At 63.0% G+C, this 55,955-nt stretch carries 56 protein-coding genes, 1 tRNA gene and 1 pseudogene (1 of these 58 running past the window's edge); 38 read left to right on the top strand and 20 right to left on the bottom strand.

What is annotated here, in order from left to right:
• Positions 1-216 precede the first annotated feature (216 nt).
• From X730_RS147030 to X730_RS147015, 4 genes are all read left to right on the top strand, one after another.
• The gene (locus tag X730_RS147030) at positions 217-489 is read left to right on the top strand and encodes a DUF4164 domain-containing protein (protein ID WP_023670128.1); all 273 of its coding nucleotides are present in this window, start codon (positions 217-219) and stop codon (positions 487-489) included.
• A 12-nt stretch (positions 490-501) separates the two neighbouring features.
• Positions 502-867 (top strand): cell division protein ZapA, encoded by a 366-nt coding sequence (locus tag X730_RS147025; protein WP_023670127.1) that lies wholly within the window; start codon positions 502-504, stop codon positions 865-867.
• Positions 868-1,057: 190 nt separating this feature from the next.
• Positions 1,058-1,717 (top strand): peroxiredoxin, encoded by a 660-nt coding sequence (locus tag X730_RS147020; protein WP_023711663.1) that lies wholly within the window; start codon positions 1,058-1,060, stop codon positions 1,715-1,717.
• 145 nt (positions 1,718-1,862) lie between these two features.
• Positions 1,863-2,735 carry an MBL fold metallo-hydrolase gene (locus X730_RS147015; RefSeq protein ID WP_023711664.1) on the top strand — a complete coding sequence of 291 codons (873 nt, stop codon included), beginning with the start codon at positions 1,863-1,865 and terminating at the stop codon, positions 2,733-2,735.
• A 151-nt stretch (positions 2,736-2,886) separates the two neighbouring features.
• Here the strand turns inward: X730_RS147015 and rpoH are convergent, their stop codons facing one another.
• Both rpoH and X730_RS147005 read right to left on the bottom strand, forming a co-directional pair.
• Positions 2,887-3,798: an RNA polymerase sigma factor RpoH gene (rpoH, locus tag X730_RS147010; RefSeq protein ID WP_023670124.1), complete on the bottom strand. Its 912-nt coding sequence runs from the start codon at positions 3,796-3,798 to the stop codon at positions 2,887-2,889.
• 244 nt (positions 3,799-4,042) lie between these two features.
• Entirely contained in the window at positions 4,043-5,101 is a 1,059-nt protein-coding gene (locus X730_RS147005) for an RluA family pseudouridine synthase (protein ID WP_023711665.1), read from the bottom strand.
• Between the two features lie 25 nt (positions 5,102-5,126).
• Here X730_RS147005 and X730_RS147000 point away from each other — a divergent pair, with 25 nt between their 5' ends.
• The 6 genes and pseudogenes from X730_RS147000 (at position 5,127) to X730_RS01000000164580 (ending at position 8,770) form a co-directional block, all read left to right on the top strand.
• On the top strand, positions 5,127-5,507 hold the full coding sequence (locus X730_RS147000; protein WP_023670122.1) for a hypothetical protein: 381 nt from the start codon (positions 5,127-5,129) through the stop codon (positions 5,505-5,507).
• A 13-nt stretch (positions 5,508-5,520) separates the two neighbouring features.
• Entirely contained in the window at positions 5,521-5,928 is a 408-nt protein-coding gene (locus X730_RS146995) for a VOC family protein (RefSeq protein ID WP_023670121.1), read from the top strand.
• Positions 5,929-6,019: 91 nt separating this feature from the next.
• Positions 6,020-6,094, top strand: a tRNA-Glu gene (locus X730_RS146990).
• A gap of 595 nt (positions 6,095-6,689) precedes the next feature.
• On the top strand, positions 6,690-7,271 hold the full coding sequence (locus X730_RS146985) for a VOC family protein (RefSeq protein WP_023711666.1): 582 nt from the start codon (positions 6,690-6,692) through the stop codon (positions 7,269-7,271).
• 25 nt (positions 7,272-7,296) lie between these two features.
• Positions 7,297-8,181 (top strand): glutathione S-transferase family protein, encoded by an 885-nt coding sequence (locus X730_RS146980; RefSeq protein ID WP_023826737.1) that lies wholly within the window; start codon positions 7,297-7,299, stop codon positions 8,179-8,181.
• Positions 8,182-8,401: 220 nt separating this feature from the next.
• Positions 8,402-8,770 (top strand): annotated as a pseudogene (locus X730_RS01000000164580) (hypothetical protein).
• A 134-nt stretch (positions 8,771-8,904) separates the two neighbouring features.
• Here X730_RS01000000164580 and X730_RS146975 read toward each other — a convergent pair.
• The gene (locus X730_RS146975; RefSeq protein WP_023690098.1) at positions 8,905-9,120 is read right to left on the bottom strand and encodes a hypothetical protein; all 216 of its coding nucleotides are present in this window, start codon (positions 9,118-9,120) and stop codon (positions 8,905-8,907) included.
• Between the two features lie 299 nt (positions 9,121-9,419).
• Here X730_RS146975 and X730_RS1000000165380 point away from each other — a divergent pair, with 299 nt between their 5' ends.
• Complete coding sequence (locus tag X730_RS1000000165380) at positions 9,420-9,935, top strand: DUF2865 domain-containing protein (protein WP_245261381.1); 516 nt, start codon at positions 9,420-9,422, stop codon at positions 9,933-9,935.
• A 118-nt stretch (positions 9,936-10,053) separates the two neighbouring features.
• Here the strand turns inward: X730_RS1000000165380 and X730_RS146970 are convergent, their stop codons facing one another.
• Complete coding sequence (locus X730_RS146970) at positions 10,054-10,410, bottom strand: hypothetical protein (RefSeq protein ID WP_023693676.1); 357 nt, start codon at positions 10,408-10,410, stop codon at positions 10,054-10,056.
• A 242-nt stretch (positions 10,411-10,652) separates the two neighbouring features.
• On the opposite strand from X730_RS146970, the gene X730_RS146965 reads away from it, so the two are divergent.
• The 7 genes from X730_RS146965 to phoB all read left to right on the top strand — a co-directional run bounded on the left by X730_RS146965 (position 10,653) and on the right by phoB (position 21,850).
• A complete protein-coding gene (locus tag X730_RS146965) occupies positions 10,653-15,161 on the top strand; it encodes a PAS domain-containing protein (protein ID WP_023826739.1) in 4,509 nt (1,502 codons plus the stop codon).
• A gap of 497 nt (positions 15,162-15,658) precedes the next feature.
• Positions 15,659-16,687, top strand: a complete 1,029-nt coding sequence (locus X730_RS146960) for a substrate-binding domain-containing protein (protein WP_023670113.1) — start codon at positions 15,659-15,661, stop codon at positions 16,685-16,687.
• 95 nt (positions 16,688-16,782) lie between these two features.
• On the top strand, positions 16,783-18,243 hold the full coding sequence (gene pstC, locus X730_RS146955; protein ID WP_023826740.1) for a phosphate ABC transporter permease subunit PstC: 1,461 nt from the start codon (positions 16,783-16,785) through the stop codon (positions 18,241-18,243).
• Complete coding sequence (gene pstA / locus X730_RS146950) at positions 18,240-19,556, top strand: phosphate ABC transporter permease PstA (RefSeq protein ID WP_023826741.1); 1,317 nt, start codon at positions 18,240-18,242, stop codon at positions 19,554-19,556. Before pstC ends, pstA begins: the two co-directional genes overlap by 4 nt.
• A gap of 17 nt (positions 19,557-19,573) precedes the next feature.
• Positions 19,574-20,398: a phosphate ABC transporter ATP-binding protein PstB gene (gene pstB, locus X730_RS146945; protein WP_023683970.1), complete on the top strand. Its 825-nt coding sequence runs from the start codon at positions 19,574-19,576 to the stop codon at positions 20,396-20,398.
• Positions 20,399-20,439: 41 nt separating this feature from the next.
• Positions 20,440-21,144 (top strand): phosphate signaling complex protein PhoU, encoded by a 705-nt coding sequence (gene phoU / locus X730_RS146940; RefSeq protein ID WP_023670109.1) that lies wholly within the window; start codon positions 20,440-20,442, stop codon positions 21,142-21,144.
• Positions 21,145-21,160: 16 nt separating this feature from the next.
• Positions 21,161-21,850: a phosphate regulon transcriptional regulator PhoB gene (phoB, locus tag X730_RS146935; RefSeq protein ID WP_031193203.1), complete on the top strand. Its 690-nt coding sequence runs from the start codon at positions 21,161-21,163 to the stop codon at positions 21,848-21,850.
• Between the two features lie 30 nt (positions 21,851-21,880).
• On the opposite strand, the gene X730_RS146930 is transcribed toward phoB, so the two are convergent.
• Positions 21,881-23,116 (bottom strand): ROK family protein, encoded by a 1,236-nt coding sequence (locus X730_RS146930; RefSeq protein WP_023683969.1) that lies wholly within the window; start codon positions 23,114-23,116, stop codon positions 21,881-21,883.
• A gap of 266 nt (positions 23,117-23,382) precedes the next feature.
• Between X730_RS146930 and xylF the strand changes: the two genes are divergently transcribed.
• The 4 genes from xylF (at position 23,383) to X730_RS146910 (ending at position 28,497) form a co-directional block, all read left to right on the top strand.
• On the top strand, positions 23,383-24,423 hold the full coding sequence (gene xylF, locus X730_RS146925; RefSeq protein WP_023683968.1) for a D-xylose ABC transporter substrate-binding protein: 1,041 nt from the start codon (positions 23,383-23,385) through the stop codon (positions 24,421-24,423).
• 144 nt (positions 24,424-24,567) lie between these two features.
• A complete protein-coding gene (locus X730_RS146920) occupies positions 24,568-25,884 on the top strand; it encodes a sugar ABC transporter permease (RefSeq protein ID WP_023683967.1) in 1,317 nt (438 codons plus the stop codon).
• A 12-nt stretch (positions 25,885-25,896) separates the two neighbouring features.
• A complete protein-coding gene (locus tag X730_RS146915; RefSeq protein ID WP_023683966.1) occupies positions 25,897-26,694 on the top strand; it encodes an ATP-binding cassette domain-containing protein in 798 nt (265 codons plus the stop codon).
• A gap of 156 nt (positions 26,695-26,850) precedes the next feature.
• A complete protein-coding gene (locus X730_RS146910) occupies positions 26,851-28,497 on the top strand; it encodes a CHASE domain-containing protein (RefSeq protein WP_023670103.1) in 1,647 nt (548 codons plus the stop codon).
• Between the two features lie 39 nt (positions 28,498-28,536).
• Here the strand turns inward: X730_RS146910 and X730_RS146905 are convergent, their stop codons facing one another.
• From X730_RS146905 to X730_RS146880, 6 genes are all read right to left on the bottom strand, one after another.
• Positions 28,537-28,779, bottom strand: coding sequence for a YMGG-like glycine zipper-containing protein (locus tag X730_RS146905; RefSeq protein WP_023670102.1), 243 nt, complete (start codon positions 28,777-28,779; stop codon positions 28,537-28,539).
• Between the two features lie 83 nt (positions 28,780-28,862).
• Complete coding sequence (locus X730_RS146900; protein WP_023670101.1) at positions 28,863-29,189, bottom strand: hypothetical protein; 327 nt, start codon at positions 29,187-29,189, stop codon at positions 28,863-28,865.
• A 142-nt stretch (positions 29,190-29,331) separates the two neighbouring features.
• Positions 29,332-29,508: a hypothetical protein gene (locus X730_RS1000000168195; protein ID WP_023670100.1), complete on the bottom strand. Its 177-nt coding sequence runs from the start codon at positions 29,506-29,508 to the stop codon at positions 29,332-29,334.
• Positions 29,509-29,637: 129 nt separating this feature from the next.
• Positions 29,638-30,672, bottom strand: a complete 1,035-nt coding sequence (locus tag X730_RS146890; RefSeq protein WP_023670099.1) for a PAS domain-containing sensor histidine kinase — start codon at positions 30,670-30,672, stop codon at positions 29,638-29,640.
• A gap of 156 nt (positions 30,673-30,828) precedes the next feature.
• Positions 30,829-30,996 (bottom strand): DUF1328 domain-containing protein, encoded by a 168-nt coding sequence (locus tag X730_RS1000000166360; RefSeq protein WP_023670098.1) that lies wholly within the window; start codon positions 30,994-30,996, stop codon positions 30,829-30,831.
• Positions 30,997-31,214: 218 nt separating this feature from the next.
• Positions 31,215-32,009 carry a response regulator gene (locus X730_RS146880; RefSeq protein WP_023670097.1) on the bottom strand — a complete coding sequence of 265 codons (795 nt, stop codon included), beginning with the start codon at positions 32,007-32,009 and terminating at the stop codon, positions 31,215-31,217.
• A 211-nt stretch (positions 32,010-32,220) separates the two neighbouring features.
• On the opposite strand from X730_RS146880, the gene X730_RS146875 reads away from it, so the two are divergent.
• Positions 32,221-32,424, top strand: coding sequence for a NepR family anti-sigma factor (locus X730_RS146875; RefSeq protein ID WP_023670096.1), 204 nt, complete (start codon positions 32,221-32,223; stop codon positions 32,422-32,424).
• Between the two features lie 3 nt (positions 32,425-32,427).
• Positions 32,428-32,979: a sigma-70 family RNA polymerase sigma factor gene (locus X730_RS146870; RefSeq protein ID WP_023670095.1), complete on the top strand. Its 552-nt coding sequence runs from the start codon at positions 32,428-32,430 to the stop codon at positions 32,977-32,979.
• Positions 32,980-33,035: 56 nt separating this feature from the next.
• Here the strand turns inward: X730_RS146870 and X730_RS146865 are convergent, their stop codons facing one another.
• Positions 33,036-33,353 carry a response regulator gene (locus X730_RS146865; protein WP_050588130.1) on the bottom strand — a complete coding sequence of 106 codons (318 nt, stop codon included), beginning with the start codon at positions 33,351-33,353 and terminating at the stop codon, positions 33,036-33,038.
• 339 nt (positions 33,354-33,692) lie between these two features.
• Between X730_RS146865 and X730_RS146860 the strand changes: the two genes are divergently transcribed.
• The 3 genes from X730_RS146860 (at position 33,693) to X730_RS146850 (ending at position 35,378) form a co-directional block, all read left to right on the top strand.
• Complete coding sequence (locus tag X730_RS146860) at positions 33,693-34,454, top strand: Crp/Fnr family transcriptional regulator (RefSeq protein ID WP_023826742.1); 762 nt, start codon at positions 33,693-33,695, stop codon at positions 34,452-34,454.
• A gap of 124 nt (positions 34,455-34,578) precedes the next feature.
• On the top strand, positions 34,579-34,905 hold the full coding sequence (locus tag X730_RS146855) for a DUF883 family protein (RefSeq protein ID WP_023670092.1): 327 nt from the start codon (positions 34,579-34,581) through the stop codon (positions 34,903-34,905).
• An 11-nt stretch (positions 34,906-34,916) separates the two neighbouring features.
• Positions 34,917-35,378, top strand: a complete 462-nt coding sequence (locus X730_RS146850) for a hypothetical protein (RefSeq protein ID WP_023706299.1) — start codon at positions 34,917-34,919, stop codon at positions 35,376-35,378.
• A 58-nt stretch (positions 35,379-35,436) separates the two neighbouring features.
• Here X730_RS146850 and X730_RS146845 read toward each other — a convergent pair whose 3' ends face one another.
• On the bottom strand, positions 35,437-36,969 hold the full coding sequence (locus X730_RS146845) for an HWE histidine kinase domain-containing protein (protein ID WP_023826743.1): 1,533 nt from the start codon (positions 36,967-36,969) through the stop codon (positions 35,437-35,439).
• 154 nt (positions 36,970-37,123) lie between these two features.
• On the opposite strand from X730_RS146845, the gene X730_RS11660 reads away from it, so the two are divergent.
• A complete protein-coding gene (locus X730_RS11660) occupies positions 37,124-37,351 on the top strand; it encodes a hypothetical protein (RefSeq protein WP_023706301.1) in 228 nt (75 codons plus the stop codon).
• Between the two features lie 26 nt (positions 37,352-37,377).
• Here the strand turns inward: X730_RS11660 and X730_RS146840 are convergent, their stop codons facing one another.
• Complete coding sequence (locus X730_RS146840; protein ID WP_023696423.1) at positions 37,378-38,298, bottom strand: diacylglycerol kinase family protein; 921 nt, start codon at positions 38,296-38,298, stop codon at positions 37,378-37,380.
• A 258-nt stretch (positions 38,299-38,556) separates the two neighbouring features.
• Here X730_RS146840 and X730_RS146835 point away from each other — a divergent pair, with 258 nt between their 5' ends.
• Entirely contained in the window at positions 38,557-39,861 is a 1,305-nt protein-coding gene (locus tag X730_RS146835) for a PRC-barrel domain-containing protein (protein WP_023708587.1), read from the top strand.
• A gap of 97 nt (positions 39,862-39,958) precedes the next feature.
• Here X730_RS146835 and X730_RS0134040 read toward each other — a convergent pair whose 3' ends face one another.
• Positions 39,959-41,497, bottom strand: a complete 1,539-nt coding sequence (locus tag X730_RS0134040) for an alkaline phosphatase family protein (RefSeq protein ID WP_031197104.1) — start codon at positions 41,495-41,497, stop codon at positions 39,959-39,961.
• A 216-nt stretch (positions 41,498-41,713) separates the two neighbouring features.
• On the opposite strand from X730_RS0134040, the gene X730_RS146830 reads away from it, so the two are divergent.
• The 4 genes from X730_RS146830 to X730_RS146815 all read left to right on the top strand — a co-directional run bounded on the left by X730_RS146830 (position 41,714) and on the right by X730_RS146815 (position 44,883).
• Positions 41,714-42,646 (top strand): VOC family protein, encoded by a 933-nt coding sequence (locus X730_RS146830; protein ID WP_023724468.1) that lies wholly within the window; start codon positions 41,714-41,716, stop codon positions 42,644-42,646.
• A gap of 4 nt (positions 42,647-42,650) precedes the next feature.
• Positions 42,651-43,283 (top strand): alpha/beta hydrolase, encoded by a 633-nt coding sequence (locus X730_RS146825; protein WP_023826744.1) that lies wholly within the window; start codon positions 42,651-42,653, stop codon positions 43,281-43,283.
• Positions 43,276-43,575 (top strand): GNAT family N-acetyltransferase, encoded by a 300-nt coding sequence (locus X730_RS146820; protein WP_023683956.1) that lies wholly within the window; start codon positions 43,276-43,278, stop codon positions 43,573-43,575. The genes X730_RS146825 and X730_RS146820 overlap by 8 nt, the downstream gene beginning before the upstream one ends.
• A 249-nt stretch (positions 43,576-43,824) precedes the next feature.
• Positions 43,825-44,883: a dipeptidase gene (locus X730_RS146815; protein ID WP_023826745.1), complete on the top strand. Its 1,059-nt coding sequence runs from the start codon at positions 43,825-43,827 to the stop codon at positions 44,881-44,883.
• A gap of 3 nt (positions 44,884-44,886) precedes the next feature.
• Here the strand turns inward: X730_RS146815 and X730_RS146810 are convergent, their stop codons facing one another.
• The 4 genes from X730_RS146810 to X730_RS146795 are packed head-to-tail and all read right to left on the bottom strand — an operon-like array spanning position 44,887 to position 49,584.
• Positions 44,887-45,132, bottom strand: coding sequence for a hypothetical protein (locus tag X730_RS146810; protein ID WP_023690115.1), 246 nt, complete (start codon positions 45,130-45,132; stop codon positions 44,887-44,889).
• A gap of 2 nt (positions 45,133-45,134) precedes the next feature.
• Positions 45,135-46,361 carry an aminomethyltransferase family protein gene (locus X730_RS146805; protein WP_023826746.1) on the bottom strand — a complete coding sequence of 409 codons (1,227 nt, stop codon included), beginning with the start codon at positions 46,359-46,361 and terminating at the stop codon, positions 45,135-45,137.
• 51 nt (positions 46,362-46,412) lie between these two features.
• Positions 46,413-47,978, bottom strand: coding sequence for an NAD(P)/FAD-dependent oxidoreductase (locus tag X730_RS146800; RefSeq protein WP_023756493.1), 1,566 nt, complete (start codon positions 47,976-47,978; stop codon positions 46,413-46,415).
• A complete protein-coding gene (locus tag X730_RS146795) occupies positions 47,965-49,584 on the bottom strand; it encodes an NAD(P)/FAD-dependent oxidoreductase (protein ID WP_023754157.1) in 1,620 nt (539 codons plus the stop codon). Before X730_RS146795 ends, X730_RS146800 begins: the two co-directional genes overlap by 14 nt.
• Positions 49,585-49,785: 201 nt before the next feature.
• On the opposite strand from X730_RS146795, the gene X730_RS146790 reads away from it, so the two are divergent.
• From X730_RS146790 to X730_RS146770, 5 genes are all read left to right on the top strand, one after another.
• Complete coding sequence (locus tag X730_RS146790) at positions 49,786-50,586, top strand: class I SAM-dependent methyltransferase (protein WP_023754158.1); 801 nt, start codon at positions 49,786-49,788, stop codon at positions 50,584-50,586.
• A gap of 27 nt (positions 50,587-50,613) precedes the next feature.
• Entirely contained in the window at positions 50,614-51,294 is a 681-nt protein-coding gene (betI, locus tag X730_RS146785; protein ID WP_023690120.1) for a transcriptional regulator BetI, read from the top strand.
• A 58-nt stretch (positions 51,295-51,352) separates the two neighbouring features.
• Positions 51,353-52,435 (top strand): ABC transporter substrate-binding protein, encoded by a 1,083-nt coding sequence (locus tag X730_RS146780; RefSeq protein WP_023826747.1) that lies wholly within the window; start codon positions 51,353-51,355, stop codon positions 52,433-52,435.
• Positions 52,436-52,551: 116 nt separating this feature from the next.
• On the top strand, positions 52,552-53,628 hold the full coding sequence (locus X730_RS146775; protein ID WP_023754160.1) for an extracellular solute-binding protein: 1,077 nt from the start codon (positions 52,552-52,554) through the stop codon (positions 53,626-53,628).
• Positions 53,625-54,920, top strand: a complete 1,296-nt coding sequence (locus X730_RS146770; RefSeq protein WP_023754161.1) for a flavin monoamine oxidase family protein — start codon at positions 53,625-53,627, stop codon at positions 54,918-54,920. Before X730_RS146775 ends, X730_RS146770 begins: the two co-directional genes overlap by 4 nt.
• 40 nt (positions 54,921-54,960) lie before the next feature.
• On the opposite strand, the gene X730_RS146765 is transcribed toward X730_RS146770, so the two are convergent.
• A protein-coding gene (locus X730_RS146765; protein ID WP_023754162.1) for an ABC transporter ATP-binding protein crosses the window boundary here: on the bottom strand, positions 54,961-55,955 show its 3' portion. The gene runs 79 nt beyond the window's last position; only the last 995 of its 1,074 coding nucleotides appear in the window; the start codon falls outside the window, past its right edge; the stop codon is at positions 54,961-54,963.

The following is a 55,955-nucleotide window of genomic DNA, read 5'->3' on the forward strand; positions in this document are numbered from 1 at the left end:
ACATAGCAGCCACGGGCTTTTAGTCAACAAATCGGCAGCACATTTGCCGGTCTTGTGATGGCTTTGAGACCTTATGGGGCGACCTACATTAGCGTTAGCGGGGGACAGTCGCGAGAGCTTTGTTGACGTTGCCTTCACCCGGTGCCTAATGTTTCCTTGTTAACGCGTTCTGAACGCGAAGCGATTCGGTGATGGGCAGGGCACAGGACGAAGGCCATGACCGGCGAAACCACACTCAAGGAAGTCATCCACAGGCTGGGCAAGGCCATCGAGGGGCTGGAAAACGCCGTCGCGGCCAAGCTCGAGCACGAGCGCGACTATTCCGAAGCCGAGGCTGAGGTGCAGCGCATGAACGCCGACCGTTCACGGCTGGCGCAGGAACTCGACAATTCCGAAGCCCGCGCCGAACGGCTGGAAGATGCCAACAAGGAAGTGTCGCGCCGCTTGGTGACCGCCATGGAAACCATCCGCGCGGTGCTGGACAGGTAGGAGCTGCAGGCCATGGCACAGGTCACGGTTTCCATCGACGGCAAGCAGTATCGCATGGCTTGCGACGAGGGTCAGGAGGAGCACCTGATCGACCTCGCCGAGCGGTTCGACCGTTATGTCTCGCATCTGAAGGATTCGTTCGGCGAGATCGGCGACCAGCGGCTGACGGTGATGGCCGGTATCATGGTGATGGACGAGCTTTCGGAGCTGCAGAAGCGGGTCAAGGGCATGGAGACCGAAGTGCAGACGCTGCGCAAGACGCGCGACGAAGCGCTGACCAAGGCCGACAAGAACGACACCGTGCTGACCAGCGCGCTCGGCGCGCTCGCCCAGCGCATGGAAGACCTGGCCACGTCGCTGGCGGTCAACAAGGCCTGAGCCTTCCCCGCACAAACGAAAGATTGTCGGCCCAACGTCGGTCCGTAGAACGAAAGTGCTCGTTCCGTCGCCAATAATAGTTTCCTATTGTCCTGCAGCCGCGATTTTTGCGCTAAGATGCGGGAATGCCGGAGCGTTGACGCCGTCCACGGCCGCTCCTGACGAAATCTGTTGCTGGGGAAATAATGCCATGAGCCTTCGTATCAACGACATCGCGCCTGACTTCACCGCCGATACCACGCAAGGGCCGATCAAGTTTCATGACTGGATCGGCGACGGCTGGGCGATCCTGTTCAGCCATCCGAAGAATTTCACCCCGGTCTGCACCACCGAGCTGGGCACGATGGCGGGGCTCGAAGGCGAGTTCAAGAAGCGCAACGTCAAGGTCATCGGCATTTCCGTCGATCCCGTTGCGAGCCACGACAAGTGGCAGGCCGACATCAAGACGGCGACCGGCCAGACGGTGAATTACCCGCTGATCGGCGACAAGGACCTCAAGGTGGCCAAGCTTTATGACATGCTGCCGGCGGGCGCCGGCGAGACGTCGGAAGGCCGCACGCCGGCCGACAACGCCACGGTGCGCTCGGTCTATGTCATCGGGCCGGACAAGAAGATCAAGCTGGTGCTGACCTACCCGATGACGACGGGCCGCAACTTCGACGAGATCCTGCGCGCGGTCGATTCCATGCAGCTGACCGCCAAGCACCAGGTGGCGACGCCGGCCAACTGGAAGCAGGGCGAGGATGTGATCATCACCGCCGCGGTTTCGAACGAAGATGCGGTCAAGCGTTTTGGCGCTTTCGAGACGATCCTGCCCTATCTCAGGAAGACCAAGCAGCCGTCAGCCTAGGTTTTCTCCGTCGGAGCTATTTCGGGCTTCAGTCCTATTTCTGGCAAGGCGTGCTTGACCGGCGCGCTTTGCCAGATGACCATGCTGTTGTTCAACCCGACGGAGAAAACGGTTCCTGTCGGGCAAGGGGCAGGGGGGCCGGACATTGGACATCGCTTCGGCCAAACCTGAGGTCGCCGGCTTCTACGACAAGCCGACCGGCGCCATCCAGTATGTCGTCACCGACCCGGTGACGAGACGCTGCGCCGTCATCGACCCGATCCTCGACTTCGACGAAAAATCCGGCGCGACGGCGACGAAGAATGCCGACGCCTTGCTGGATTTTATCCGCGAAAACGGGCTGGAGCTCGAGTGGATTCTGGACACCCATCCGCATGCCGATCATTTCTCGGCGGCGCACTATCTCCGGGAAAAGACCGGCGCGCCGACGGCGATCGGCGACAGGATCGTCGAAGTCCAGGCGCTGTGGAAGGCGATCTACAACTGGCCGGATTTCCCCGCAGACGGCTCGCAGTGGGACCGGCTGTTTGGGGAAGGCGAAACGTTCATGATCGGCAACCTGCCGGTCAAGGTGCTGTTCTCGCCCGGCCACACGCTCGCCTCGATCACCTATGTCATTGGCGACGCAGCCTTCGTCCACGACACGCTGTTCATGCCCGACAGCGGCTCGGCAAGGACGGACTTTCCCGGCGGCAGTGCCGCGCGGCTGTGGCATTCGATTGAGGGCATTCTGGCGCTGCCGGACGATACGCGCGTGTTCGTCGGCCACGACTATCAGGCCGGCGGGCGCGAGCCGTGCTGGGAGAGCACGGTCGCCGAGCAGAGGGCAAAGAATATCCACCTCGTTGCGGCGCGCAGCGAAGCCGAGTTCGTCGCCTTGCGCGAAGCGCGCGACAAGACACTGCCGATGCCGCGGCTGATCCTGCATGCGCTGCAGGTCAACATGAATGGTGGACGGCTGCCGGAACCGGAGGCCAATGGGAGGCGGTATCTGAAGTTTCCGCTTGATGGGCTTTGAGAGGGCAGTTGGCGAAGCTGCCGATCTCCCCCGCAAGGGGGGAGATTGGATGTCAAGAATGCTTTCGCCAATCGCCAGCGTAAGCGTAAGACATAAAAAAGGCGGCGCCGGTTTCCCGACGCCGCCTTCTGTTCCTTAGCCGAACCCGGCTTTACGCCGCCGGCTGCGCCTCGATCGTGCGCAGCGCCTGCATCTGGCGCTTGGCGGCGGCCTTGACCGCGTCCTGCACCTTCTCGAAGGCGCGCACCTCGATCTGGCGCACGCGCTCGCGGCTGATGTCGAACTCGGAAGACAGCTCTTCCAGCGTCAGTGGCTCCTCGGCGAGGCGGCGGGCCTCGAAGATGCGCCGCTCACGATCGTTGAGCACGGCCAGAGCGCCCGACAGCATGCCGCGGCGGTTTTCCAGCTCGTCCTGCTCGATCAGCATGTCTTCCTGGCTTTCGTGGTCATCGACCAGCCAGTCCTGCCATTCGCCGGATTCACCCTCGCTGGCGCGGATCGGCGCGTTCAGCGACGCGTCGCCCGACAGGCGGCGGTTCATCGACACGACTTCGGCTTCCGACACGTTCAGCCTGGTGGCGATCTCGGTGATCTGGTCGGGCTTGAGGTCGCCATCGTCCAGCGCCTGGATCTTGCCCTTCACCTTGCGCAGGTTGAAGAACAGGCGCTTCTGATTGGCGGTCGTGCCCATCTTGACCAGGCTCCACGAGCGCAGGATGTACTCCTGGATCGAGGCCTTGATCCACCACATGGCGTAGGTCGCGAGGCGGAAGCCACGCTCGGGTTCGAATTTCTTGACGGCCTGCATCAGGCCGACATTGCCTTCCGAGATCACTTCGCCGATCGGCAGGCCGTAGCCGCGATAGCCCATGGCGATCTTGGCAACAAGCCGAAGATGGCTGGTGACGAGCTTGTGCGCAGCGGAAGTGTCTTCATGCTCGGCGTAGCGCTTGGCGAGCATGTACTCTTCCTGCGGCTGAAGCATCGGAAAGCGGCGGATTTCTTCCAGGTAGCGGCTGAGGCCGCCTTCGCCGGAAACAATACTGGGTAGTGACTGGGCCATGATTGCGCCCCCTCTCTATTGGAGTGATGCCCCCGAAACGCGGCGGGCATGTGACGCGAGCACCAAAAGGCTCGCCCGCGACAACTGATTCATATAGGAACAAAACCAGAAAAGACAGGCATTTGTTCAACACGAAACAGTGTGTCACGCTGAAGTGAACAATGCCGCTCAGGTTTTAGCTGGCTCGTTTAGACGCAATTCCGGACGGAAAACCGTTTCACACTTTTCCTGGAATTGCTCGGGTTCAGAGCTTGCGGAAGCCGCCGACGAGTTCCTCCATGTCCCCCGGTATCGGCGCCTCGAACCTCATCGATAAATGGGTAGCCGGGTGCCGAAATGCAAGGAGCCAGGCATGCAAAGCTTGCCTGGAAAATGCCTTGACCTGGGTTTTCAGCGGCTCGGGCAGCCGGTTGGCCTTGGTGCGGAAGGCCTGGCCGTAATCCGGGTCGCCGATGACGGGGTGGCCGATATGAGCCATGTGGACGCGGATCTGGTGGGTGCGGCCGGTTTCCAGCCGGCATTCGACCAGGCTGGCGGCGGCGAACGGCTGCTGGTTTTCGCCGAAACGCTCCTTGACGGTGAAATGCGTGACGGCGTGGCGGGCGTCGTCACGGCCTTCCGGCACGACGGCGCGGCGCACGCGGTCGGCGGCACGGCCAAGCGGCGCGTCGACCGTTCCGGTCGGCCGCGACGGGATTCCCCAGACCAGCGCCAGATAAGCACGTTCGAGGTCGCCGGTGCGGCCGTGGTCGGCAAAGGCCTCCGACAGCGCCTTGTGGGCGCGGTCGGTCTTGGCCACCACCATGACGCCGCTGGTTTCCTTGTCCAGCCGATGGACGATGCCCGGCCGCCTGACGCCGCCAATGCCTGAGAGACTGTCGCCGCAGTGGTGGATCAGGGCATTGACCAGCGTGCCGGTCCAGTTGCCGGCGCCGGGATGGACGACGAGGCCGGCCGGCTTGTTGATGACGATCAACTCGTCGTCCTCATAAAGCACGTCGAGCGCGATGGCCTCGCCTTGCGGTTCGGCCGGTTCCGGCTCGGGCCTGACGACCGATACGCGCTCGCCGGCACTCATCTTGCGCTTGGTCTCGTCGACCGGCTTGCCGTCGATCGAAACGGCACCTTGCCGGATCAGCATCTGCACCCGGCTGCGCGACATGTCAGGCCCGAGGGCGCTCGCCAGCCATTGGTCGAGGCGCTGGCCGGCCGCTTCCGCGCCGGCTTCGAGCACGGTCGGCGCCGCCTCTATGAATTGTACAGCCTCTATCAATTCAGGGGTCTCTTCGTTATGAGCGCTCATCGAAAAAGTTCCGGAAAGTTCTGCCATGGCCCGGCCCGTTGCCGATGAAGAAGAAAAGCCGCTCGATCCCGAGATCGAAAAGGTGCGCGGCAGGCTCATCCGCTTCATGGCCATCAATCTCGGCCTGCTTTTGCTGGCCCTTATGGTGGTGATCGCGGCCATTGTCTACAAATCGCGCAGGGCGCCGCCCGCGAACCCGCCGCTCGCCAACGACATTCCAGTTCCGCCCGGCGAGCCGCTCGCGGCCGACATAGTGCTCCCGGTCGGAGCCAAGGTGATTAGCCAGGCTCTGTCGGGCAATCGCATTTCGATCGACGCCGAGCTCAGCGACGGCAGCCGCACCATCTTTGTCTACGACATCGCCGAGCGCCGTATCATCGGCCGCTTCGCCATCCGCAACAAATAGCCGGGCCGAAACAATGACCGGGTTTGCCGAACATCGCCGCATCGCAACCATCACGCTCGTCGTCGCCGACTATGACGAGGCGATCGCCTGGTATGTCGGCAAGCTTGGCTTTGTCCTCTGCGACGACATCGAGCTCGGCGACGGCAAGCGCTGGGTGACGGTAACGCCGGCGGTCGGGCAAGGGCCCCGGCTGCTTCTGGCGGAGGCGTTGGACGATGTGCAGAAGAGCCGCGTCGGCGACCAGACCGGAGGCCGCGTGGTTTTGTTTCTCGAAACCGATGATTTTGCCACGGACCATGCGACGATGCTGGAGAACGGCGTCGAGTTCCACGAAACGCCACGCCATGAGCCTTACGGCACCGTGGCGGTTTTCGCCGACCTCTATGGCAATCTGTGGGACCTGATCGAGCCGAAACGCTAGGTCCACGAACCGACATTGCACAGAAGCGGTCCGGCCGTTCGAAGCCAGTTGCTTTTTCCAAACCGTCAGCCTATATCGCCGGTTCTTGAACGCGCCCATCGTCTAGCGGTCAGGACACCGCCCTCTCACGGCGGGAACAGGGGTTCGATTCCCCTTGGGCGTACCAAGCAACGACTTTCCTTCCGCATCATCGAAAATTTCGGGCAGCAGCCGCGCGGATCGCGTGTGACCGCGAGGGTCGGCGGCATCAGCGAAATTCGGCAAGTCCGCGCACCCGAATACACCCAATTTAAGTCAGGCCGCGACGCTTGAAAGCGTAGCGATCTCTGTTACTTGCGGTGCGGGGATAGCATCTGCGGCAACGCGGATTTGGTTGGGCATAGCAGGCATGAATTCGGCAAAAATGATATGCCCGTGCTGTCACGGCAGCGGGCAGGTTTTCGATTGCTTGAAATGGCGTGAGTCGAAAGGGCATTGCTGCCCGCAAGGCACGCATCGGGCCGGCTGTCCCGGGCAGACCATGGCATGTGCCGAATGCGCGGGCCTGGGTACCCTGGCGGAGGCCGAACTCAGAGCCGTTGCGTAGCCTCAGGTCATGCAACCTTAAGCCTCTTTCACCATCCAGCGCCGGCAGTCTCCGCGAGCTTCTGGCGCGGCGCTGCCAATTGCACTAGCATCACTGTACGAAGCCTAGCCAAAGGGCTCTTTGCGGCGCGCAAGACGCTGGGGAACATAGGCGAGGGTCGGCGAGGAGGAGACCGATGCAGAAACTGCAGTCGCAGGGCGTCCATCACATCACGCTCGTCGGCGCCGGCCGCCAGACCTCGATCGATTTCTGGGAGGGCGTGCTCGGCATGCCGTTCATTTTCGAGCAACCCAATCTCGACAAGCCAAGCGAAAGCCATCTTTATTTCGATCCCGGCGACGGCAGGCTGATCACCGTCTTCACCGACGAGAGCCGCACGCCTGTCAAGCGGCGCACGCCCACCGAACCGGGCTGCGTCCATCATATTGCGTTCTCGGTGTCGCGCGTGACCTTCCTGCAGGCGGTCGCCCGGCTCGACGAGCGCGCCATCAAGCACAGCGGCGTCAAGGACCGCGGCTTCATGGATTCGATCTATTTCGAGGATCCGCTCGGCCTTTTGATCGAGCTGGCGTCCTACCGCTTCGAGCCGCCGGCCGGCTTCACCCACGCCGACGTCTTGATGCAGGCGCACAAGCTGCGCGTTGCGCGCGGCGACTACAACATCGCCGAAGTGCACCTTGCCGACGCGATCCAGACGCTGGTCGAACGGTCGCGCGCGACCTTGTCGGACGACCGGACGCCGAAGAATCCATACTGACGGCCAGCAAAGGGGGAGGACCATAATGGCAAAGACAGTGATCAAGAGCGCTGGGAAATCAGCGGCCAAGCCTGCGGCGAAAGCGGCTGCGAAGCCGGCGGCAAAAGCGGCCGTAAAGGCCGCGCCGAAGGCAGCCGCAAAGCCGGCCGCGAAAGCCGCGACAAAGCCGGCTGCCAAGAAATCCGCGCCGAAGGTCAAGGCGGCGAAAAAACCGGCGCTGAAGCTCTCGATGCTGAAGCCGAGCGTCAACAACATGACCGTCCGGGTGTTTGCCCGTGCGGCTGGGTTCGACGCCGCCGAGACCGACGCTTGGGGCCACACGCGCTCGCCCGAATATATGGCGCGCAATCCGGCGCATCTGACGCCGATGATCGAGGACAAGGGGCTGCCGCGCGGCGTGCTCTGGGAGAGCTGTGCCATCATGCAGTATCTCGCCAACAAGCACGGACTGGAGAAATTCTATCCCAAGGCGCCGGCCAAGCGGGCGATGGTCGACAGCGCCATGTTCTACCTGATCGGCACGCTCTACCCGTATGTGGCGCGCGCCACCTATCCGGCGCTGGGTTTCCCGCACTATGCCGGCGAGGTCGGCCATAGCGACGCTCATCCGGAGAAGAAGTCCGAGGCGCAGAAGGCCGCCATGGCGGCGATTGCCGAGCCGCTGGAGGTGTTTCACTCCTTCTTCAGGGACGGCAAGCCGTTCATCGGCGGCAAGCACCCGTCGATCGCCGACATACGCCTGGCATCGACGCTGGAGTTCCTGGCCGTCATCGACTATGCGCTGCCAAAATGGGCCAAGGAGTATGTCACGGCGATGGAGAAGAAACTCGGCCAGGCCTATGCCGAGCCGGCCGGCGACGTGCGCGGCTACATCGCCTATGTGAAGTCGCAGGCCAGCGCGCAACGCTAAGGATTCATTAACCAGAACGCTGTCTATTGAAGGCACCGCGCGACCACGGATGTACTGGCGCAAGGGTGAAGGGAAAGGTCGGCGCAATGCCGGCCTTTTGCTTTTCGCCGATGCGCCATCAGGCCCGTCTCATGCCGTAAAGTCCGACATCAGGCATATTGCCACAGTCTGCTTCGACCCTACCATCATGGTCGGCGGACGACACACGAGGAGCTTTGCGATGAAGGGCGTAGCGAGAGTGTTTGCGATTGCCGGTGTTGTGTTGGTCGGAGGCTACCCGTGCAATGCCGCGCCGCTCGACACGATGGCGGAGGTCGGCGATGCCATCTAGGCGTGCTGGACGCCGCCGGCGGGTGCTGGAAATGCCAGCGTCACCTTGAGCTTCAGCTTCAAGCGCGACGGCACGCTGATCGGTCCGCCGCGGCCGACGGCGATCAAGGTCGATGGCGATGCGGATACCAGGAAGTCGTTCGTCGACGCCGCAACCACTGCTCTGCAAAAGTGCCTGCCGTTGAGCTTCTCGCCGACGCTGGCGCAAGGCGTCGCAGGCAATGTCTTCACCGTGCAATTCGCTTCGCCCAAGCAGTAGGCGAGCGGGCGAGCGTTTCACCGTTTCACAGAAACGGCGACCCCCTCTCTCGTTGTCTTGACGCAATTCCCAGGGGAAAGCGCTACGCGCTTTTCGCGGAAAAACGACTCACACTTTTCCTGAAGTTGCTCTGATCAGTTGTGCGGGCGTCTGATATCGACATGCCGCTGCAGTTCCGGCGTCTCGAAGACGTAGTCGGCCCAGGCGGATTCCGGAATCTGTCCGGCCAGATAGCATTCCAGCAACAGGCTCTGTTCGGGATCGAGCGCTCTCGGCGCCCGCTCATGGTCCAGCCCCAGCGAGTGGAACAGGTTCCTGGTCAGGCCAGAGACAGTGAAGTGAATAGACATCTTCGTCTCCTTTGCCCGACACAACGCGAGACACCGGAGAAAGGTTTCATCCGCAAGGGCCGACAACGCGGGATCGATGATTGCGGCGGCCTGGGCTCGCCCAAGCCTGGCTACGTCTCAATCTTGAAACAAAAAGTGTAATAGCGAATTTACAGGAACCGGCATAATACACTCGGGTGCAACGCCAGATCGCCGGCGCCGCGATTTCGCGCCGGGATACGTCCGGACTGCAGGCCAGGCTCGTCGCGCTCGGCTGCAGGCCCGCCGCCGGGCAACAAAGACAGCGTCCGGCTGGTGCCATGATCGGCAGCAATTCGATGCTGTTTTGCGTTCGTCTCTCCGACGGCTATTTCTTCCCGGCGCCGGAATCGCAGTTCGTGCAAGGCGGCGATGTCAAGGAGATGGTCGATCAGTGCCGCTACATCTGCGACGATGCCGGCGTCGACCTGTACATGCTCAGTGACCCAAGCCTTGAAACCGAAGAGATGGTCGCGCTCGATACGCGCACATCCTACAAGGACCTGCCGACGGCCTTCAAATATCGCGATGATGCGAACTTCAGGGCCTGCGACCTCAAGCGCTATCACCGGCGCGTTGCCGAGCTGAGAGCGCGCACGGTGACGCCAGCCAATATGGCCAACGCGATCATTCCTTTGCCGTCAGCGAAGCCGGATCTTGGCACCGTGGCGCAACTTCCCCAGCCTGGCGCAGACGCTGCAGAGGCCAGGGGCGCCGCCCAGCGACAACCGGTCGAGCCATTGGCCGGCTCGCGGCCGGTCAGGGTGGTCGGGCCGGCTTTCTTCCCGGCGGAGTAACCTGCGCCTAGAGCGTTTCACCGTTTCACCGAAACGGCGAACCGCTCTATGTCTTTGTTTTACGCAATTCCGGACGGAAAACCGTTTCACACTTTTCCTGGAATTGCACTAGTACCAGCTATTCGCAAACCATCCTGTAGCGTTTGCCGGGTTCGCTGACATTCTTGCAGGTGAGCGGATTGGCCGGTTCGGAAGCCATGCTGGGCGGGCTGGACCTGACGTGCCGCCTTGGCGCAGCTATTTGTGTTGTGTGCCTGCGTGCCGCGGGCCGGTAGGGCTCCTGCGGCGGCGGCGTCGGAAACACACCGGCTGCCGCCTGCATCCGGCTGGCCTCAGTCTGCGACGGATCGCGATCCCAGACCCGCCTGATATCGAGCGGCTTCGGGATCACCACCGTGCCGTCATAGCTGCGTGCGCAGCCGCTGCCCGCAAGCAGCGCCAGGCACAGGAAACAAGGCACGATCCAACCCGTCATCAGCAACACCCCCGCCGACTTATAGCCCGGCCGGGGTTCCGCCGACAACCGGCGGAATACCGCAGGGCAATGTGGCTCTGGCCGCAGTCTGGATTGGTTATGGTTAGCGGATCATTAATGCTTCTCGGGCAAATTCCGCCGGCGAACCGCTGAGGGGGTTCGGCCTTGGCTTTCGGGGTGGGAACGGGATGGCTGACGGGACTGTTGGAACACGCGGCGGACGCGGTTCCCGAAAAGGGGTGGTGAACGGCGAGGATACGTCCGTCGGGGGTTCGCCCGAAGCGCTGCGCGAACTGGTCGAGGCCGGCGCCGACTGGGTCTGGGAGACCGACGCCGAGCTGCGCTTTTCCTGGCTTTCGGAGAACTACCAGGCCGCCACCGGCATCGATCCCGCCAGCATTCTTGGCCGTTTCCGCTTCGATTTCCTCAAGCAGATGGTGCACGGCAATCGACACGCCGCCGCGCATCTGGAGGATCTGCAGGCGCATCGGCCGTTTCGCGACTTTGTTTATGAGTTGAAGGGCGGCCGTCCCGGCTGCCGCTGGGTTTCGATCACCGGTTCCCCGCGGTTCGACGGCGAAGGCGAATTCATCGGCTATCGCGGCATCGGCCGCAACGTCACGGCACTGGCCGGTGCGCTGGACGAACTGCGGCAGGACGAGAGCGATCCGCCGGCCGGGGAGGCCACGCAGCACCTCGCCGATCTCGAGCGGACGATGGATGCCATGCATATGGGCGTCGTGCTGCTTGACGAAAAGCTCGGCACACTCATCGTCAACAAGGCCTATCGCGAGCTCTCCAGGATTCCCGATGGCGCCGTCACTGTCGGCGCGCCGTTCAGTCTGTTGATGGAACTCAACCGCCGCAACGGCATCTACGGCGATCTCGATGAACAGCAGTGGCAGCACTACCTAGCCACCCGCATCGAGGAGATCAGCGCCGGCTCGGTTGCGCCACGCGAATTTCTCCATGCCAATGGCAGGACGATGATGTTCTCCGTGACGGCATTGTCCGGCGGCAAGCGGCTGTTGACCTACTACGACGTCTCCGAACTCAAGCGTCGCGACGCAGAGATCGAGAGTGCCAACGCCAAAATCACGGAGACCTTCGCCAATCTTCGCACGATGGTCGACCAGATGCCGATCGGCGTGCTCGTCCTCGATGCGGACATGCGCGCGGAGGTGATCAACCGCGCCTTCTATGATTTCTGGGAAATCGATCCCCGACGCGCCGGCATCGGCTGCGGCTTCCGCGAACTGATGCAGGCCAGCCGCGATATGGACCCGTACGGTGCTGACGATGCGGAATGGCAGGACCACATCGCCGAGCGCGAAGCAGAAATCTCGGCCGGCCTGGTGGGCTCCAGGCAATTGCCACGCAATGACGGCCGTACGCTGATTGCATCGCTGGCGCCGCTCGCCGGCGGCAAAAGGCTGATCTCCTATGTCGACGTCACCAACATGAAGGATCGCGAGGCTGAACTCGCCCAAGCACTGGAGAAATCGCGGCTGGCCGAGGCGGTGATCAACGGCGTCAAGGACCCGATCTTCGTCAAGGACGACAATCTGCGTTTCGTCTTCGTCAATGAGGCGTTTTCGGCACTGTTCGGACAGAGCCCGCAAGCGATGCTGGGCAGGCCCGGCGGCGACTTCCTCAAGCAAAAGGACGCCGCGCAGTTCGAAGACAGCGAACGCGCCGTGCTGGCGACCGGCACGCCCTACGAGGTCGAGGAGACTTTCGACGCCGAGGGCGCCAGCCGCTCGCGCATCGTGCGCAAGAACCGCGTCGGCATGCCCAGTGGCCGCAACTATGTCGCCGGTTTCCTGTTCGACATTTCCGACATGAAGCGCCGCGAGACCGAGGCCGAGGACGCCCGCAAGAACCTCGCCACGGTGCTGGAGTCGCTGCCGGCGGCCGTCATCATCTATGACCGCGACGACAAGTTCGTCTTTGCAAACCGCAAGCTGCAGGACACGCTGCCGGCGCTGAAACCGGCATGGCAGCCCGGCCGCACCTTCCGCGAGGCGTTGGAACTTGGACATTCCGTGGGATATTTCCGCTTCAGTGGCGATCCGGAGACCGACAAGCTCTATGACGGCGATCGAGACATCTGGCTGGATGCCATTCTCGCCCGCTACCGCCTGCCGAACTCCTCCTACGAACGGAGCAATCCCGACGGCCGCTGGTATCAGGTCTACGATATGCGCACCGAGGACGGCACCTTCATCGGCGTGCGCGTCGACATCTCGGAGATCAAGAGCCGCGAAAAGGCGCTGCAGGAAAGCATGCGCCAGATCGACCTGTTCCGCCACGTCATGGACGAACTGCCGGTCGCCGCCTTCATCAAGGCGCAGGATCTGAGCATGGAATTCGTCAACAAGGCCTGGTGCGCGCTGACCGGCATCCCCAAGGAGGAGGTCATCGGCCGAACCGATCTCCAGCTTTTCGGCATAGACGACGCCGAAACCTACACCCATGACGACACCCAGGTCGTCGTCACCGGCCGCGGCCGCGAGATCGAGGAGCCCGTTACCCATCGCGACGGCACGGTGCGGCAATTGATGACGCGCAAGAGCCGGCTGGTGGCGCTCGATGGGTCGGTGCACCTGGTCGGGTCCAGCACCGACATCACCGACGTCAAGGCGCGCGAGCAGGCGTTGGAAGAGAGCATGCGCGAGAACGAGGTGTTCCGCAATCTCATCGACAACGTGCCGGTGTCGATCTACGCCAAGCGCTCCGACCTCAGGCAGTTCTACGTCAACAAGGGCTGGTGCGACCTCACCGGCCTCCGCAGGGAAGACGCGATCGGCAAGACGGACATCGAGATTTTCGGCGAGGACGGCGAAGCCTTCGTCAACAGCGATCTCGCCGTGCTGCGCACAGGCGATACACAGGAGATCGAGGAAACGGTGACGCTTGCCGACGGCAGCGTGCGCCACCAGTTCGCCCGCAAGGGCGCGATGATCGCGTCCGATGGTTCGCTCTATCTGATTGGGTCGACCACCGACATCACCGAACTGAAGCTGCGCGAGGCCGAACTGCGCGAGGCGCGCCAGCGCGCCGTACTGGCCGACCGCGCCAAGTCGGAATTCCTGGCCAATATGAGCCACGAGATCCGCACGCCGATGAACGGCGTACTCGGCATGGCCGAGTTGCTGGCCAAATCCGACCTCGATCCCAAGCAGAAGACGTTCACCGACATCATCGTCAAATCGGGTAACGCGCTCTTGACCATCATCAACGACATACTGGACTTCTCCAAGATCGATGCCGGACAGCTGGTGCTCGACCCTGCGCCCTTCAACCTGCCCGAAGCGATCGAGGATGTGGCGACGCTGATATCGACGCGCGCCAAGGAGAAGGACCTCGAGCTCATCGTGCGCGTCGAGCCGGGCCTGGAAAGCCTGTTCGTCGGCGATGTCGGTCGCATGAGGCAGATCGTCACCAATCTGGTCGGCAACGCGGTGAAGTTTACCGACGAAGGCCACGTGCTGGTCGACGTGACCGGACAAAGGGGGCCGACGGGGACAAAGCTTACCGTTTCGGTCACCGACACCGGCATCGGCATTCCGCAGCAGAAACTGAAGCTCGTCTTCGAAAAATTCAGTCAGGCCGACACCTCGTCGACCAGACGCCACGAAGGCACGGGGCTCGGGCTCGCCATCACCTCGCGGCTGGTCGAGTTGATGGGCGGCGAGATCGGTGTCGAGAGCGCCGAAGGCAAGGGCTCGACCTTCTGGTTCACCGTGACATTGCCCAGGGCCGAGGAACAGACCGGACGGCGGATCATGCCGGTCGACGTGACCGGCTCACGGGTGCTGATCGTCGACGACAATGCCGTCAACCGATCGATCCTGAGCGAGCAGATGGCGTCATGGACCTTCGATTCCTGCGCCGCCGAAAGCGGACCCGAAGGGCTCAAGGTGCTGGTCGCCGCGGCTGCCTACGGCGTGCCGGTCGATTGCGTCGTGCTCGATTATCAGATGCCGGGGATGAGCGGCGCCGAGATGGCGCGCGTCGTGCGCAGCACCGCAGGGCTGGCCGACACGCCGATCATCATGCTGACTTCGGTCGACCAGTCGCTCGCCAACACCAGCTATCGCGATCTCGGCATCGACGCCCAGCTAATCAAGCCGGCGCGTTCCTCGGTGCTTCTGGAAACGCTGGTCGCCACCATCCAGCGGCACCATCACAATATCACAGACGGCCGTGTGCTGCCGGCGGCAAGCAGCGGTTCCGGCGGCGGCAGGAACGAACCGTCGCCGGCAAAGCCGCCGCTCGCTGCCTCGGAACGCGCCCTGCTGCAACCGCCGCCGGTTCGTGCCCGCGCCCGGGCCGCCGGGGATGAACGTCGGCTCGACATCCTCGTTGCGGAGGACAATGAAGTGAACCAGATGGTGTTCACCCAGATAATCGGCGAAACCGGCTACAGTTTCGAAATCGTCGGCAACGGCCGCAAGGCGCTTGATGCCTTCGGCCGGCTTAATCCGCGCATGATCCTGATGGACGTCTCGATGCCGGAGATGAACGGGCTCGAGGCCACCGCCGCAATTCGCCGGCTGGAAGAACATACGGGTATGCATATCCCGATCGTCGGCGTCACCGCGCATGCCTTGAAGGGCGACCGTGAGCGCTGCCTGGAAGCCGGCATGGACGACTATCTGCCCAAGCCGATCAGCCCCAGGGCGCTGCTCGAAAAGGTCGAGCGCTGGGTCGGCATATCAGGCGAAGCCCAACGAGACGCTGGATAGCAACCTGCGGCGCCGGCCGGGATTCGGCCGCGCCGCAACAGCCAAGGCTATGGTGCGATCGCACCATATCAAAGCTGGCGCCCAGTCAGGACAATGGTCGCAACGAAACCGCTCATTCAGTTACGGGCGGGAGCAAGCGACCGCCGACAAGAAACAGCGTCGAATCTACCCCAACGGACCTGTTTTTGGCGATGGCTCGGCCAAGATTCGCTCTGGTCACGGGCAACGCGCTCCCGTCCGGTTTTTCTTTCTCGGCATCGCGGCCTGCGGTGTGCCGGGACTTGATGCCAGCACGAATTGCGCAAGCGTCTGATTCCAGCGGCAACTTCCATTCCCACCAACCGGCTTAAAGGGTGCGGCCCACAAGACGTCTGTGCGACGTTACCGGGCTGACACGAAACTGTCATGCGACTGTAATAATCGAAGGCTATTGGCCTCAGCGGGCGCCGGTTTGAAGAGGGCGCCAAGAGACCATCTTCCGAACAGGAGCAGGCCACATGAAGAAATTCCTCGTTACGGCATCGGCCGTGGCGGTAGCGTTCGCCGCATCGTCCGGTGTCGCCGCTGCGCGTGACCAGATCCAGGTCGCCGGTTCGTCGACCGTGCTGCCTTACGCCAAGATCGTCGCCGAGCAGTTCGGCGAAACCTTCACCAACTTCAAGACCCCGGTGGTCGAGTCCGGCGGCAGCGGCGCCGGCATCAAGGAGTTCTGCAAGGGCGTCGGCGAAGACACGATCGACATCGCCAACTCCTCGCGCCCGATCAAGAAGGACGAGCTGAAGTCCTGCGCCGACGCCGGCGTCAAGGACGTCCAGGAAGTCCGCATCGGCTATGACGGCATCGTCTTTGCCACCGACATCAAGGGTCCGGACTGGGCGCTGGTTCCCGCCGACATCTACAAGGCGCTAGCCGCCAAGCTGGTGGTCGACGGCAAGCTGGTCGACAACCCGAACACCAAGTGGAACCAGGTCAATCCGAAGCTGCCCGACTGGGATATCGCCGCCTATATCCCGGGTGAGAAGCACGGCACCCGTGAAGTGTTCGAGACCAAGCTGCTCGACGCCGGCTGCGACAAGGCCGCTTTGAAGGCTGCCGGCATCGCCGACGACAAGGAAATCGGCAAGACCTGCATCGCCATCCGCAAAGACGGCAAGGCTGTCGACATTGATGGCGACTACACCGAGACGCTGGCCCGCATCGACTCCAACAAGACCGGCGTTGGCGTGTTCGGCCTCGCCTTCTACGAGAACAATGCCGACAAGCTGAAGGTCGCTACCGTGGAAGGCATCGTGCCTTCGACGCAGACCATCGCCGATGGCACGTACCCCGTGTCGCGGCCGTTGTTCTTCTACGTCAAGAAGGCGCATCTGGGCGTCGTTCCCGGCCTCAAGGAATATGTCGAGTTCTTCCTTGATGACCAGATGATCGGCCCGGAAAGCCCGCTCGCCCAGTACGGCCTGGTTTCCGCTCCCGACGCCGAACGTCAGGGCCAGCGCGACGCCTTCGCCGCTGGAAAGACAATGTAATCAACGGACGGATCAGGGCGCGGATGAACTCCGCGCCCTGACTTCGCCGCTTGCCGCAACGGCTGCGGCGATCTGAATTTTCCCTGGGGTGGGTTATGTCGTCCTTGCTCGTACTCGCCATAGTCATCGCCATAGGCGTGGTCGCTTTTGTGGTCGGCCGCCAGCGCGCCGCGGCGCAGGATACCGGCAAGGTCAAGCCGCATTCGCGCGCGCATTATCATGGCTGGTGGGCCTTTCTGCTCGCGGTCCTGCCTGCCGTCCTTTTGCTCGCCGTCTGGGATATCGGCTCTTCCTTCTATCTCGACCGGCATATCCATGCCGCTTTGCCCGAGCGCACCGCCGACACAAAGGTGGCCAGCGAAGCGCTCGACGCCAGCCTGGTGAAGAGCCTGGCCAAGGGCCTGCGCCGGCTCGATGGCGATACCGCACTTCCCGCTACTTTCGCCGAATTGCAGCCGCTGCTCGCCGCCAAGGGCGTGGCACTGGCCAGCGACACACAGGACTATATGATCCCGATCGCGGTCGAGGCGAACCAGGTCCAGGACCGGCTCGGCCTGTTCGGCGCCGTGCTGACCTTCGCGCTGTCGGTCGCCGGCGCCTTCTATGCGCTGAGGCAGATCGCGCCGCGCGCCAGGGCGCGCAACAATGTCGAGAAGCTGATGCTGTGGGGGCTGCTTGCGGCCTCGACCATCGCCATCCTGACCACGGTCGGCATCGTGCTGTCGATGCTGTTCCAGACGATCACCTTCTTCGAGAGCGTATCGCCGATGAGCTTCTTCTTCGGCACGGTGTGGGATCCGCGTTTCGCCGCCGCCGGTTCCGGCGGCAGCCAGGGTCAGTTCGGCCTGATCCCGCTTCTTGCCGGCACGCTCTACATCGCCGCCGTCGCGCTTCTGGTCGCAGTGCCGGTCGGGCTGATGTCGGCGGTCTACATGTCCGAATATGCCTCGCGCGGTGTGCGCTCGGTGGTCAAGCCGGCGTTGGAACTGCTGGCCGGCATTCCGACCATCGTCTACGGCATCTTCGCCGTTGTCACGCTCGGACCGTTCTTGCGCGACCTGTCGGCGGCACTCACCGGCGGCTCGCCCTTCATCCAGGGCCAGAGCATCTTCACCGCCGGTCTGGTGATGGGCGTCATGCTGATCCCGGTCGTGTCCTCTTTGTCCGACGACATCATCACCGCGGTGCCGCGCGCAATGCGTGACGGCTCGCTCGGCCTCGGCGCCACCCGCTCCGAGACGATCAAGCGGGTGATCCTGCCGGCGGCACTGCCCGGCATCGTCGGCGCCATCCTGTTGACGGCGTCGCGCGCCATCGGCGAGACGATGATCGTCGTGCTGGCGGCGGGCGTCGCCGCCAATCTGACGGCCAATCCGTTCGAGGCGATGACGACCATCACCGTCAAGATCGTCAACCAGCTGACCGGCGACCTCGAGTTCAACTCGCCGCAGACGCTGGTCGCCTTCGCGCTCGGCCTGACGCTGTTCGCGCTGACGCTGGTGATGAACATCGTCGCCCTCTACATCGTGCGCAAGTACCGGGAGCAGTACGAATGACCGACATCCCCCTGGACACGATGGCGGGCGCCGTCGCGCGACCGCGCCGCGACATCGGGCTGAAGGCGCGCTATGCCGCCGAACGCCGGTTCCGCATCTATGGCGTGATTGCGATCTCGGTGGGCCTGGCGTTCCTGGCCATCATGCTGATCACCATCGTCTCGAAAGGCTACACCGCCTTCTGGCAGACGACGGTGACGCTGCCGGTCACCTTCGACGAGAAGGTGATCGATCCCTCCGGCAAGCGCGCGACCGACCCTACCGTGCTGATCAAGGCGAACTATCCCAAGCTCGCCGAAAACGCGCTGGTGGCCAAGCTCGGCATCGATCCGGCCAACAAGCCGATGATGCTGAAGCTCAAGGGCTTCCTGTCGGAAGGCGCCCGCGTCCAGCTGCGCGACATCGTCTCCGCCGATCCGTCGGTGATCGGCAGGACGCGTGACGTCGACATCCTGGCTGCCGCGAACCTCGACTCGGCCTTCAAGGGCCAGATCGACCTCGGCGTCGATGAAGCGCGCCGCAAGGTGTCCAACCAGCAGATCGACTGGATGAACAAGCTCAAAGCCGACGGCGTGATGGCCGAGCATTTCAACACCGGCCTGTTCACCTATGGCGCCTCCAGCCGGCCCGAAACGTCGGGCATGGGCGTGGCGATCATCGGCTCGTTCTACATGATGGTGATCGTGCTGTTGCTGGCGCTGCCGATCGGCGTCGCCGCCTCCATCTATCTGGAGGAGTTCGCCAAGAAGAACCGCTTTACGGACCTGATCGAAGTCAACATCAACAATCTCGCGGCGGTGCCGTCGATCGTCTTCGGTCTGCTTGGCCTTGCCGTGTTCATCAACTTCCTCGGCATGCCGCGCTCGGCTTCCTTCGTCGGCGGCCTGGTGCTGACCTTGATGACATTGCCGACCATAATCATCGCCACGCGCGCCGCCCTCGCCGCGGTGCCGCCGTCGATCCGCTCGGCGGCCCTAGGTCTCGGCGCCTCCAAGATGCAGATGGTGTTCCATCAAATCCTGCCGCTTGCCGCCCCAGGCATCCTTACCGGCACCATCATCGGCCTGGCGCGTGCGCTCGGCGAGACAGCACCGCTGCTCTTGATCGGCATGGTCGCTTTCGTCGCCGATTATCCGACGACGCCTTTCGATCCGGCGACCGCGCTGCCGGTTCAGATCTATATGTGGGCAAACGAGGCTGAGCGCGCTTTTGTCGAGCGCATGTCCGGCGCCATCATCATCCTGCTCGTCTTCCTCATGGCCATGAACATCACCGCGATCGTGCTCCGGCGCCGCTTCGAGCGGCGCTGGTAGAAAAAAGGCAATTTGGTATGAACATCATGACCGAACAGTCCCTTGAGAATGCAGTGGGCGACAAAATGAACGCCAAGTCGAACGAAGTCATCAAGATGCGCGGCGACAAGGTCGGCGTCTTCTACGGCGAGAAGCAGGCGTTGTTCGACGTCAATCTCGACGTGCGTCAGAACCAGGTGACGGCGCTGATCGGCCCGTCCGGCTGCGGCAAGTCGACCTTCCTGCGCTGCCTCAACCGCATGAACGACACCATCGATTTGGCGCGGGTGACCGGCAAGATCACGCTCGATGAAGACGACATCTACGACAAGAACATCGATGTCGTCGAACTGCGCGCCCGCGTCGGCATGGTGTTCCAGAAACCCAACCCGTTCCCGAAGTCGATCTACGAGAACGTCGCCTACGGCCCGCGCATCCATGGGCTGGCCAAGCGCAAGTCCGACATGGACCAGATCGTCGAGCAGAGCCTGAAGAAGGCGGCGATCTGGAACGAGGTCAAGGACCGCCTGCAGGAGCCCGGCACCGGCCTGTCCGGCGGCCAGCAGCAGCGCCTGTGCATCGCGCGCGCCATCGCCGTGTCGCCGGAGGTGATCCTGATGGACGAGCCCTGCTCGGCGCTCGATCCGATCGCCACCGCCCGTGTCGAGGAGCTGATCGACGAACTGCGCCAGAACTACACGATCGTCATCGTCACCCACTCGATGCAGCAGGCGGCGCGCGTGTCGCAGCGCACGGCGATGTTCCATCTCGGCTATCTCGTCGAGGAGGGCGCCACCGACAAGATGTTCACCAACCCCGACGACAAGCGCACCCAGGACTACATTACCGGCCGCTTCGGCTGAGCCGTCCGGCGGGTGAATTTTCAGGCACGAGGACCAAGATCATGGGTGAACATACCGTCGCCTCCTTCGATGAAGAGCTCGGGCAGATCAGCAAGCTGATCCGCGACATGGGCGATCTGGCAGGCTCGATGGTCAGCGGCTCGACCAGGGCGCTGCTCAATTCGGACAATGCGCTGGCACAGCGTGTCGTTTCCGACGACGCCATCATGGATGCGCGCCAGCGCGAACTGGACGACCGCGCCATCACGCTGATCGCCAAGCGCCAGCCGATGGCCAACGATCTGCGCGCCGTGGTCGGCTCGATCCGCATGGCCGGCGACCTCGAGCGCATCGGCGATCTCGCCAAGAACATCGCCAAACGCGTCGGCACCGTGGGCTTGAGCGTCACGCCGCGCGACCTCTCGCACTCCATCGATGCCATGGCGCAGCTGGTGCTGATCCAGGTGCAAGGCGTCGTCGAGGAATATGCCGCCACCGATGCGGCAGCTCTTGCAAAACTCAGGAATGACGACGAGCGCATCGACGTCAAATACACGTCCGTGTTTCGTGAGCTCTTGACCTACATGATGGAAGACCCTCGCAACATCACCGCCTGCACGCATCTCTTGTTCTGCGCCAAGAATCTTGAGCGCATCGGCGATCATGTCACCAACATCGCCGAAAATGCGTATTATGTGCTGACCGGCCAGCAATTGCCCGCCAATCGTCCGAAGCAGGACGAGACGGCGATGGCCACGCCGGCCTGATGAGGGTGAACTGCCTATGATCGCGCCACGCATCATGGTCGTGGAGGACGAGGAGCCGCTAGGCGTGCTCCTCCGCTACAACCTCGAATCCGAAGGCTATCACGTCGAGGTGGTGACACGCGGCGACGAGGCCGAGATCCGCCTGCAGGAAAACGTGCCCGATCTCCTGGTGCTCGACTGGATGGTGCCCGCTGTTTCCGGCATCGAGCTCTGCCGGCGGCTTAGAGTGCGGCCCGAAACCGAGCGGCTGCCGATCATCATGCTGACCGCGCGCGGTGAGGAAAGCGATCGCGTGCGCGGCCTGTCCACCGGTGCCGACGACTATCTGGTCAAGCCATTCTCGACGCCGGAGTTCATGGCGCGCGTGAAGGCGCTGCTGCGCCGGGCCAAGCCGGAAGTGCTGTCCAGCGTGCTCAAGGTCGGCGACATCGTGCTCGACCGCGAGTCGCACCGTGTCTACCGCAAGAAGAGCGAGATCAGGCTCGGACCGACCGAGTTCCGGCTGCTCGAATTCATGATGCGCCATCCCGGCCGCGTGTTCTCGCGCAGCCAACTGCTCGACAATGTCTGGGGCGAGACGATCTACATCGACGAGCGAACCGTCGACGTCCATGTCGGGCGCTTACGCAAAGCGGTCAACAACGGCCGCATGCCGGATGTCATCCGTACCATTCGCGGCGCCGGCTACGCGATCAGGGAAGACTAGGATGCTGCGCGTCGCGCCGTTGCCGGCCATTCAGGCGACATGCTTGCCGGATTTGGCCTGAATGCCCGGCGCGAAAATCTCCTGATCGACGAAGCCGAGCGCGCGCATGGCACAGCCTTCGCGGATCAGCGGCAGCTCGTTGGGCTCGGTGTCGAAGGAGATCGACTTCGAGTGCTGGCCGCCGGCGGTCTGGGCGATCGCTTCGCGCAATGCCGGCTCGATCAGGTCGAAGGCGGCGGCGCTGACGCCAACCATGGCGACAGGCGCCGGGTCGATCAGCGCAAACAGGCTGCCGAGGCCGAAGCCGAGCGCCTCACCGGCCTTGCGATAGGCTTCGCGCTCCGGGCCATCGGTTTCGCGGGCGCGCGCGGCGAGTGCGCGCATATCAGCGTCGCCGATATCGACCGGCTCGGCATCTTCGCTCATCATTTTGGCGCTGCGCCAGATGGCGTAGTTTCCGGCATAGGCCTCGACGCAGCCGCGCCGCCCGCAGCGGCAGAGCGCGCCGCCCGGACGGTGGATCATGTGGCCGAACTCGCCGCCCGAGGAATGGGTGCCGGTGAACAGTTCGCCTTTCAGCACCAGCCCCATGCCGATGCCGTGCGACAAGAGGATCGCGATGAAATTGTCGCGGTAGCGCTCGGGCTGGCGCCATTGCAGGGCCACCGCCATCATATTGCAGTCGTTCTCCATGGTGGCAGGAATGCCGAATTCCGCTTCCAACATGTCGGCGAAGGCAATGTCGGTCAGTGGCGTGATTGGCGACCACAGCATGGCCCGCGCCTGCGAATCGGTGATGCCCTGGATGCCCATGGCAATGCGGGCGATGCTCTGGACATCGAGGTCCGGGTCCGCGAGACGCCGCCCGACGATTGCTACGCATTCGCCGATCAGCTCGTCGCGCGGCATGGTCAGCGTGTCGAGCCGGCGCTGTTCTTCCGCGACCACCTGGCCGGCATAGTCGATGACGGTGACGGAGAGGAAGTTCAGCGACAGCACCACGGTCATGACCGCCGCCGCTTCCGGGTTGAGGCCAAGGCCGACCTGCGGCCGGCCGCGTTTCAGCGAGCCGGTCTCGCCAGGCTTGCCTTCAATCAGGATGCCTTCTTGAATTAGATCAGACGAGATTGCCGATATCGTCGAATGGCTGAGGCCGGTGGTCGCCGCAATCTCGGTCCGCGACGGCTGGCCGGCCCGGCGCACGGCCGAAATCACCATCGCACGGTTGCGACGGCGCAGATCGTCGTGGCGGATCCCAACCGACATTTGTTTTCCTCCCGGCCTCCTCGCGCCTCATGATAGTGAAGGCGTTCGACGGCACCAGCCAAATATTGGCAGACGCCGGCAGCCCTGTCATTGTTTATTGCGGAGCTCGAAAAAATTCGGCAACGCCATCAGAATCCATCATAATCGATGTTGACAGTGCCTTATCATTGAACCAGTATTTTTTCGAGGCTCGAAAAAATGGAGCCTCTTTGTGCAGGCCTTCGGGCCGGTTTTGTCGCGCCGTGGGCGGCGCAGGGAGGGTTATAATGAACAGATTTGCAGCCGCCATGCTGGCGGGTGTCGCCATGTCGCTGGCGCTGATGTCGGTCGCGCAGGCGAAGGACAAGGTCATCGGCGTGTCGTGGTCGAACTTCCAGGAAGAGCGCTGGAAGACCGACGAGGCGGCGATGAAAACGGCGATCGAAGCCGCCGGCGACAAGTACATTTCGGCCGACGCGCAGTCCAATCCCGGCAAGCAGCTGACCGACGTCGAAAGCCTGATCTCGCAGGGCGCCAACTCGCTGATCATCTTGGCGCAGGACGCCTCGGCCATCGGCCCGGCGGTGCAGAAGGCGCTGGACGAAGGCATTCCGGTCGTCGGCTATGATCGCCTGATCGAGAACAAGGACGTCTTCTACCTGACCTTCGACAACAAGGAAGTCGGCCGCATGCAGGCCCGCGAAGTGTTCAAGGCGAAGCCCGAAGGCAACTATGTCTTCATCAAGGGCTCGGGCTCGGATCCGAATGCCGATTTCCTGTTCTCGGGCTCGATGGAAGTGCTCAAGGAAGCCATCGACTCGGGCAAGATCAAGAATGTCGGCGAGGCCTATACCGATGGCTGGCTGCCGGCCAACGCCCAGAAGAACATGGAACAGTTCCTGACCGCCAATGACAACAAGGTCGATGCCGTGGTTGCGGCCAATGACGGCACCGCCGGCGGCGTTGTCGCCGCGCTGACGGCGCAGGGCCTTGCCGGAACGGTTCCGGTCTCGGGCCAGGACGGCGACCATGCCGCCCTGAACCGCATCGCGCTCGGCACGCAGACGGTGTCGGTGTGGAAAGACGCGCGCGAACTCGGCAAGAACGCCGCCGAGATCGCCTCGCAGCTTGCCGATGGCAAGAAGACGGGCGACATTGCCGGCGCCAAGGACTTCACCACGCCTGGCGGCAACACCGTCAAGTCGCTGTTCCTGACCCCCGTCGCGATCACCAAGGACAACCTCAACGTCGTCATCGACGCCGGCTGGATCAAGAAGGACGAAGTCTGCACAGGCGTCGCCGCCGGCAGCGTCGCGGCTTGCAACTGATCTCGACGACTTGAAGAAATGAGGCGCCGCGGCTGTCAAGCCGCGGCGTTTTCTCTACGAGAATTGTGTGTTTCCGCCATCGGCGGCAAACTTCTAGGCTGTGGTCCGGCATCCGCGCCAGACGGCAAGCCGCTGGAGGACATCATGACCGACACGACCTCAAATCCGCAGGCCGATACGGCACGAGCGTCTGAACTCGGCGCGGTCGCCCGGTTCCTGAAAGCGACCGAGCTCGACACGCGCATGCTCGGCATGGTCGGCGCGCTGCTGGTCATCTGGGTCGGCATACATATCCTGTCGGGTGGGCTTTTCCTGACGCCGCGCAATCTTTGGAACCTGTCGGTGCAGACGTCCTCGGTCGCGATCATGGCGACCGGCATGGTACTGGTCATCGTCATGCGCAACATCGACCTTTCGGTGGGCTCCGTCGAAGGCGTGATCGGCATGATCATGGGCGTGGCACAGGCCGAATTCCTGATTCGCGTCATCGGCTTCCAGCTTGGAAACCCCTGGCTCTGGGTCGTCGCGCTTGCCGCCGGCGTGGTGCTTGGTCTGCTGATCGGCGCGTTCCAGGGCTTCATCATCGCCTATATGCAGGTTCCGGCCTTCATCGTGACGCTTGGTGGCCTGCTGGTCTGGCGTGGCATGGCATGGCTCATCACCAGCGGGCGCACGGTCGCGCCACTCGACGCCACCTTCCAGCTGATGGGCGGCGGACCACGCGGCTCGATTGGCGCCGCTGCCAGCTGGATCGTCGGCATCGTCGCCTGCGCGGCGGTCGCCTTCGCGCTGCTCAACGGTCGCTCACAGCGCAAGCGCTTCAGCTTTCCACTGCGCCCCGTCTGGGCCGAGACCTTGCTTGGCGTGGTCACTTGCGCGGCCATCCTCGGCGCCGTGTGGATCGCCAATTCCTATCCATGGCCGATCGGCATCGTGCGCCAGTACGCACAGCAGAACGGCATCACCGTTCCCGAAGGCGGGCTGTTCATCGCGCATGGCATCGCCATACCGGTGCTAATGGCGGTGATTGTCGGCATCATCATGACGTTCATCACCAAGCGCACGCGTTTCGGCCGCTATGTCTTCGCCATCGGGGGCAATCCGGAGGCAGCGGAACTCGCCGGCATCAACACGCGCTGGGTGACCATGAAGGTGTTCATGATCATGGGTGTGCTGGCTGCAATCAGCGCGGCGATCTCGTCGGCCCGTCTCAATGCGTCAACCAATGCGCTGGGCACACTGGACGAGCTTTTGGTGATCGCGGCCGCTGTCATCGGCGGCACGTCGCTCGCGGGCGGCGCCGGAACGGTGATGGGCGCCATGCTCGGCGCGCTACTGATGCAGTCGCTGCAATCCGGCATGGTGCTGCTCGGCATCGACTCGCCGCTGCAGAGCATTGTCGTTGGCGCTGTCCTGGTCATCGCCGTCTGGCTCGACACCGTCTACCGCAAGCGCGTCTAGGGAGGAACGATTATGGAAAAAACTGCTCCCACCGGTACGCCACTGATCGACATGCGCAACATCTCGATCGCGTTCGGTGGCATTCGCGCCGTCGACGATGCGTCCATCGATCTTTTCCCGGGCGAAGTGGTGGCGCTGCTTGGCCACAACGGCGCCGGTAAGTCGACGCTGATCAAGATCCTGTCGGGCGCCTACAAGCGCGATGCCGGCCAGATCTTGGTCAACGGCCAGGAGGCCTCGATCTCCAATCCGCGCGACGCCAAGAAATACGGCATCGAAACGATCTACCAGACGCTTGCGCTGGCCGACAATGTCGACGCTGCCGCCAACCTCTTCCTCGGCCGCGAACTGATGACCGCGTGGGGGACACTCGACGATGTCGCCATGGAGGCCGAGGCGCGCAAGGTGATGGGCCGGCTCAATCCGCGCTTCCAGCGCTTCAAGGAGCCCGTGATCAAGCTATCGGGCGGCCAGCGCCAGTCGGTGGCGATCGCACGCGCCATCCTGTTCAACGCCCGCATCCTGATCATGGACGAACCGACGGCCGCGCTTGGGCCGCAGGAGACGGCGCAGGTCGGCGAACTGGTAAAGCAGCTCAAGGCCGACGGCATCGGCATTTTCCTGATCAGCCACGACATTCACGACGTGTTCGAGCTTGCCGACCGGGTCTGCGTAATGAAGAACGGCCAGGTCGTCGGCACCGCGCTCACCACCGATGTGACGCAGGACGAAGTGCTCGGCATGATCATCCTGGGAAAGTGCCCGCCCGGCGCCATTCCCGGTCCGGGTGCGCTGAAGATCGCGGCCTGAGACCACGCTATCGTCAGCTGTCATGTTCACTGATGCTCGAGATCGATAAGCCGGCTAAATATGCATGATATGCCAGCTGTCATTATGGCTTGGCCGCGCCATTGTCTTGCCGCGGCGACTTGCCCATAAAGGTCCCGAACCGTCCATGGGCCTGCGTTGAAGAAGTTTTTCCCGATCCTTGCCTTCATTGCCGTTGCACTGATCAGCCTGACGATGGCGGGCTTCGCCTATTTCGCGACCCAGGAAGCGGCGCGCATCAAGTTCGAGGCGACGGCCGACGACGCGCTCAACCGCATCGAAAGCCGTATCGATCTGCATCTGTCACTGCTGCGCTCGACGCAGGCGCTGTTCGACGCCCGCAATGGCGAGATTTCAGGTAGCGAATTCAAGGCCTTCTTCAGCGCCCTCGATGTCGATAACAATTTCGCCGGCCTGCGCGGCATCGGCTATCTCAGGCTGGCCAAGACCGGTGACGAAGCGGCGGTCGAGCGCGACATGTTGCGCGACCGCGGCGCCGCCCACACGGTCTATCCGGACACGACACAGCCATGGCGCACGCCCGTCGTGCTGTTCGAGCCGCTTGACCCTGCCAACGAATCCACCATCGGCTACGACATGTTCACCGAGCCGGTGCGGCGCGAGGCGATCGAAAAAGCGATGGCCGATGACGCACAGCACGCAAGCGGTCTGGTCCAGCTCGGCCAGGACACTGGCGCGGCGCAGACCTTTACCGGTTTCCTGGTCTTCGTCAGGCTCAATGTCGAAACCGCGCCGGATGGTATCAATGCGTCCAGATCATCGACATCAGGCCTTCTCTACGCGGCCTTCCGCGCCCGCGACCTGTTCCAGACCGCGCTCAGCCGCACGCCTTTGCTGCCTGTCAACACCGCGGTCTATGACGGCACGGCCGACGCCGACAATCTTCTGTTCCAGTCGGAAACGCCGCCGGTTGCGAGCTTTGGCGACAGGCTGTTGGTGACGCGCAAGATCATCGTCGCCGGTCGGCCGTGGACGGTGCTGTTCCGGCCGACAAGTGCATTTTCGCAACCGTCCTCGCGCGCCATTCCGGTCATGCTCGGGCTGTTCGGCCTGCTTCTGGCCGGGGCCATCGCGTTGGTGGCGCGCTACCAGGAGCGCGCCTACGACGCCAAGTCGCTGCTGCATGAAACGACGGAAAAAAGCCTGCTCGAAAAGGATTTGATGCTGCAGGAGATGAAGCATCGGATCAAGAATTCGATCACGCGGGTGCTGGCGATTGCGCGCCAGACGGCAGCGCAAGCAACCGACGTGAAGGAGTTCTCAACTTCCTTCTCAGCCCGCCTGCAGGCAATGGCGGCTTCCCAGGATATGCTGACGCGTTCGCGCTGGCAGAAGGCCGATCTTGGCGACCTGCTGCGCATCGAGCTCGGCCAGGTGTTCGGCAAGGAGCTTCCGGAAGGGATATTGTCAGGGCCTCAGGTGCTGCTCGACGAGAGGACGACGCAGGCGCTTGGCCTGACCTTTCACGAACTGGCGACGAATGCGCTGAAATATGGCGAGGCCGGCAATTCCGTGGGTGCGCTCAAGGTCGACTGGTCGTTCGAGGGGCGCGGGTCCGAGCGGATGCTGGTTCTGAACTGGCGCGAGGCCGGGCAGAAGGAACTCGAAGCGCCGGCGAAGACCGGCTTCGGCACCAAGCTGATCGACCTCAATGTCACGCGCGAATTGCGCGGCACGATTGCCCGAGATTTTCGCATCGATGGGCTTACGGTGGAAATCAGGATCCCGCAGCCTGATGCAGTCAAACAAACGGAGACCGGCTGACCGGTCTCCGTCGCGATTGTCTGACGCTTTTGAAGCGGATCAGCAGCGAGCGGTGTAGAGCCGGCCGCGATTGTCGCGATACTGGCAATAGCCGTTGCGCAGGTTGCGCACCAGCAGGCCGGAACCGGCGCCAACGGCTGCGCCGATCAGCGCACCCTTGCCGCCGCCGATCAGTCCGCCGGCCAAAGCACCGACACCGGCGCCGACACCGACATCCTGCTCGGTCGTGCTGCAGCCGCTGACGGCGACCACCGCAACCATGGCAATAATCAATTTCCGCATAGAATCTCTCCTCACTTTTGTCCTCACTTTAGTAAGCTCCAGCCGCTATTTAGCACGAAACAGCAGCCTTTGCCCGCTCGATCTTATTGTTGGCTAAGAGAGTCTTTTTCGCGGCGCGTGGCGTTCGACGCGACCACGACACTGGAAATCTGCAAAGACGCGTCGAGGGTGCCGTCCGGGCGCACGTTCCAGACGATCTGGTCGTAATCATCCTCCAGCGCGGGGTCGACCGTAAGACATTTGGCAACGACGTGCTCGGCCTGACCCTGCACGTCGCCGGCAGCGAATGGACGTTCTGCCGTGCATGCTTCGGCGGTTTCGAAAACACTGACCGGCACCGGCAGTTCACGACATTCGGTCATGTTGTTCGAACAGCCAATTACCAAAAGCAAAGCGGCGATGTGTTCCACGGCGATACGTCCTCTCGCCATAAGAACGGTCCACAGCCGTCAAAGTTCCTGTGCCGAAAGGGGCGTTAATAATTGGTCGGCTACGAGCTGGACAGCTTCTGAGCCAGGCTGCTTGGGAGCAGCGTGAACCTGAGCATCTGGCTCAGGCCAATTGCGACGCCACGATCAGCACAACAGCGGCGACGAGCGCGACAGCGGCGACGCGAAGCAAGGGATGCCAGGCGTGCTGCAAAGGCGAGGCTGAAGCGTCAGGATCCTGAAAGCCGCTCATGGACACCCGGGCGGCCTGCTCCAGCCTGTTCATATCGGCAACCGTCATGATCATTCCTCCCATACTCGCGTTGCAGGCTGCGGCCGAAACATCGGTTGAATCGGTCAAGATCCAGCAATCTCTGGGAACCACAGCATCGGATTTTATGGTGAACAGCCGGTTAAGGAATCCCGCCGCTCATTCGGTTTCGAAATTGCCGTGCGGAACGACGAGGCGATATTCGAGGCGGTCACTGGTGATCTCCAGCGTCGCCGTGCCGTTCAGCGATGCCGGCACGACACGTTCGAGGGCAACGCTGCCGAAGCGTTTCTCGGTGCGCCTGTTATCATTGGCGACAATGGCCTCGACCCAGGTCAGCGACAAAGCCGGCTTGTCTGCGGCCTCTGCGACGTTCGACAGATCGGCGGTTACCTCGACAAAGCCGTCCGGCCGCGCCAGGGCGCCGTAGCTGAATGAATTGACGGCGAGTTCGTGCATTGCCAGTCCAATATGAATGGCCGCGTTGGGATTGAGGTAGGGGTTGACGCCATTGAAGCGCAGGCTCTGCGCGGGATCGGCGCCGTAGCGAACGACCTGGCCGCGGATAAGCTCGCGAAGTGCTGCACCCCGCCAGTTCGACGACGTTACCAGATCCTGGGAGGAAGCCAGTGACTGCAGGCGGCCGCGAAAGCGCTTCAGGAAATCGTCGGGTGTCTCGGAATAGCGGCCGGTCTGGGTGGCAATACTCTGGATGATGGCCAACAGGTTCTTGGAGCGGTGGCTGACTTCGCGCAACAGCGTCTTCAGCGTCTGTTCGCGGCGTTTCTGCTCGGTGGTTTCCACCATCGTGGTGACGACGCCCTGAACGTCGCCGCGATGGCCCCGATCGGCATCGACCCATACCTGGAACCAGCGCATGCCATCACCGGTGGGAACACTCAGTTCAAGGCGTTCCGGATTGCCGGAAGCGATCACATTGCTTTTGGCGGCGGCGATTTGCTCAGCTTGCGCCGGTGGCAACGCGCCGTTGCTGTCGGCTGTGTCGGAAACCCACGGCGCACGCATGTTGCGGGCCCATACAGTCTTCAATTCACGATCCTGATAGAGGACGGAAATGCCGGCATTGTGCAGAGCGTGAAGCAAGGCCCGGCCAAGCTGCATTCCGCTTTCAGCCGGGTGCAGTGCGATCACCTCGTCGCCCTGTCCGCTCTCGCCTCCGCCAATGGAACGCATCAATCACCTGTCCACCTGATCAGGACCGAACGATCACTCAGTTCCTGAGTAGGTCCCCAGAAAAGGTCCGCCGGACGATGTCCCGTTGGAGGACATCGCCCGGCGGTGGCTGGAAACCGTTTGAGGGGTGCGGCTTCCAGTGTTCTTCGCCCGCTCCTACGATGCCCGTCTGAACAGGCCGGCCAGAAGCGAGATGACGAGGAAGGCGAGAAAGATGAAGAACAATATTTGCGCGATACCGGCCGAGGTACCGGCGATGCCGCCGAAACCAAGCGCGCCGGCGATGATCGCCACGACGAGAAATACGAGCGCCCAGTAGAGCATGATCTGTCTCCTTCCGATACTGGATCAAGAACGTGAGTGATTGCTGTTTGTTCCACCATTTGCCGAAAAAGAAGGTCTTTGGAAGAGGCCCGGACGCGAATTGATTCGCGCGCGTGAGCGCGATACGGCGCGACGGGCAGCCGCCGATCGCCGGGTTAGGCGATCGCCAGTGCCGCCAACGCTGCGAGGCGGCGAAAAGTTGGAGAGAAGGCCCTACTTCACGCGGCGGCCTTGGCCTGCCGGTCGAAGAACAGCGCTTGGCTGATCAGCGCCTTGACCATGTCGGGATTGAACGGCTTGGTGACGAGGAAGGCCGGTTCAGGCCGCTCGCCGGTCAGCAGACGTTCGGGGAAGGCGGTGATGAAGATTACCGGCACCGAAGTCGACGACAGGATTTCGTTGACCGCATCGATACCCGAGCTGCCATCGGCAAGCTGAATGTCGGCCAGCACCATCTTCGGCCTTGTCTTGCCGAACATCGCCACCGCCTCGGTATGGGTGCGCGCGGTTCCGACCACGTGGTGGCCGAGGCTCTCGACCATTTCCTCGATGTCCATGGCGATCAGCGGCTCGTCCTCGATGATCAGCACATCGGTCGCCACCTGGCGAGAGATCTCGTTGCTCGCCTGGGCAAGCAGTTCGGAGAATTCCTTGGCGTCGACATCGAGAATTTCAGCTGCCTCGTCTTCACCGAAGCCTTCGACCGCGACCAGCAGGAAAGCCTGGCGTGGCCGTGGCGCAATGGCGTTCAGATTGGCGGCGGCGCGCTGCTCCCATGCCGATTGCGCCTGCTCCTGCGGAACGCGGATGGCAATGGAGGTGAACAGTTTGGCGAATACCTTGTAGAGCGCGATGCGGTCGCTTGACGCTTGCGGGAAGATGTCGACGTCGGCGATGATGGCTTCGAGCATCGCGGCTACCAGCGCATCGCCACTCTCCTGCGATCCGGATACGGCGCGTGAAAAGCGGCGCAGGAACGGCAGGTGCGGAGCGATGGTTGCGGAAAGGCTCATGGTAGACGTCTCCCTCAGATGACGTGATTGCATAGATTGCAGGTCAAGCTGATTGCAAGCCCCAACACCCAAACGCGGGTTTTGCGAAAAAGTTCCGACACTTGTGGAACGAAACTGCACGGGCGACGTTTGTGGTGCGATGGGCAACCAGACGAGGGGGCCGCTTTGCGTTGTGTAATGGGGCGGCTCGGGGCGCTGGATTTAAGGGCGAATGAAGGACATGAATAAAGAAACGCTGGCTGGCGCCGCTGACAGGCGCCGGGCCAATTCCGGCGACCCGCTCGGGGCGAATTCGGAAATTGGCCGTAAACTCAAACAGTATTATGACGAGCTGGTCTCGGACAATGTGCCGGATCGCTTTGCCCAGTTGCTCAGCCAACTGGAAAAGGCCGAACCCGCACAGAAGAAGGACTGAGGCATGGCAGCTGTCTCACAAGGGTTCAAGACCGACCTGCTCGGCTCGATCCCGAGCCTGCGGGCCTTTGCCGTGTCGCTGACGCAGAATGCCGACAAGGCCGACGATCTGGTGCAGGAGACGCTGGTCAAGGCCTGGGACAAGCATGAGAGCTTTCAGCCCGGCACCAATCTCAAGGCATGGCTGTTCACCATCCTGCGCAACGAGTTCTATTCCCAGATGCGCAAGCGCGGCCGCGAGGTGCAGGACAGCGACGGCATCATGACGGCCAGGCTTGCCGTTCATCCGGCTCAGCACGGCCAGCTTGACCTCAAGGATTTTCGCGGCGCGCTCGAGCAACTCCCCGAGGACCAGCGCGAAGCCATCATCCTCATCGGCGCTTCAGGCTTTTCCTATGAAGAGGCCGCCGAAATCTGCGGCTGTGCGGTCGGAACGATCAAGAGCCGGGTCAGCCGGGCCCGCACGCGGTTGCAGGAGATCCTCAAAATCTCCGGCGAAGACGAATACGGGCCGGACGCGATCTCGTCCCAGGTGACGGGTTCAAACGCTGCCTGACGGCGGAGGGCCCGTTTGCGGGCCTGGGCTCTCTACACATACGCATCGAAGATATCTCAGACTGGCGCGCGTCCGCAGGCCGCCGCCAGAGCCTCGACGAGATCGGTCCCCGAATAAGGCTTGGTGACCAGGCGGATGCCGGGAAAAGACACTTTGATCTCATCCGGGTCCGAATAGCCGGAGGCAAAGACAAACGGCAGGCCCGATTGGCGCAGCCGCGAGGCGAAATCGAGTGTAGACGTTCCGCCCAGCATGAGGTCCACGATAGCGGCGTCGAACTCGCCAACGACCTTCTGCTCATCGATCTCGGCCAGAGCGCGGGCAATCACTACGTCGCTCGCGCCATGGTCGCGGCAAAGCTGCTCGACATCCATGGCGATCAGGAATTCATCCTCCAAGACAAGAATTCGCAATCCCTCAAGCAATGGCGGCACTTGGCAATCTCTCCTCAATTCTTGCAGCATCGGGTACCGTGACTCCAGTCAACCGCATCGCGGACCTTGGGGGATCGGTCAGGCCTTAATCCGAAAAGTTCGCCCGCCCGGCTCTACTCCACAAGCGAGCTCCGAATTCGCCTCAGTAGAGTGTAGCGAGTCATGATCGCTATTTGCCATCCTGTCATTTAAAAAAGACATGCCATCGGCAGCGGAACCGCGGCCTTGCAAGGCGTAGCACTCAGTCTCTGGCAAGAGACTTTCGAAAGAGGGATCGAAATGTCTGGCCAGAATGGTCGTTCGTTTTCCAGCCGTCAGTACCCATGCGAGATCTGCCCGCTTCGGCCATTGCCGGTGTTCCGGGAATTCGAGAAGCAGGAGCTTGCCTATGTCAGCATGTTCAAGAAGGGCGAACTGGCCGTCGACAAGGGCGCCACAGTGCTGGTCGAAGGCAGCCAAAGTGCTCATCTCTACACCGTGCTTTCGGGCTGGGCCTTCCGCTACAAACTATTGTCGGACGGCAGGCGCCAGATCCTGAACTACTCCATGCCCGGCGATCTTATCGGGCTGCAGGGCAGCCTGATGGGCGAAATGCAGCACTCGGTCGAGGCGCTGTCGCCCATGCTGTTGTGCGTCTTCGAGCGTGAAAACCTGCACGAGCTCTACCGCAACCATCCGGGCCTTGCTTACGACATTACCTGGCTGGCGTCGCGCGAGGAGCGCATGCTGGACGAGAACCTGCTCAGCGTCGGTCGGCGCACGGCGGTCGAGCGCACCGCCTATCTCATTGCCTTCATCGCCAGCCGCGCGGCGGCAGTCGGACTCAACGGCAGGGCGCCGGTGCAAATCCCGATTACCCAGCAGCATGTCGCCGATACGCTCGGCCTGTCGCTGGTCCACACCAACAAGACGATCCGCAAGCTCATCGATCGCAAGCTGATCGCCTGGCGCGACGGCGGTTGCGAAGTGATCAACGGGGAGGGGCTGAAGGATCTCGCGCGCTGGGAGGGCCTAAGCGAAGGCCGTCGGCCGCTGGTCTGACAGGCAGGCCTCCATCTGGGGCTGGACTCGCACTTGCAAACACCCTTTCATGGATACGGTCTCCGATTTCGGAACCATGACGTGTGTCGGGCGTTTGAAGCCAAGCAAACGCAAGGAGTTTAGAATGGCAACTGCCGCAGGAAAAACCGCCAACGAAAGTCAGACGAACGCCGACCTGGAAGCCGACATTCGGCAGTTGAAGGCGGATATCGAAAAGTTGACCAAGCAATTGGCCAAGACCGGCGAACATGGTTACGGCACGGCGCGGCGCGCTGCTGCCGAAGGCGTCGACCAGTTGCGCGCCCAGGGTGAAGCCGTCTTCGACAGCCTGCGTGGCAACGCCAAGGACCTTGAGGCCCAGATCACGGCCAATGTGCGCGAGAAGCCGGTCACTTCACTGGCGATCGCGGCCGGCGTCGGCTTCCTGTTTGCGCTTCTTGCCCGGCGCTAGTTTCGACAGAGATGGGCATGCTGGCACCGCTTATCTCGGCCTTGGCCTCGGGTGAAGCCATTGCCGCCATGCGCCGCGCGCGCACGGCGGCAATCGTCTACGGGCTCGCCGCCGTGGCTGCCCTGTGCGGCCTCGGGTTTCTCCTGGGGGCGGCCTACATCTGGGCGGCTGACCGTTATGGCTCGATGGCCGCCTGTCTTGGCTTCGCGGCCGGTTTCCTGGTAACGGCCGGGCTTATCGTGCTCATTCATCAACTTGCGGCCGGAACGCGTGCGCGCCGACGTGCGCGAAGGCGCAATGCCGACCTGAAGGCGCTCGGTATCACCGCGGCGCTTGCCGTGCTGCCGGCCTTGCTCAAGGGGAAAGGCGGGAAGGGCGTCATTCTCGGCCCGATGATCGCGCTCGCGGCCTATGCCATCTACCGCGAGAACGTCAAACCGGATCCGGGCGATCCAGACAGCGAAGCCGACTAAAGCGCGTCGCGCTGATACGCTGTTCCCGGGAAAACCGCTTCGCACTTCTGAAATTGCTTTAAGCCGGCAGATCTTCAAGCGGCATCGATATTTCGGCGAACACGCCTTCGCTGCGGAATTCGTGGGTCACTTCGCTCGATAAAACCTTGGCGAGGCTGCGGCGGATCAGGATAGAGCCGAAGCCCTGGCGTTCCGGCGGGTCGACTTTCGGCCCGCCGCTTTCGCTCCAGGTCAGCACAAGGCGGCGCGCGCCTTTCTTGCCCGCCGCCTTCCAGTCGACATCGACCTTCCCCGAGCCAACCGACAGCGATCCGTATTGCAGCGCGTTGCTGGCCAGTTCGTGCATGATCAGGCCGAGCCCCACCGCCTGGTCGGGCGAAAGCAGCAGCTCCGGACCGGAGATCACGATGCGCGGCCGTTCTGCCGAATCGAACGGCTTCACCTCGATCTGCATCAGTTCGCGAATACCGATGCCGCGCCATTCGCGATCCGACAGCAGGTTATGGGCAGCGCCCAGCGCCTGCAGCCTGGCGCCGAAGGCTTCCAGGAATTCGCTTGGGCGGCGAGCGTGGCGAACGGTCTGTGTGGCCAGCGCCTGCACCGTCGCCAGCGTGTTCTTGACCCGATGGTTGAGCTCGCGCAGCAGCAGCCTTTGCCGGTCCTCGCCGAGCTTGCGTTCCGAGATGTCGTAGTTGACGCCAAAGATCAGCGTCGGCTTGCCTTCGCCGTCGCGCTCGATGACGCGGCCGCGGGTGACTATCCAGCGCGGCGGATCGAAGCCTTTGACCCGGTATTCGCCGAAATAGTCGTCGCTGCCGGTCAGGGCATCGCGAAAGCGCGTCTCGGTCTGGTAGACGTCGCGCGGGTCGATGGCGGCCAGAATGTCGCGCGCCCGCAGCCGGTTCGAACGCGGCAGGTTGAACAGCTCCGACAAACGCACGTCGCATTCGATCATGTCGGTGCGGATATCCCAGGCCCAACTGGCGAGCGAGGCGGCGTCGAGCGCTATGGCTCGGCGCTTTTCCTCCTGCGCCAAAGCAGCCGTGGCAATGGCGCCGCTGCGGGTGGCGTCCTTGAGGGTAAACAGGCTGGCGGCGAGGCTGGCAAGCGATTTCAAATGATCGAGCGCGGCAGCGGACGGAAATTCATGCGGCTCCCGGTCGAGTACGCACACCGTGCCGACGCGCGCGCCGGCGACCACCATCGGCGCGCCGACATAAAAGCGGACATGGTGTTCGCCGGTGACCAGCGGGTTGCGGGAGAAGCGAGGGTCGATGCTGGCATCCGGCACCACCATCGGCTCGTCGCCGGCGGCAATGGTATGGGCGCAGAACGATATGTCGGTCGCGGTTTCGGTCTCGTTGAAGCCGACACAGGATTTGAACCACTGTCGTTCGGTGTCGAGCAGCGTGACGAGCGCGATCGGCGCCTGCATCACGGCGGCGGCAAGGCCGGTGATGCGATCGAAGTCGGGATCGGAGTCGGTGTCGATCGCGTCAAGCCCGTGCAGTACGGCAAGCCGCTCCGGCGCCGCCACGGCGCGGCGGACCTCAACCGGCAAACCAGCCTGCTTCGTCACCTTGCTATCCACCAAGCCCCCTCGCTTGCAGGCCCCACCCGCGGTGGCGCGCACCTTGCGCGGCCGTCGCGCGCCGGAACTTTTGTAGCAAGCAATCGTTTCCCCACCATGTTTCGCCGGCGATGGTTTTATCCACCATCCCGGCTGCACGATAGGAACGCCGCCAATGACCAAGATCGCCCCTGAAAACAAAGCCCGTCAGGGGCGCTGGGGTTGGCACGGCCTGCGCATATTGGTCGCCGCGTTGCTCCTGGCTTTCATTGCTTGGGGAGCGGCCGAGATTTATGGCCAAAAGATCGATCCAGATAGCCCTGAAAGCCAGGGGCAGCCCACCGGCCAGACCGCGCCGGCCAACCAGAGCGCGCCAGCCGGCGAGGGGCAGTCGGGCGGCTAGGGTTTTCCTCGTCATTCGTAATCGCATCAGGCGGCCTTTGCCTGGGCGGCTTGCGCCGGAACCAGGACGTTCAGTGCGCCAGGGTGGATCTGGATTGTCGTTTCACGCTCCAGCTTGACCAGTTCGCCGTCGATGACGGCGCCGAATTTCTTGCTCCCTGTATGGATTTTCACGATTGCCTTGTCGGCCTGATGGGTTTCGACATGATCGCTGTCGCGCCACCTGCCTCGAGCCATGTCGAAGAGCGCCCTGACCAACTCGCCACGCTGCCGCGCCACGGTGACATAGATGCCGAGCACGCCGCCGGCAGGATTGTCGGCATAAGGCAGATGGCCTTCGCCAAACAGATTGTTGGAAATGCCGATGCCGCTGATGCGGGTCACGATCTCGGCTTCGCCGACCGTCAACGTCACCTTCATGGCGGGAGGATTGTTGATCGTCGTCCAAGCGGCCTTGGCCGAAGCGCGAATCTTTCCCAAGCGCGAGGCGAATTCCATATTGTCGCGCAGCTTCACCATCCTGGCGTGCAGGCCGATCGAGAACTGATGCACGAACGGCCGGCCATTCGCGCTCGCGATATCGACCGCCATGATCTCGCCGTCGGCAAAGGACTTCAGCGCGCCATCGATGGTCTGCGGAATTCCAAGGCCGCGGGCGAACAGGTTCATTGTTCCTGCAGGCAGGACGGCCAGCGCCTTCTTGCCATTCATCAGCCGCCCCGCGGCGGCCGAAATGGTGCCGTCGCCGCCACCGGCCAGCACGACGTCGATGTCGCGCCGCGCGGCGACCTTGTCGAGCGCCGCGACAATCTCTTTGCCGGCGACGATGTCGATATCGATGGAGTGACCAGCCGCCTCAAGCGTCTGGCGCATGCGGTCGGTTAGCGCGGAAAGATCGGTGGTCCGCAAGGTGCCGCCGTCCCGGTTCAGCACCGCTGCAAATCGCATGCCCCACTCCGTATTCTTTTTAGCGGCCGGAATGCCAGCCGCAGGCTGAAACGGGCAAGCTTGGCAAAGGTTCCATCGGCCGGGCGGGAATGTCGGGCGATTCCGCGGACTTGCCCAGGGTATTTCGATGCTCCCGTTTTTTCGGAACAAGCGCCTTGTCACAACGTTGTGATCCCATTGGAGGCGCCGCCTTCGGTCTCCCGGCAAGTGGTTTGCCGATTGCGGCGCGCATGAGATCACGCAAGAGGAGACTTAATCATGATCCGCACACTGTTCGCGACGACTGCACTCGCAACGCTGATCGCTACCGGTGCGTTTGCGCAGTCAACGACGGCCCCGGCGACGACCCCAGCGCCGGCTGAAGCCCCTGCTACCATCGCGCCGGCGCCGCAACAGGCCGACGGCGCGCTGATGACCAATATCATCGGCGAGTCCGTGTACAATGGCACTGGCGACGATGCGCAGAAGATCGGTGACGTCAGCGACGTCGTCCTCGATGAAAACGGCCAGGCGAAATCCGCCATTATCGGCGTTGGCGGCTTCCTCGGCATAGGCAGCAAGAACGTCGCCTTCGACTACGGCAAGTTGCAATGGGTCGAGAGGAATGGTGACCGCTGGCTCGTCGCCGAGACGACGAAAGAAGCGCTGACGGCGCTGCCCGACTTCGACCGTAAGCCCTACGATCCGGCCTCGGCGCCTGCTTCCACGGCGCAGAACGACCCGCAGAAGCCGGTTGATCTCAACGCCGCGCCGTCAGAACCGGCGGTGAAACGCGCTGACGGCAATCTCGCAACCAACATCATCGGCGAGAATGTCTACAATGGCACTGGCGACGATGCCCAGAATATCGGCGACGTCAACGACATCGTGCTGACCAAGGATGGCAAGGCGCAGTCGCTGGTGATCGGCGTCGGCGGCTTCCTCGGCATGGGTGAAAAGAACGTCACCTATGATTTCGCCAAGGCACGGTGGGCCGAAAAGAACGGCGATCGCTGGCTGGTGGCGCAGACGACCAAGGAGGAACTGCAGGCGCAGCCTGATTTCGACCGCAAGCCCTATGATCCGGCGCCGGTGACGACAACCTCCGACGCAACGCAGCCGACTGCTCCCGCTGCCCCGACGGCCGTTGCACCGGCTGACAATGCTCAGCCAGCGGACAAGACCGCGGAAGCTCCGGCCGGTACAAAAGCCACCGATCCGACGCAAACGGCAGCGATCGACAAGTCCACACTGACCGAAATGCCGGTCGGTAACATCAGAGGCGACGACCTGAAGGGCACCACCGTCTATGGCGCCAACGACGCCAAGGTCGGCGAGATCGGCGACGTCGTGCTCACGCCCGACAGCAAGCCGGATGCCGTCATCATCGATGTCGGCGGCTTTCTAGGCATCGGCGCCAAGGAGGTCGCGGTCGGCATGGACAAGCTCAAATTCATGACCGACAAGGACGGCAACAAATATCTCTACACCAACTTCACCAAGGAGCAGCTGCAGGCGCAGGCTGCGTATGACAAGGGCAGCTATGCCGAGAAGCGCGACCAGCAGCGGATGATGGTACAGTAAGGGAATAGGCAGTAGGGATTGGGCAGTAGGCGAAACCGAGTGACGAGGCAATCAGGCCGCCAGAACATTCTACTGCCTACTGCCTACTGCCTACTGCCTACCACATATCCACCACCCCTTCGTCCGTCAGCTCTGCAAGCGCCAACGACTGGTCAAGATGCTCGGCGCGCCAGGCAAGCAGTCGCTCGGCAAATTCAAGCCGCACGCTGAGATAGGCCGGGTCGGCGGCAACGTTGGCCAGTTCGCCCGGATCCTTCTGCATGTCGAAGAGCAGCGGCGGCAGGCCGCCGCCGAAATGCACGTATTTGAATTTTTCCGTACGGATGACGGCGAGGTTGCACTGGCGCGAGCCGATGCCGAAATGCCGTTCGGCCTCACCGCTGGCAATCGAGCGGAAGTCGAACTCCCAATGCGCCGCGTCGCGCCAATCCTTAGGCGGTTCATCTTGCAGGAACGGTTTTAGCGAGCGGCCGTCGAGATGCAGCTGGGCGTCGGCGTCCAGCAGATCGAGCAAGGTCGGGAAGATGTCGACGGCCTCGGTGAAGTGGTTGACGGTCGAGCCGGCTGCATTGCCGTGACGCGGGTCGCGCACGATCAATGGGATGTGATAGCTGCCGTCGAAGAAGCCGCCTTTGCCCAGCATGAAATGGTCGCCCATCATCTCGGCGTGGTCCGAAGTCAGCACGATGATGGTGTCATCCCATGCATTCGCCGTCTTGATCGCTTGCCAGATGCGGCCAAGCTGCGCGTCGACCTCCGAGATCATGCCGTAATAGATCGCGCGGATGGCCCGGATGTTGTCGTCGCCCCAGTCGCGCACGTGGCCGTCGGTGCCGGGGCGGAAGCTTCTCCGCTTCTGGCGACCAAGGTCGTAAGCCAGATAGGGATGCCTTTGCGCCTCGGCCTGCCAAGTCTCGACATGGCGGAAGGGCGGTCCGTCCGCCGGATCATACAGCGTGTTGTAGGGCCGCGGTACGACAAAGGGCGGATGCGGGCTGATGAAGGAGACATGCGCGAACCATGGCGAATCCTGTTCGTCCAGCCAGCGAATGAATTCGCCGGCAAGAAAAGCGGTCGGCGTCTCGTCCCTGGAATAGACAGGCGGCGCGCTGGTCACGGCGTCGCCCGCTTCCCCGCCTACGGGGCGGTGAATGCCGGGAGAGCCCGCGCTGGTGTCGACGCCACGTGCCTTCAGCCATGACAGCCATGGTTTCTGATGCTCAGGCAGGAACTGGCGAACGCTGAAGCCGGGCAGCACGCCCTCATAGCTTTTCAGCCGGGGATCGCCCGGCGCCATCGTGCGCGGATCGGGCGAGACGTCGGTGTAGCCGAACAAAGTCGGATCATAGCCGAGGGCGCGGGCCGAAAGCGCCATGTTGCCGTGGCGGGCGTCGAGCGGCGTGCCGTTGCGGCAGACGCGATTGTTCATCTGGTAGAGGCCGGTGTAGAGGCACGCGCGGGCCGGCGAGCAGGGCGCCGCGCCGCCGTAATGCCGCATGAAAAGGACGCCTTCGGCGGCGAGCGCATCGGCATTCGGCGTCTTCACCACGGCATGGCCGGCAGCCGACAGGCAATCGCCCCGCCATTGGTCGCAGGAGATCAATAGGATGTTCGGGCGTCTGCTTTTCGCGGCCAATGCTCTATCCTGTCACGTCGGGAAGACGTTCAATGAACCGGAATTTGGCGGCAGCGCAAGCCTGTCAGTCTTGCTTAAATGGTGAACGAAATTTCCTGCTGTTCACTATTGGGATACAGTCCATTCTGAGTTTGCCGCCTTTGCCATTGCCAGGCGGCCCCTCATATAGGCGTGGACAGCGGCAAGAGCCGCAAACCGAAGGGAAGGAGCAAGACAATGCTCGACCAGATCAAGGGCCTGCATCACGTGACGTCGATGGCCGGCGATGCGCGCCAGAACAATAATTTCTTCACGCACAAGCTCGGCCTGCGCCGGGTCAAGAAGACCGTCAACTTCGACGCGCCAGATGTCTATCACCTCTATTATGGTGACGAGCACGGTACGCCCGGCTCGGTGATGACCTATTTTCCGTTCCCGGACATTGCCAGGGGCCGCCATGGCGTCGGGGAAGTCGGTACCACGGCCTATTCGGTGCCGGCCGGCACGCTCGGCTATTGGGAAAAGCGCTTCGCCGATGAAGGCGTTGCGGGTGTCTCCCGCGAAGAGACGTTCGGCGAGAAGCGGCTGGCCTTCGCCGGTCCCGACGGCGACGGTTTCGCGCTGGTCGAAGACAAGGCGGACAGCCGCGCGCCATGGTTGAAAGGCGGCATTCCCGCTGATGAGGCGATACGCGGCTTCCACTCGGTCTCGCTCAGATTGAAGGATGGTGGCGCCACGGAAGAGCTGTTGAAGTTCATGGGCTATGAGCAAGTGGACAAGTCCGGCAGTGTCAGCCGGCTCGCCATCAAGAACGGCAACGGCGCTGATGTCGTCGATATCGAATCGCTTCCTACCGCGGGCTTTGCCAATCTCGGCGCCGGCTCGGTCCACCATGTCGCCTTCGCGGTGGAGAACCGCGCCCAGCAGCTCGAAGTGCGCAAGGCGCTGATCGATACGGGTTATGGCGTGACGCCGGTGATCGACCGCGACTATTTCTGGGCGATCTACTTCCGAACGCCGGGCGGCGTGCTGTTCGAAGTCGCCACCAATGAGCCGGGCTTCGACCGCGACGAGGACACCGCCCATCTCGGCGAAGCCCTGAAACTGCCGACGCAGCACCAGCATCTGCGGCCCTATCTTGAAGAGCATCTGCAGAAGCTGGAAGGCTGAGACGATGAGCAAGGAAGCTTACATCCATAAGGCGCTGCCGGGTTCGCCCGGCGGCCCGCTGCTCTTCGTCTTTCACGGCACCGGCGCGGACGAGAGCCAGCTGCTGTCGCTCGGGCGCGACCTCGCGCCACAGGCGACGATCGTATCGCCGCGCGGCGATGTTTCCGAGCATGGTGCGGCGCGTTTCTTCCGCCGCACCGGCGAGGGCGTCTACGACATGGACGACCTCGCGCGGGCGACCGCCAAGATGGCCGGTTTCGTCAAGGCGCAGGTGGCAGCGGCAAGGCCATCTTCGGTCTTGGGTCTCGGCTATTCCAACGGCGCCAACATCCTGGCGTCCGTAATGTTCGCCGCGCCCGAGCTGTTCGATGCGGCGGTGCTGATGCACCCGCTGATCCCGTTCGAACCGCAGGTGCAGGGCAGCCTTGCCGGACGCCGCATCCTGGTCACCGCCGGCAAGCGCGACCCGATCTGCCCGCCCAACCTGACATCCCGGCTGGAGGCCTATTTGCGCGCCGATGGCGCCGATGTCACAGTGGAGTGGCACGATGGCGGCCACGAAATTCGACCAAACGAGATCGAAGCGGCGAGGCGGCTTTTTGCCGATGCGCCGGTTGAAGGAGCAAGCGATGCCTGACGAATTGCCTGAGATCGAACTCGAGGACCGCGGCTCGAAGGGACGTTATGTGCTGCGCGGACCCGGCGGCGCCGAGGCGGAAATGACCTTCACCAAGGTCGGCGAGCACCAGATCATCATCGATCACACCGAAGTGCCGGACGTGTTTCGCGGCCAGGGCGCCGGCCTTCGGCTTGTCACACGCGCCGTCGAGGACGCGCGGGCAGTGGGCAAGAAGATCATCCCGCTCTGCCCCTTCGCCAACGCCCAGTTCCGCCGCCATCCGGAATGGGCGGATGTGCTGAAGCAATAGACCTTTTTCCCTTCTCCCCTTGTGGGGTGAGTTGCCGGTCGCCGAAGGCGAATTCATCGTGCCGGTGGCACGATGAAAGGCCGGCGAACGCCGGGACGCTGCGAAGCAGCGGGGACCCGGCAGGTGGTCGGAGTCGCTCAGCCACAAGAGCGAACGCCTCTCTGGCATTTGCGCAGTTCGGCCTTCTTGCCTAAGTACACAGTTCGCTGCGGTTCGTCCGCTCCTGCCAACTGACCGAATGGCTTCCTGATGACCGAATCCGATCTCGTCCCCGTCTTCGACGGCCACAACGACACGCTGCTGCGACTGTACCAGTCGAAAGACACCGACGTCGAAAAGCTGTTCATCGAGGGGACGCAGGGCGGTCATATAGATCTGCCGCGCGCCAAGAAGGGCGGCTTTGCCGGCGGCATTTTCGCGATCTTCCCGCCGCCGGTCGAGAAGAGCAAACGCTCTGCGGTGCCGCCGGCGCCGAGCGACAATGAGCCATTGCCGCCGGAACTGCCACGCGCTGATGCGCTCAATTCCACCATCGGCATGGCCTCGATCCTGTTTCGGCTGGAGCGAGCGGGGGCGCTGACCGTCTGCCGCAGTGCCGGTGACATTCGCGAGGCGATGGCGAAAGGTTCGATCGCGGCGGTGTTTCACATCGAAGGCGTCGAGGCGATCGATCCCGAACTTACCTTGCTCGACGTGCTCTACGAAGCCGGCCTGCGCTCGCTCGGCATTGTCTGGAGCCGACCCAACGCCTTCGGCCATGGCGTCCCGTTCCGCTTTCCGTCGTCGCCCGATACCGGACCGGGGCTGACCGATGCCGGCAAGGCGCTGGTCAAGGCCTGCAATCAGCTCAAGATCATGGTCGACCTGTCACATCTCAACGAAAAGGGCTTTCGCGATGTCGCCGCGCTCAGCGATGCGCCGCTGGTCGCCACTCATTCCAACGTGCATGCGCTGTGCACCCATTCGCGCAACCTGACGGACTGGCAGCTCGGCGCTATCCGCGAGACCGGCGGCATGGTCGGGCTCAACTTCGCCACCGGCTTCCTGCGCGAAGACGGACGGATGAACTCGGACACCAGCCTCGACATCATGGTGCGCCATGTCGACTCGCTGCTGCAGGCGCTGGGCGAGGACGGCGTCGGTCTCGGCTCCGATTTCGACGGCGCCATGATCCCGGCGGTCATCGGCGACGTTGCCGGTCTGCCAAAGCTGGTAGATGCGCTGGCCGCGCGCGGCTTCGGACGCGCGCTGATCGAGAAGATCGCCTATCGCAACTGGCTGAACGTTCTCGAAAGAACCATAGGCTGAGGCTTAAGCGCCCATGCGCTTCAGCCAATCCTGGCCGCCGCGATCCCTGATCATCGGCAGCGGGTTCTCCCAGTCCAGCCGCGCGCAGATGCGGTAGACTTCGAGCGTCTCGGCGCTCATTTCGCCGCGCTTGTAGAAGTACATGGCGGCGGCATAGCGGGTACGACCCGACCATTTTTCGCCGAGCGGCGTGTTGACCAGCTGCCACTGTTCGGCGGCTTCCGTCTCATCATCCGGTTCGTCGGCCATGATCAGAAATCCGCCGGCGGATTGGCGGTGCGGCGGTCGAGCTTGATGAAAGGACGGGCCACCACCTTGGCCCGCTTCATCAGCTTCTGGTACTGCAACTCGCGCATGGCGTAGATCTCGACCCAGAGGTCTTCCACCATCGTATCACCATAGGGACGCGTCAGCGAGGCGATGGCGATATTGCGCTTGGCCATCGGCGACCAGATGGCGGCGCTGACCAGCCCGACCTCCTGATGCTTCTTGTGGTAGACGATGGCGTGCTCGGCCGGGATGTTGCCTTCGATCTCCAGCCCGACCAGCATGTGGCGCAGCTTGCGTTTGGCGCGCGCTTCGAGCATGGCGCGGCGGCCATTGAAATGGCCTTTTCCCAAATCGACCATAAAGCCGAGACCGATCTCGTCCGGCATGCGCAGACGGTCGGCGCGAATGGCATGCTCGGCGGTGGTGAAGTCGGCATTGGCGACGATGAGGCCGGCTTCCAGCCGGGCGCGGTTGAGGGCGGCGTAGCCGATGGCGCGGATGCCGCGCAGTTCGCCTGCCGTCATCAGGCGGTCCCAGAGGCTGAGCGCTTTTTCGGCCGGCACGAACAGTTCGTAGCCGAGATCGCCGGTGAAGCCGGTGCGTGAGATGGTGACGGTGCTACCGTCATGCGGGAACTCGGCGAGATCGAACACTTTGAGTTTTTCAACGCCGGCAAAGCCGGCCTCGCGCAGCACGGCGAAGGAGGTTGGGCCTTGCAGAGCGAGACCAGCGACGCTTCCAGTCTCTTCTTCGACGGTCACTTCGAAACCGATGGCGCTGTCGAGCAGCCAGGGCAGGTGCCGCTCCTGCGAACACAGGCGGAAGCGGGTCGGCGACAGCCGGAACAGCGTGCCGTCATCGAGGACAAAACCTTCGTCGTCGCACCATGCGGTGTAGTGGACGCGGCCCGGGTTCAGCTTGGTGACATCGCGCAGCGTGACGCGATCGAGGAAGGCTTCGGCATCCGGACCCTCGATCCGGTATTTGGTCATCGGCGAGATGTCGAACAAAGCCGCCTGGCTGCGGATGGCGAAATATTCGAGTTCCTCGTCCCACAGCGAATGCGGCGCGCGATAGCCGGCCCAATTGTACCAGTCCTGAGTTTTGGCCAGCGCATCGATGCGCGGCTGGAACGGCGTGCCGAGACGCAGTGTGCGGAAATGCGACTGCGCTGTGGTGCGGGCGGCGTTGTTGATCGGACTCGTCATGACGGCATTCCTTCGCCGTAGAGTGCGGCGTTGACTGGCTGAAACATCCGGTCATCCCTTCGTCGCTATGATGCGCCGCGCCGCATTAAAACCGGGAGCACCCGAAACGCCGCCGCCTGGATGCGAACCGGCGCCGGCCAGGAACAGCCCCTCGATCGGCGTGTCGTAGCCCGACCAGCCGGAGACCGGCCGCGACATCAGCATCTGGTCGGCCTGCAATTCGCCGTGGTGCCAGTGGCCGCCCGGCATGCGGTAGTTGGCTTCGATATCGGCTGGCGTCAAAAGCTCGGCATGCAGCACGGACTTGCCAATACCGGGGGCGTACGCTTCGAGCTGCGCCAAAACAGCCTTGAGGAATTTCGGCTTGCCGGCATCCCAACCCTCTTTCAGCGCATAAGGCGCGTATTGCACGATCGCCGATAGCACGCAGGCGCCACTTGGCGCGAGCGACGGGTCGGAGAGCGAGGGCAGTGTGATCTCCATCACCGGTTCGGCTGAGAACTCGCCATATTTTGACGGGTTGAAGGCGCGCTCGACATGGTCGGGCGAGGGCGCGATGACCAGACGGCCCTTGTGATTATCGGCGTCGACGCCGGAAAATTGCGGTTGCCGTTCGAGCGCCAGATGGAGCTTCGCCGCATCGCCCCTCATGCGGATGTTTTTTACCTTGCGCACGAAACCCGTGTCGATCTCGCGGGGGCCGACGAGATCGAGCATGGTGGTCGCCGGGTTGATGGCGGAGACGATCGTTCTGGCGTGCAGCACCTCGCCGCCGTCGAGGGTCACGCCGACGGCGCGGCCTTTCTCGACGACTATCCTGGCCACGGGCGCTGCCGTGCGGATGGTGACGCCGGCTTTCTCCGCCGCCGCGCGGATCGCGGCGACGACCGCACCCATGCCACCTTTCGGCAGCATCTGCGCGCCGGTTTTGCCGCCGGTCTCGCCGGCCAGCCGATAGTAGAGGCCGAGCAGGGAGGTCGGCGAGCGCGGACCGAGATGGCTGCCAAGCGTGGCGTCGAAGGCAAGCAGGCCCTTCAGCCTGATATCGGCAAGCTGTTCGTCGAGCAGGTCGGCGACGTTCATCAGGAGAACGCGCAGGAAGTCGCGCATGTCTTCCTTGCCGAGCTTTTTCAGCGCCACGGCCGTCTGGCCGAGCGCTGCGGTTTCAAGCAGCGACATGCCACCGAGATCGGGCGGGCGCCGCGACAGGAACGGTTTCAGGATGCCGGCATAGCGCAGAAGTTGCGCGCGCAATTCCTCCCAGGCCGCCTGCTCGGATGGAGTGGAGCCGGTCAGCACCTCGCCATAGGCGCCATGCAGGACAAGCGGCGGGCCGTCCTTCGCCAAGGCGACCGACGGCATGAAGTCTGTACGGGTGACCTGCAGCCCGTGTTTCTCCAGCTCCAATTTCTTCACCACGTCGGGGTGCAGGCGGTTCAGCACATGCGCGATCGAGGAGACCCGAAAACCCGGCGCAAACTCTCCGGTGCGCGCCGCGCCGCCGACATCGCCGGCCGCTTCCAGCACCAGCACCTTGCGGCCGGCTTTCGCCAGAGTGGCGGCAGCGACAAGGCCGTTGTGGCCACCGCCAATGATAATGGCATCAAATGACGTCATGGGCCGGGCTCATATGGGAGGTCGATTTGGCGAGGTCGCGCAGGATCTCGGCTGCCGCATTGCGGCCGGGTGCGCCCATGACGCCGCCGCCGGGATGGGTCGAGGAGCCGCACATATAGAGCCCGCCGACCGGCGAGCGGTATTGTGCGTAGCCCGGCACCGGCCGGTTGAACAGCAGCTGGTCGAAGGTCAGCTCGCCCTGGAAAATATTGCCTTCGGTCAGCCCAACCTCGGCCTCGATCTCGCGTGGCGTGCGCACCTCCATATGGACGATGCGGTCGCGGAAGCCTGGCGAGTATTCCGCGATCTGCGCAACCACGCTTTCAGCGAAACCGTCGCGGTCGGCATCGGTCCAGTCCTGGCCATTCACCTTGGGCGGCGCGTACTGCACGAAGCAACTCATAAAATGCTTGCCCGGCGGCGCCATGGTCGGGTCGAGCGTCGTTGGGATGACCATGTCGAGGAATGGGTCGGCCGACCAGCGACCGGCCTTCCAGTCGTCATAGGCGCGCTCCATGCGCTCCATGGAATCGGTGAAATGCATGTCGCCGCGATAAACGGGTGAATCCTTCGGCAGTGCCGGGAATTCCGGCAGAGAATCCAGCGCGATGTTGACCTTGCCGGAGGAGCCGCGGATCTTGAAGTTCCTGACCCGCCGCAGGAAAATGTCGGGCAGTTCCTTCTCCTCGACCAGTTTCAGGAATGTGCGTTTGACGTCGGCGTTGGAGACGACGAGCTTGCCGTAGACCTCCTCGCCGCCGGCCAGCACCACGCCCTTGGCCTTGCCTCGGCTCACCAGCACATGGTCGACCTCGGCGCCGGTGCGGATAGCGCCGCCGGACGCCTTGAATGAAGCGGCGAGCGCCTTGGTGACGGCGCCCATGCCGCCGCGCGCATAGCCCCAGGCGCCGACCGAGCCGTCGACCTCACCCATATAATGGTGCAGCAGCACGTAGGCTGTGCCGGGCGACATCGGCCCGAGCGCGGTACCGATAATGCCGGACAAAGCGAAGTTCGCCTTGATGACATCGGTCTCAAAATATTCGTCGAGGAATTCCGAGATCGACATGGTCCAGAAGCGCAGCGTCAGCGCCATTTCTTCTGATGACAGGCCGACGAATTTCTTGCCGAGATAGAGAAGCTCTCCGAGGTCGCGCGGCTTGAGACTGGCCGGGTCCGGTGCGGTGCGCATCAGCAGCGGCTGGATGAAACGGCACTGCCGCGTCACGTCGCGCGAATAGCGGTCATAGGCCTCCGCGTCGCGCCTGGAGAAGCGGGCGAATTCGCGCCGGTGCGCATCGTGGTCACGGTAGTTGGCGAGGTAGTCGCCGTCGCGGGTGAACACGGCGCCGCCTTCATAGGAAATAACCTGCAAGCCGAAACGCGGCAGTTCGAGGTCGCGCATGATCTCGGGGCGAAACAGCGAGCAGACATAGGAGCAGTTGGAGTAGAGGAAGCCCGGCGTCAGCTCGCGGCTGGTGGCGGCGCCGCCGACCCAGTCGTTCTTTTCCACCACCAGCACGTCGAGCCCGGCGCGTTGCAAATAGCAGGCGTTGACCAGGCCGTTGTGTCCGCCGCCGATGACGATCGCATCCCAAGCTTTCATTCGCGCCCAGCCTTCATGGTGCTCGACCCTTCATTTTCGCGTGATTTGTCGCCGAATGCGCGGAATTTGGCACGGCAGCGGCTATTCTGTCCAGCCATTCTGAATGAATGTTCAACAAATGATATTGCGTTTTCCTGTTAATACGCTACGCTTTGCCGGCATTCGAACCTGCGCAATTCGGCTGACGGGACTTAAGGTCTGATGATCGAAACGGCAGATGGCGAGCCGGAATATGACGACGCCGCGATCCGCTTCCTCGAGGCGCTGTGGGGCGAGGGCTATCTGTCGCCGGGCGGACCAGACGAGGTCGACCGGGTGGTCGAAGGGCTGTCGCTCAGGGGCAAGACGATCCTCGACATCGGCTGCGGCTCCGGCGGCATCGCGCTGCATCTGGTGGAGCGCCACGGTGCTGCTCATGCCACCGGCTTCGACATCGAGCGGCCGGTGATCGAGGCGGCCAGAAAGCATGCCGCTGCACGATGGCTTTCAGACCGCGCCAGCTTCGTCCAGGCGCCGCCGGGGCCGCTGCCTTTTGCCGACGCTTCGTTCGATGTCGTCTTCTCCAAGGATGCGCTGGTGCACGTGTCCGACAAGGACGCGCTGTTTGCGGAAATCTTCCGCGTGCTGAAGCCGGGCGGCGTCCTTGCCGCCTCCGACTGGCTGATCGGCCATGACGGCGAGCCGTCATCTGAGATGAAGGCCTATGTCGCGGCCGAAGGCCTGTCCTTCGCCATGGCCTCGCCGGCACGCTATGCGCAAGCGATGCGCAGCGCCGGCTTTGCCGATGTCACTGTGAAGGACCGCAATTCTTGGTACCGCGAGGTCGCACGCGGCGAGCTGGAAAGGCTGAAAGGCCCGCTCTACGAGACGGCGGCAGTCGCGGTCGGAGCGGCCTATGTCGACAAGAACATCAAGACCTGGGAAGCCATGCAGAAGGTGCTTGACAGTGGCGAGCACCGTCCCACTCATCTTCGCGGGTGGAAGCCGGCTGTGGTGGGATAGCCGGCAATGTGGAGCATGACGGCACCGATGAAAGCTGCAGCGCGCGAAGAGCGATCCTCCGACACGTCTGGAAAAACCGAGCCGGAAAAACGCGGCCGCAAGGCGTCGAAGGAGGTCAGGCAACAGCAGCTGATCGAAGCGACCATCGATTCGCTGGCCAAGCGCGGTTATTCGGAAACGACGATGGCCGATGTCGCTGACGGCGCCGGCCTGTCGCGCGGCATCGTCAACTTCCATTTCGAGAGCAAGGAGAAGCTACTCGTCGCCACGCTGGCCTATATGGCCGACGAATATGCGGCGCATTGGCGCGTCGCGCTGACCAAGGCCGGCGAGGATCCAGCCCGGCAGCTGCGGGCGCTGGTCGCCGCCGATTTCGACCGTTCGATCTGCAACAAGCGCAAGCTCGCGGCGTGGTGCGCGTTCTGGGGCGAGGCCAAGTCGCGGCCGACCTACCAGGCGCTGTGCGGCGCGCGCGACGCGGCCTACCAGAAGATCTTCATCGACCTCTGTGCCACGCTCAAGCAGGGCGGTGGTTATGGCTATGAGCCGCAGGTCATGGCGCTCGCGCTCAGCGCCATGCTGGAGGGCTTGTGGCTGCGGCTGATGATGGGCACCGAGGACGTCACCCGTGAGAGCGCGCTGCAGGCGGCAAACGAATTCCTGTCAGCCGCTTTTCCGAAACACTATCCGCCGGACAGCGGACGTTGACAACAACCGGCGGATCCAAGCCGGAGCGAACAATCAGAAACAAAGAGGATGGAACAGCATGAAAAGAACAACCCGACGCCTGACACTGACATTGGCGCTGACGGCGACGCTGGCTGGTTCGGCCGCGGCGATTGCGGTCGCCGCCGACAAGGACCTGATCGTGTTCGACTGGTCGGGCTATGAGGACCCGAGCTTCCACCCCAAATATGTCGAGAAGAACGGCGACTCGCCGACCTTCGCCTTCTTCGGCGACGAGGACGAAGCCTTCGAGAAAGTGCGCTCCGGTTTCAAGGCCGATCTTGGCCATCCCTGCTCGCAGAGCGTGACAAAGTGGCGTGAGGCGGGGCTGCTGCAGCCGCTCGACACCTCGAAGATCACCGGCTGGAAGGATCTCAATCCCGGCATCATGGCGATGAAGGATCTGGCCACCACTTCGGACGGCAAGGCCTGGTTCATGCCGTGGGACTGGGGCAACACCCAGCTCACCTACAACTCCGACAAGATCGACGCGAAGGATGTGCAGTCGCTGAAGGCCTTCTCCGATCCCAAGTTCAAGGGGCGGGTCTCAATCGGCGACAATGTCGACGACGCCTATGCGCTGGCCAGCCTTGCCATCGGGCTCAAGGACTGGACCAAGATGACGGACGACCAGTTCAAGCAGGCGTCCGATTTCCTGCGCCAAGTGCACAAGAATGTCCGCTCCTACTGGACCGATACCACCGACGTCGTGCAGTTGCTGAGCGGCGGCGAGGTCGATCTCGCCTGGGCATGGAACGATGCCACGGTACAATCCGTCGCTGCCGGTGTGCCGATCAAGTCCAAGAAGGATACGGACGAAGGCATCTCGACCTGGGTCTGCGGCTACGTGCTGTTCAAGGACGCACCCGGCAATGTCGACAAGGCCTATGACTACCTCAACGCGATCAACGATCCCGAGACCGCCAAGGTGCTGGTCAAGGACTGGGGTTATGGCCAGGCCAACGCCAAGGGCATGGCCGGCGTCGACCCGGCGATCCTGAAAGAAAAGGGCTATGACGACGTGCAGAAATTCGTCGACAAGACCCTGTTCCAATCGCCCGTGCCGTCGTCGCTCAAGCTCAAGATGATCGCCGAATTCGAGAAGATCAAGGCAGGCTACTAAAGCTCTGTCCGGCCTCCTCCGTCTGCCTGTCAGTGCGCCGGGCAGACGGTCTCGCCAAGGCCGCTGAAATTCCGTAACGTCGCCCGGCCGCTTTTCGCGATGAGGAGTTTCGCGCCATGAATTCCATGCTTCGCCGCCTCGCCCTTGCCGCTGCTCTTACAGTCGGCGCCGGCGCCGTGCTTGCTTATGCCGAAGGCGGCGGCGACCTCGTCGTGTTCGACTGGTCAGGCTATGAAGATCCGTTGCTGCACCCCGACTACACCGCCAAATACGGCGCCGAGCCGACCTTTGCTTTCTTCGGCGACGAGGAGGAAGCGTTCCAGAAGATGCGCGCCGGCTTCAAGGCCGACATCGCCCACCCCTGCTCGCAAAGCGTGACCAAGTGGCGCGCGGCCGGCATTCTGCAACCGCTCGACACCTCGCGGATCGCCGGCTGGAAGGATCTCAATCCCGGCATCATGGCGATGAAGGATCTCGCCGTCACCGCCGACGGCAAGGCCTGGTTCATGCCGTTCGACTGGGGCAACACTTCGCTGCTCTACCGCACCGACAAGGTCACCGCGGAGGAAGCGCAGTCGCTGAAGATTTTCGCCGATCCCAAATTCAAGGGCCGCGTCACCATCGGCGACAATGTCGATGACGCCTATGCGCTGGCCAGCCTGGTCATCGGCCTCAAGGACTGGACCAAGATGACCGACGCGCAGTTCCAGGAGGCGTCCGCCTTCCTGCGTGACGTCCACAAGAACATCCGCTTTTACTGGACCGACGACACCGACCTCAACCAGGCCTTTACCGGCAATGAGGTCGACCTCGTCTGGGGCTGGAATGAGACCTTCGTGACGCTCAAGGGCCAAGGCATGCCGATCGCCATGAACCGCGACACCAGGGAAGGCATATCCACCTGGGTGTGCGGCTATGTGCTGATGAAGGATGCGCCGGGCAAGCTCGATCAGGCCTATGATTTCCTCAGTGCGGTCAACGCGCATGCCGTGTCCGATTACTTGGTCAAGACCTTCGGCTACGGCCAGGGCAACAGCGCCGGGATGGCCGCGATCGACCATCAGGTGCTGAGCGACCGTGGCTTCGACAATCTCGACAAGTTCTTGGACAGGACGCTGTTCCAGCAGCCGGTGCCGCCTGAGCTCAAGCAGCGCATGGTCACGGAATTCGAGAAGATCAAGGCCGGCTATTGAGCGACAGGACTGAAAGAACCGATGTCGTCATCGTCGGCGCCGGTTTCACCGGCCTGTCGGCTGCGCTTGAGCTGAGAAAGGCCGGCATCGATGTCGTGCTGCTCGAAGCACGCGACCGCGTCGGCGGCAGGGTCGAGGCTATTCGCAACGGGCTTGGCGAGCGCATCGACAGCGGCGGCCAGTTTTTCTGCGAAGACATGCCGGAGGTGACGGCGCTGGCCGCGTCCCGTGGCAAGGCCTTCGTCGAAACCTATGTGAATGGCGATTTCATCACCCATCCATCGCTGTCGGTCGAAGAGGCCGAACGGACCTATCATGGCGCGATCGCAATCCGCGAGCGGATGAATGCGATCGAGCCGGACGATCCCTCGATCGCCGGCATGAGCGCTGCCGCCTGGCTCGAACGCCAGCCTGATCCCACTGACGCCAAGACGGCTTTCCGCTCGATGATCGAAGGCCTGTGGTGTCTGGCGATGGACAAGGTGCCGCTGTGGTACCTCATCGACAATGACCGCCGCATCACCAACGAGGTGCCCGAGCTGCAATATTCGCTGCTCGAAACCATGCAGTCGCTGGCCGAGGACATGGCGGGAGATCTCGGCGACAGGGTTTGGCTGAACGAGCCGGTTACGCGCATCGAGCACGGGCCGCAAGGGGTTCGTGCCGTCTCGGCAGGCAGCGCCATCGAAGCGCGAAGAGTGCTGGTCGCGCTGCCGCCGGCGAGGGCCGCGAAGCTGGATTTCGCGCCCGCTCTGCCGCCAGCTCTCGCAAAGGCGCTGGGCGTCTGGGAAAGCGGTGCGGTGATCAAGATCCTGGTGCGCTATCCCACGCCGTTCTGGCGCGAGCGCGACCTGTGCGGCATGGTGATGTGGCGCGACCTGCCGGGCCTGTTCGCCTGTGACGCCAGCAAGGATGCGCAACATGCCGCGCTGGTCGTCTTCGTCGGCGGACCACTGGCGTTGCGTTGGCGTCCGCTCGCGGACGCGGCGCTGCGCGCGGAGGTCACGGCAAGGCTCGTTGATGCCCTTGGCCCGGAGGCGGCCGGCATTATCGATTTCAGCCAGCGCGACTGGATCGATGACCGCTGGAGCGGCGGCGCCTACAGCGACCTAATTGTCGATGTGACGGCACGGGATGCCGAGCGCACGATCCGTGCCGGCGCTGCCCCGGTTCATTTAGCATCGTCGGAACTGTCGCCGTCATTCCCGGGCTATGTCGAAGGCGCCATCGTGATGGGGCGGATCGCAGCCAAACAGATCGCGACGGAACTTAAAATTCTTAGTGGAGCATGATCTTATTCCGAAAACCGGTTTCCACTTTTCGGGATCATGCTCAGTCCGCCATCGCCACCAAGGCCTCCGGATCGCAGCCGAGGCGGATCGAAGTGCCGACGGGGATATCGTCGGCGCCGAAGTCGTTGGTCTCGGTGACCGACAGTGGCTTTTCCAATCCGGGTATCTCGACGATGAGATGGGTGATCTCGCCAAAATAGTGGCGTTCGACCACCTTGCCGGCCACTTCGAATTTCGCCGTCGCGTTGTCCCACAGCACGCGCAATCGCTCCGGCCTGATGCCCAGCGTGGTGCCGCCGCCATTGCGCACGAAGGCCTTCGGCTTGTCGGTCCTGACCCGGCCGAAGCCCAGCGTGTCGACGACCAGCGAGGCGCTGCTCTCCTCGACGATCTGCGCTTTTACGAAATTCATGCCGCCGAGGAAATCGGCGACCTGGCGGTTGACCGGCCGCTGGTAGATTTCCTTGGGCGAGGCGACTTGGGCGATCTTGCCGCCGAACATTACGGCGATGCGGTCGGACATAGCGAGCGCCTCATACTGGTCATGGGTGACCAGCACGAAGGTGATGCCGACCGCCTGCTGCAGGCGGCGCAGTTCGACCTGCATCTGCTCGCGCAATTTCTTGTCGAGAGCCGACAGCGGCTCGTCGAGCAGCAGCACCTTGGGCCGCATCACCAAGGCGCGGGCGAGCGCCACGCGCTGGCGCTGGCCGCCGGAAAGCTCGGTGGCGAGGCGTTTGCCGAGGCCGGTGAGCGACACCTGCGCCAGCGCTTCCTCGACGCGGCGCTTTTCTTCCGTTCCTCCCAGCCTGAGCCGTTTCAGCCCATAGGCGACATTCTGCTCGACATTGAGATGCGGGAAGATGGCATAACTCTGGAATACCATGTTAGTCGGCCGGCGGTTGGCGGGGATGCCTTCCATCGACTGGCCGCCGACCGAGATCGAGCCGCTGGTCGGGTTGTCGAAACCGGCAATCATGCGCAGCAGCGTGGTCTTGCCGCAGCCGGAAGGGCCGAGCAGCGAAAAGAACTCGC

It is taken from the genome of Mesorhizobium sp. L103C131B0 (assembly GCF_000502275.1).
Classification (GTDB): domain Bacteria; phylum Pseudomonadota; class Alphaproteobacteria; order Rhizobiales; family Rhizobiaceae; genus Mesorhizobium.

Excerpts from the sequence above, each read along its gene's own strand:
- X730_RS146960 (WP_023670113.1), top strand. The coding sequence starts at position 15,659 with ATGAAGAAATTCCTCGTTACGGCATCGGCCGTGGCGGTAGCGTTCGCC.
- X730_RS146880 (WP_023670097.1), bottom strand. The coding sequence starts at position 32,009 with ATGAGCCTTTCCGCAACCATCGCTCCGCACCTGCCGTTCCTGCGCCGC.
- pstA (WP_023826741.1), top strand. The coding sequence starts at position 18,240 with ATGACCGACATCCCCCTGGACACGATGGCGGGCGCCGTCGCGCGACCG.
- betI (WP_023690120.1), top strand. The coding sequence starts at position 50,614 with ATGAAAGCTGCAGCGCGCGAAGAGCGATCCTCCGACACGTCTGGAAAA.
- X730_RS147030 (WP_023670128.1), top strand. The coding sequence starts at position 217 with ATGACCGGCGAAACCACACTCAAGGAAGTCATCCACAGGCTGGGCAAG.
- phoU (WP_023670109.1), top strand. The coding sequence starts at position 20,440 with ATGGGTGAACATACCGTCGCCTCCTTCGATGAAGAGCTCGGGCAGATC.
- rpoH (WP_023670124.1), bottom strand. The coding sequence starts at position 3,798 with ATGGCCCAGTCACTACCCAGTATTGTTTCCGGCGAAGGCGGCCTCAGC.
- pstB (WP_023683970.1), top strand. The coding sequence starts at position 19,574 with ATGAACATCATGACCGAACAGTCCCTTGAGAATGCAGTGGGCGACAAA.
- X730_RS146795 (WP_023754157.1), bottom strand. The coding sequence starts at position 49,584 with ATGAAAGCTTGGGATGCGATCGTCATCGGCGGCGGACACAACGGCCTG.
- X730_RS146920 (WP_023683967.1), top strand. The coding sequence starts at position 24,568 with ATGACCGACACGACCTCAAATCCGCAGGCCGATACGGCACGAGCGTCT.
- X730_RS1000000166360 (WP_023670098.1), bottom strand. The coding sequence starts at position 30,996 with ATGCTCTACTGGGCGCTCGTATTTCTCGTCGTGGCGATCATCGCCGGC.
- X730_RS11660 (WP_023706301.1), top strand. The coding sequence starts at position 37,124 with ATGACCAAGATCGCCCCTGAAAACAAAGCCCGTCAGGGGCGCTGGGGT.
- X730_RS146865 (WP_050588130.1), bottom strand. The coding sequence starts at position 33,353 with ATGGATGTCGAGCAGCTTTGCCGCGACCATGGCGCGAGCGACGTAGTG.
- X730_RS146995 (WP_023670121.1), top strand. The coding sequence starts at position 5,521 with ATGACCGGGTTTGCCGAACATCGCCGCATCGCAACCATCACGCTCGTC.
- X730_RS146810 (WP_023690115.1), bottom strand. The coding sequence starts at position 45,132 with ATGGCCGACGAACCGGATGATGAGACGGAAGCCGCCGAACAGTGGCAG.
- xylF (WP_023683968.1), top strand. The coding sequence starts at position 23,383 with ATGAACAGATTTGCAGCCGCCATGCTGGCGGGTGTCGCCATGTCGCTG.
- X730_RS146975 (WP_023690098.1), bottom strand. The coding sequence starts at position 9,120 with ATGTCTATTCACTTCACTGTCTCTGGCCTGACCAGGAACCTGTTCCAC.
- X730_RS1000000168195 (WP_023670100.1), bottom strand. The coding sequence starts at position 29,508 with ATGACGGTTGCCGATATGAACAGGCTGGAGCAGGCCGCCCGGGTGTCC.
- X730_RS146820 (WP_023683956.1), top strand. The coding sequence starts at position 43,276 with ATGCCTGACGAATTGCCTGAGATCGAACTCGAGGACCGCGGCTCGAAG.
- X730_RS147005 (WP_023711665.1), bottom strand. The coding sequence starts at position 5,101 with ATGAGCGCTCATAACGAAGAGACCCCTGAATTGATAGAGGCTGTACAA.
- X730_RS146815 (WP_023826745.1), top strand. The coding sequence starts at position 43,825 with ATGACCGAATCCGATCTCGTCCCCGTCTTCGACGGCCACAACGACACG.
- X730_RS146850 (WP_023706299.1), top strand. The coding sequence starts at position 34,917 with ATGGGCATGCTGGCACCGCTTATCTCGGCCTTGGCCTCGGGTGAAGCC.
- X730_RS146970 (WP_023693676.1), bottom strand. The coding sequence starts at position 10,410 with ATGACGGGTTGGATCGTGCCTTGTTTCCTGTGCCTGGCGCTGCTTGCG.
- X730_RS146800 (WP_023756493.1), bottom strand. The coding sequence starts at position 47,978 with ATGACGTCATTTGATGCCATTATCATTGGCGGTGGCCACAACGGCCTT.
- X730_RS1000000165380 (WP_245261381.1), top strand. The coding sequence starts at position 9,420 with ATGATCGGCAGCAATTCGATGCTGTTTTGCGTTCGTCTCTCCGACGGC.
- X730_RS146870 (WP_023670095.1), top strand. The coding sequence starts at position 32,428 with ATGGCAGCTGTCTCACAAGGGTTCAAGACCGACCTGCTCGGCTCGATC.
- X730_RS146805 (WP_023826746.1), bottom strand. The coding sequence starts at position 46,361 with ATGACGAGTCCGATCAACAACGCCGCCCGCACCACAGCGCAGTCGCAT.
- X730_RS146905 (WP_023670102.1), bottom strand. The coding sequence starts at position 28,779 with ATGCGGAAATTGATTATTGCCATGGTTGCGGTGGTCGCCGTCAGCGGC.
- X730_RS146860 (WP_023826742.1), top strand. The coding sequence starts at position 33,693 with ATGTCTGGCCAGAATGGTCGTTCGTTTTCCAGCCGTCAGTACCCATGC.
- pstC (WP_023826740.1), top strand. The coding sequence starts at position 16,783 with ATGTCGTCCTTGCTCGTACTCGCCATAGTCATCGCCATAGGCGTGGTC.
- X730_RS146875 (WP_023670096.1), top strand. The coding sequence starts at position 32,221 with ATGAAGGACATGAATAAAGAAACGCTGGCTGGCGCCGCTGACAGGCGC.
- X730_RS146790 (WP_023754158.1), top strand. The coding sequence starts at position 49,786 with ATGATCGAAACGGCAGATGGCGAGCCGGAATATGACGACGCCGCGATC.
- X730_RS146855 (WP_023670092.1), top strand. The coding sequence starts at position 34,579 with ATGGCAACTGCCGCAGGAAAAACCGCCAACGAAAGTCAGACGAACGCC.
- X730_RS146980 (WP_023826737.1), top strand. The coding sequence starts at position 7,297 with ATGGCAAAGACAGTGATCAAGAGCGCTGGGAAATCAGCGGCCAAGCCT.
- X730_RS146775 (WP_023754160.1), top strand. The coding sequence starts at position 52,552 with ATGAATTCCATGCTTCGCCGCCTCGCCCTTGCCGCTGCTCTTACAGTC.
- X730_RS147025 (WP_023670127.1), top strand. The coding sequence starts at position 502 with ATGGCACAGGTCACGGTTTCCATCGACGGCAAGCAGTATCGCATGGCT.
- X730_RS146830 (WP_023724468.1), top strand. The coding sequence starts at position 41,714 with ATGCTCGACCAGATCAAGGGCCTGCATCACGTGACGTCGATGGCCGGC.
- X730_RS147000 (WP_023670122.1), top strand. The coding sequence starts at position 5,127 with ATGGCCCGGCCCGTTGCCGATGAAGAAGAAAAGCCGCTCGATCCCGAG.
- X730_RS146930 (WP_023683969.1), bottom strand. The coding sequence starts at position 23,116 with ATGTCGGTTGGGATCCGCCACGACGATCTGCGCCGTCGCAACCGTGCG.
- X730_RS146915 (WP_023683966.1), top strand. The coding sequence starts at position 25,897 with ATGGAAAAAACTGCTCCCACCGGTACGCCACTGATCGACATGCGCAAC.
- X730_RS146825 (WP_023826744.1), top strand. The coding sequence starts at position 42,651 with ATGAGCAAGGAAGCTTACATCCATAAGGCGCTGCCGGGTTCGCCCGGC.
- X730_RS146890 (WP_023670099.1), bottom strand. The coding sequence starts at position 30,672 with ATGCGTTCCATTGGCGGAGGCGAGAGCGGACAGGGCGACGAGGTGATC.
- phoB (WP_031193203.1), top strand. The coding sequence starts at position 21,161 with ATGATCGCGCCACGCATCATGGTCGTGGAGGACGAGGAGCCGCTAGGC.
- X730_RS146835 (WP_023708587.1), top strand. The coding sequence starts at position 38,557 with ATGATCCGCACACTGTTCGCGACGACTGCACTCGCAACGCTGATCGCT.
- X730_RS146840 (WP_023696423.1), bottom strand. The coding sequence starts at position 38,298 with ATGCGATTTGCAGCGGTGCTGAACCGGGACGGCGGCACCTTGCGGACC.
- X730_RS147020 (WP_023711663.1), top strand. The coding sequence starts at position 1,058 with ATGAGCCTTCGTATCAACGACATCGCGCCTGACTTCACCGCCGATACC.
- X730_RS146780 (WP_023826747.1), top strand. The coding sequence starts at position 51,353 with ATGAAAAGAACAACCCGACGCCTGACACTGACATTGGCGCTGACGGCG.
- X730_RS146985 (WP_023711666.1), top strand. The coding sequence starts at position 6,690 with ATGCAGAAACTGCAGTCGCAGGGCGTCCATCACATCACGCTCGTCGGC.